The organism is Shewanella sp. SM32 (genome assembly GCF_025654235.1).
Lineage (GTDB): Bacteria > Pseudomonadota > Gammaproteobacteria > Enterobacterales > Shewanellaceae > Shewanella > Shewanella oncorhynchi.
The window spans coordinates 1-57,671 of the sequence record NZ_JAKKRO010000031.1 but is presented as its reverse complement, the minus strand read 5'-3'; the positions used below and the strand labels follow the sequence as shown (position 1 = coordinate 57,671).

Sequence of the window (57,671 nt, the reverse complement as noted above, 5' to 3'; positions counted from 1 at the left end):
CAAACATGATGTTCTCCAGCCTTCAATACAGCGTGGCCGACAATATTGGCATGAACCACACACTGGTATTGGCACTACAAGGTATCGGTGCAAACGCCGGTAACATGATGTGCGTAATGAACGTGGTTGCCGCTGCAACAGTAGTGGGTATGGCAGGTAGAGAATCAGAAATTATCCGTAAAACAATGCCTGTTGCCATTGGTTATGCCTTACTGGCGGGCACAATAGCTACCCTGTGGGGTGGATTCTAAGCCGTTTTATTTTATTGAATGCCCGAAGTCACTCCCAGTGACTTCGGCTTTAATCTATTAATAAAGAGAATGATGCTATGTCGATTAACTATAAACTGGTCATCGATGATCTAAGAACGCAATTAGGTGATCATCCCGTGACGGATGATCCCGTTCGCCGTTTTGCCTGGTCCACCGATGCAAGCTACTTCAGGATAGTCCCAGAAGTGGTTGTCCATGCAGAAACCCTAGAACAGGTAAAGCTCACATTAGCCGTTGCCCGTAAGCATGATGCACCCGTCACGTTTAGGGCCGCTGGAACCAGTTTATCTGGCCAAGCTATCGGTGAAGGTATTTTGTTGATCCTTGGCCATGATGGTTTTAGAAAGATTGAAGTCAGTAGCGATGCCAAACAAATCACCTTAGGTGCGGCTGTCATTGGTTCCGACGCTAACGCCGTACTCGCGCCGCTTAACCGCAAAATTGGTCCCGATCCCGCCACCATAGGCTCCGCCAAAATTGGTGGTATTGTGGCAAACAATGCTTCGGGAATGTGCTGTGGTACTGCGCAAAACAGTTACCAAACTATCGCTTCCGCGAAACTTCTTTTTGCAGATGGTACTGAACTCGATACAGGCTGTGAAAAATCAAAAGCTGCCTTTGTTAAATCCCATGGAAAAATACTGGATGCGCTGACAGAACTGTCGCACATGACTCGCCATAACACAGTGTTAGCGGACAGAATTCGTAAAAAGTATTCCATTAAAAATACCACCGGCTACGGCATCAATTCGTTACTCGATTTTACCGACCCATTTGACATCATCAACCACTTAATGGTGGGGATGGAAGGCACATTAGCCTTTATTAATGAAGTCACTTATCACACAGTGAATGAAGCTAAATTTAAAGCCTCAGCTATGGCCGTATTCCATAATATGGAAGATGCCGCACGAGCCATACCACTGATAAACGGTGAAAGCGTTTCTGCGGCTGAACTCCTTGATTGGCCATCAATCAAAGCAGTAACGGGCAAGCCAGGCATGCCAGATTGGTTATCAGAATTACCGGCCTTATCCGCTATTCTACTGATAGAATCCCGTGCTGATGACGACAAAACCTTAGAAAATTATACTCAAGATGTCACCGCGAAACTCGCCGGTTTTGACTTTATCCGCCCAATGGAATTTAGTACTAATCCAGCGGTTTATGACAAATACTGGGCAATGCGCAAAGGCTTGTTCCCGATTGTAGGTGGTGAGCGTCCAAAGGGAACCTCAGTTATCATCGAAGACGTGGCCTTTGAACTAGAGCACCTTGCTGCTGCGGCGCACGATATCACTGAGCTTTTCCATAAACATGGTTACCCTGAAGGCTGTATTTATGGCCATGCTCTTGCGGGGAACTTCCACTTTATCATTACCCCCACCTTCTCGACTCAAGCCGATATCGATCGTTTCCATGCCTTTATGGATGATATTGCCGACATGGTGATTAACAAGTACGACGGCTCAATGAAAGCCGAGCATGGTACTGGCCGTGCTGTCGCGCCGTTCGTCGAAAAAGAATGGGGACAAGATGCTTACACTTTGATGAAGAGCATCAAACAAGTATTTGATCCACAGGGTATTCTAAACCCAGGCGTTATTCTTAACGACGATAGCAATGTCCACGTTAAAAACATCAAGCCCTGCCCTGTGGTCGATGATTTTGTTGATAAGTGTATCGAATGTGGTTTCTGTGAAAAAACCTGCCCAACATCGGCACTCAACTTCTCACCTCGTCAGCGTATTGCGACTCTGCGTGAAATCGAACGTTTAGAACAATCCGGTGATAAAGCCGCCGCAGCAGAAATGCGCGCCGCCGCTAAATACGATGTAGTTGATACCTGTGCCGCCTGCCAGCTTTGTACTATTGCTTGCCCAGTGGATAACAGCATGGGCCAACTGGTGCGTAAACTGCGCACGCCGTACATCAGCACTACTGAACAAAAAGTCTTAGATTTCCAAGCCAAACACTTTGGCGCAGTTAACCAGGTTATCAGTTCAGGTTTTGACATGCTTGGCGTGATCCACAAGATCACTGGCGATAACATTACCAGTGCCCTAATGAAAACCGGCCGTTTGATTTCAAAAGAAGTGCCTTATTGGAACCCCGATTTCCCGAAAGGCGGCAAATTGCCAAAACCATCCCCCGCTAAAGTTGGCCAAGAAACAGTGGTTTACTTCCCAGCCTGCGGCGGCAGAACCTTTGGTCCGACGCCAAAAGATCCCGATAACCGCACTTTGCCAGAGGTGGTCGTCACGCTGCTGGAACGTGCTGGCTATAACGTCATCACGCCAGAAAAAACCCGCGATTTATGTTGCGGCCAGATGTGGGAATCTAAGGGCGACTTTAAAAACGCCGATGCCAAACGCCAAGAACTTATCGATGCAGTGAGCAAGATGACCAATGGTGGCAAGCTGCCAGTGATCGTCGATGCCTTGTCTTGCACCTACCGCACTTTGTCAGGTAATCCAAAAGTACAAATTATCGACTTAGTTGAGTTTATGCACGACAAGCTACTGACTAAACTCAACATCAGCAAAAAAGTCAATGTGGCACTGCACTTAGGTTGTAGCGCACGCAAGATGAAACTTGAACCTAAGATGCAAGCAATCGCCGATGCCTGCTCTGCACAAGTGCTCAAACCTGCGGGAATTGACTGCTGCGGTTACGCGGGTGAAAAAGGCTTGTATAAGCCTGAAATCAACGCCAGCGCACTGCGTAATATCAAAAAACTCATTCCTGTCGAGATTAAGGAAGGCTATTACGCCAACCGTATGTGCGAAGTCGGTTTGACCCAACACAGCGGCATTTCCTACCGCCACTTAGCTTATCTGCTCGAAGAGTGCAGCCGCTAATCTGGTATAACAGTAGTAAACAACGGGGCTATTTTTAGCCCCGTTTGTTTATATAAGCGAACTATTCTCATTTATTTGTCATTAAGTATTTTTTGAGAATTTAAAACCTGAATAAATACATTTTAAAACCAATGTAATCATCAAGTTAAAATATTCTCATTTTTGAAAAAATCTACAAGCTCATTTACTAAATTAGGGCTACTTATTCCGCTAAGATAGGCCTATATTTGATCAACTACCTTAGCATTAGTGTGGATATTGGGTCACACTGCAAGGCAATGTCGTTCACTAACAAGAAAGAGAAAACACAATGAAAATCGCCCTTTTCATCCCGTGTCTAGTCAATCAAATGATGCCAGAGGTCGCGATTGCCACCTTGGAATTATTAGAGAAACTCGGGCACCAAGTGATTCTACCCGCGGGTCAAACATGCTGTGGCCAGCCGATGACAAACTCGGGTTGCTTCGATGCAGCACGCAGTACCACCCTTAAATTGCTCAACGCCTTTAAAGGAGTGGAATGCGACGCTATTGTTTGCCCTGCCGCCTCTTGTTTAGTGGCCGCCAAAGAAAACTTCCACGAGTTTGATAGCAGCCCAGAAGCACAAGCTGTGATCAACAAACTCTATGAACTCACAGAGTTTTTACACGATATCGCGCCGATCCCAGCCTTTACCAAGCCCTTCGCGCACAAGGTAAGCTTGCAACTGAGTTGCCATGGCATTCGCATGTTAAGCCTTGCCACCCCAAGTGAGCAAATGGGGCCAAGATTCAACAAAGTCGAAGCTGTATTGGCCAATATTGCCGGCATAGACATAGTGTATCCAGACCGCCGTGACGAATGCTGCGGCTTTGGTGGCACCTTCGCCGTCGATGAAGGCGCTGTGTCGGCCAAAATGGGCAAAGACAAGGCCCAAGCCCACGCCGCAACGGGTGCTGAGTATGTGGTGGGTTTTGATCCCTCATGCCTATTGCACCTCGATGGCATGATCCGCAGACAGCAATTGCCGATTGAAATTCGCCACATAGCGCAAGTGCTAAACGCCGCGCTCTAGGAGACTCACCATGGCTTACAATCATAATCACGGAGCTAATGGCTCCCAAGTCCATGCCCATAAAGCCGATATTTTTTGCCGCGACGAAACCCGTGTCGACTGGCATTCAAAAGCGCTATGGATGCTCAGAGAAAAACGCGACCGCGCCGCGGGTAGCATCCCAGAATGGGAACAACTGCGTCAGTTAGGCTCAGAAATTAAGCTCCACACGCTAACCCATCTTGCTCAATATCTTGAAACCTTTGAACAAAACTGTATCGCCAACGGCATACAAGTCCATTGGGCGAAAGATGGCGCAGAGCACAATCGTATCGTGCATGACATTTTATCCCGCCATAAAGTCAAAAAGTTGGTGAAGTCTAAGTCTATGCTGACCGAGGAATGTCACCTCAATCCGTACTTAGAACAACGTGGCATTGAGGTCATAGATACCGACTTAGGTGAGCGGATTATTCAGCTCGCCAAAATGCCACCATCACACATAGTCGTGCCCGCTATCCATATGAAAAAGGAAGAAGTCGGCGAACTCTTCCATGAGAAACTCGGCACTAAAGCAGGGGCAGCCGATCCCTTGTATTTAACCCGCGCCGCCCGTGCTCACCTGCGTGAACAGTTCCTTAGCGCCGATGCCGCGATGACAGGCGTGAACATGGCGATTGCCGATAAAGGCGCCGTGGTGGTCTGCACGAACGAAGGCAACGCCGACATGGGTGCTAACCTGCCTAAGTTGCAGTTGCATTCAATGGGCATCGACAAAGTGGTGCCCGATATCGATAGCGCAGCCGTCTTGCTACGCACACTGGCACGCAACGCCACAGGCCAACCTGTCACGACTTATAGCGCCTTTTACCGTGGCCCACAGCCCGAAGGTGAGATGCACATTATTATCGTCGACAATGGCCGCACTGAGATGCTCAAGGATAAAATCCTCGCAGAATCATTGAAGTGTATTCGTTGTGGTGGTTGCCTCAATACCTGTCCTGTGTATCGTCGCTCCGGCGGTTACAGCTACAACTACACTATCCCTGGCCCAATTGGTATCGCAGTGGGCGCTAAGATTGATGACACTAACTCGATTGCCTGGGCCTGTACCTTGTGTGGCAGCTGTACCTATATCTGCCCGACTAAGGTGCCGCTCGATAAGATTATTTTCCACCACAGACGCCTTAAGGCTGAAGCCGGAAAACTCCCCTATGGCAAAAACAGTTACATGCCATTAGTGGGTAAATTTATGGCAAGCGAAACCATGCTGAACTGCTCTATGAGTGTGGCGAGAACTGCGCTGCGCATTCTACCGGGTAGTCTGTTAAAACCCTTTAGCGGTGCATGGGGTAAATACCGTGAACTGCCCGTTGCCCCGAACTCCAGCTTCGAAGCTTGGTTTAAGAAACACAGGAGCCTATAAGATGTCTAGTAAACTTGAAATTCTCAATGCGCTCAAACTGTCGGCCTTAACAAATCATCCTATGCCAAGCATAGATGTGACGCCAAGAGTCGAAAATCTCGTCGGCCAGTTCGAGACCAACCTCAATACTGTCGCGGGTACGCTGCATAAAGAAGGTGGCATCAAAGCCCTGCAAGCCAAAGTCGATGAACTTATCGCCCAAGGGTTACAGGTCATCTCCCTTGTAGAGGGTGTCACGGCAAACCGTGAAATGCCACCCACAGCCCACGAGCTCAAAAACATAGATTATGCAGTGATCCCAGGTGACATTGGCGTTGCCGAAAACGGTGCCATTTGGGTTAACAATAAGAATCTAGGCCACAGAGTGACACCTTTTATCTGTGAAAACCTGATCTTAGCCCTGCCAACGAATAAGATTGTGCCGACCCTACATCAGGCAGCTAAAGAAATCACGTTAGCATCAGGTGAGTTCGGGGTGTTTATCGCGGGTCCATCAAAAACCGCCGATATCGAACAAGCCCTCGTCGTCGGCGCCCACGGCGCCTGCAGCTTGAACGTGTATTTACTCTAATGCCTCGAGATTTAATGTAACCAAGAAAATTCAAAGGTTATGGAATAATCGAAACACAAAAGCCGCCTTCATTAGCGGCTTTCTTATTGAGACTTCGCTGAATGATATTTGATTTGTAGGCTGATAAACCACTAACACTGCTTACCAATTAACGTTTATTGACGAGCAGTTTACAGGCTTGCCATGGCATTCACTCGCCGACTTGGTGAATAGAAACCTAGGGCTTTAAGCTTATGAACGAGAGCCATGGTCGTTCTCATGCATCCCTGCATTGCACGACATTCAGGCGTCCTGCCTATCAGATGGCGAACTGGCAGTTAAACGCGGATGTTGTTCAAGTCAATCCGTGGATGCAGGGTCGCCCCGTCCTGCTCTTTGATGAACGGCGCCATCTCTGATATTTATCTGTGTACGTTAGTGACGCTTAAATATAAACTCAACATTAAGATATTGATTTAAAATGGGATATTGCTACGTTCTAAGGCAATCGTTAGTGATAAGCAGGGGATCTTTATCAAGTCGCTTTAACCACGTGCGATAGCGCACATACTGAGGATACCTTAGTAGTATCCTCGACTCGGTTGATAGTATTCTCGATTATGTCCATGAGGCATTTATAGTAAAGGTGAGTAAATGAACGAGGTATTACTACAAATAAAGGCGCTCACCAATGGTGATCCTTTATTGACGGCTGTCATTGTTGGAGTATTAACATTAACGTTAATTGGACTTGTAGGCTATATGCTAAAAGATGTCCCCGCGAAGCTGTTAAGTTGGCTCAGTAGTCTGCTGTTTGTGCGGCTCACTATAGACGATAGTCATCAGGCGCGCACAGAGGTATTCAATAAACTGTCCTTTTTGATCAGTAATACTACTATTCCGTTTTTTTCACGCTCTATCTCTGAGGCTGTGTACTATGACTATAGTGTGAGTTACGACGGGCGTGTCAGTGTTAAGTCTATCGGCTACGGTATGCACCTGTTTAAATACGGTGGTTGTTTCATGTTGGCTACCCGATCTAAGGTCGATAGTACGATGGCATACGATACTATTACTGTAAGTGCACCATGGTGGGCAAAAGATAAACTATATAGTTTTTTAGAAGATACTCGTGGAGACATCTCTACCGAGCCGAAAGTGAATATTTTCGAAGAAACCGAATGGTGTCGCTATGGCACATTGAAATCATCGGGCTTTAGTGAATTAGTGCTAGATGAAGGGTTTAAGCAGAAGTTGATGGGGGAAGTTGATAACTTCGCAAGTAGAGGGAAATCGGTTGTAAGTAAGCTAACGATACTGTTACATGGAAAAACGGGTACTGGTAAGACGGGTATAGCAAGAGCCTTAGCTGTTGAGTATCATCGCGATCTATACATATTGAATCTATCGACTGTAAATGATGCCACTATTCATAAGGCGATTAGAAAGGTACCGCCCGGAGCTATGTTGTTAATAGAGGACTGTGACTGTGTAAAGGCTACGGTATCACGAACTGCTGAAAGCAATGTAGATAACCCACCACTCACTTTAGGTGGCGTTCTAAACGCGTTAGACGGAATCATTCCTCTTGATGACTGCCTTGTAATAATGACCACAAATCATCCTGATAATCTTGACCCAGCGTTAATACGTAAAGGTCGTGTAGATGTCAGTATTGAAGTACCACTTATCAGTGCAAAACAAGTAAATGAAGACTACTTTGAGCGTTTTGGCGCAGTTCTTAATAGAACTGAGCCATTGTTAGGTTGTGAAGTCTATGAACTCCATCGCAGAGCGAACTTAAGATATGGAGTGTGTTGTAAGCCAGTGTAGATGCTCTGGATTCAACAAACCATGAGGTCATGATAGCCATGAATAACAATAAACTGATCGTCTTCAATTAGTGGTAACTGGCCGAGTTGCTGTAATCTGATTTTTAATTCAGCAAGCAGAAATACATTGTCATCCGCCAAACCGGCGGGAAAAACGGTTTTCGCAATTCTAATCGCGTTAATGGATTTATAGCGAATACACCTTTGCACAAAAAGACAATCAGTAGCCATGATCTCGGATAACACTTGATTTGAGGCTTCATAATCGAGAGGAAAGTCCTCTTCACCGACCAACTGTAGTTGCAAATACACAGGACGAGAAGCTAACAGCGTCATACATTCGCGCCATTTAGTATTATTCATCATAGAACTCATAATGTTAAATTGCTTTTTTACCCCTGATGATTAACAAGTTACCTTTGGTGTTTAACAGCCCGTATAGGGATTAAAAATGGTAGCGAATAAAGTAAGCCGCTTAAAGTAATGGGCTAGACGTAAACTCGTTTAGTACATCTTCTGAGGTTGACTCATATTCAACCACCAGTTTATGGGGTGTAAGCCGATACACCCTCACCTCAATATTCCCTCGCACAGCATAAATTAAAGCGCCACCATAGGTTGTTTCAGGCCCAAGATCTCCTGCTGGAACTTGCTCGGCGGCGCCAATATACAGGCACCCTGACAATATTGTTAAGTTTGCAGAGAGATAATTCGAATTGAGCCCAGCCTCACCTAGCTTACGGAAAATTTCAACCTCATAATAGCCATCGGCGCCAAGTCCTACGAATAGCACATGACCTTGATTGATTTCCAAAATTTCGTCACTCGGCACAGACCACCAATCAGCCGTATCTTCACAGCGATGAGTTAATGCCGCGGGATCAAATATCGCCATTGTGGCGGTATCTGTGTCAAACCGAGTTGTTGTATAGGGTTTACTCATCATCCTTGCCCACTAACAGAAATGATTCTGACTACCTGTTTTATCCTTGATAACTCCAAACCTAAAATAGAAAAATCGCCATAATTTTAGGCCGTTACTACCACTTACTTACAACATTCCTTTACATAAAGGCTTTAGTGAACGCTTCCTTCGACTGGCGAATGTAGTTACGGGCGCTTTTGGCGTGCTGCTCCCACACGGCGCGGTCGCTAGGATCGGTAAAGGGGTTTTGCTCGGCGGCAATTGAGCGCTCAAATTTGTCGTAGAAGGTCAGCATGGCCGAAGTGATCTGATTAAAACGTTCCTTGAACTCTTGAAATTCATCAATCTTCTCAGTGGTTTTAATCATGTACTGCACTAACTCTGCATTGCTGTTCGAAGCCAATAGCGCCTCAGCTTTAGCACTGATATTGGCACTCGCCTCAGCAATCACCAGCGCGCGTGCCTGCTCGTCTTTACTCATCACTCGGCTGTAATTTTCAGGTGTGCGGGCAATACTGGCATGCTGTAAGTAACTGCGCAAATGTTTGTCGAGATCCTTACGGAAATTATCTAAGTTCTTCTGCATACTGACTAAATCATTGTCGAGTGCAGTGACTTGTTGCAGTTCTTTTTCGATTTCAGACATAAACCGTTCGGCCTGCTGATAAATTTTCAGGCCATTTTCTTCAGCAAACTTTTTATCACTACGGCTTAAGTCACTGTTGTCATAATTAGAGCGATCAAAAGTCGCAGCTAAGAATGACTTAAAGGGTTCGGCAAAGGCAGAATACGCACCGGCACTGACCACGTTTAAGGTGGCAGTAGCCAAGTCACCAAAGGGTTTAACCATAGAGCCTAAACGCGCCTGTTGGAGAGGTGATGCCACACGTTTAGCGTCAGTTAAAACCGACCTAAAGGTGTTATATCCCATAGGGTTAGACATTTTATTACGCTCAGACGTCGCCAACACAAAGGTGATACTTGAATAAATAGCATTCGAGTACTCGAGGTATTGTCTTTGGCTCTCGAGCTGGGCGGCATAATTTTTACCTAAAGTACGAAATGACTCAGACTGCACTTCGTAATTCTTATCAGCTTTCAGCTTATCTAAAATCCCGCCGATAATTTTCTGCTCATTTTTTTGCAGGGCCATATCAAGGCGAATTTTACCTAAGCTCAAATCGTCCAAACTGATAGGGCCATTAATGGCCTCAATATCAAGACGGATATATTGGCGACTCGGATCATCAATAGACACTCGGTGTGCTAAATATTCGTTAGCCCCAGGGGTGATATCGATTAAAGCAACATGCTGCCACTGGGCATCGAGCTTTAATACCGGAGAGGTCAATACATTGATGCGATATTGGGTTTGAGTATTCTGGGTTTTGACCCAAAACTCTAATAGACCCGCTTCAGAAATAGGGTACTTACTGACGATACTGCTATTACCTTCGACGCAAAGCAGCGCACTTTCACCTGTGTGAGGTTCAGCGCCTTCAAATTGACAACCCATGATCCACGACCAAGGTTGAGATAAACGATTGCCTTCGAAGTCGCTGGCAAACACTAACTCATTCTCTTTGGCACTGGCATTAACTGTCGTTAACACGCCAAGCAACAGCATAGAAATGACTGCAGTGGTGCGCATAAGGGCCTCATAAAACATAAATTACTAAAATCAACGAGCGAGTCATTCGGCTCAATACCCAGTCATATCAACAATCAATCGACCCAAAAGCCTAAGCGAACTCAGTCTGTTAATTGAGGGCTATAGCCTCGGCTCAACAGCACGCTTGGATAAGTCATTTTTGATTGCAGATTAAACCAGCGAAATGTACCAGAGGCCATCATCCCACGCTAGCCCTAAGTCATGTTTAACGACGAAAGATATGTGGGCAATTACAATCGGGGCCATTAATCGCCCCAATTGTAAAATTTACGTAAAACTAAACACTTATGCCCAAGCTAAAGGTTACTTGTCTCACCCCTTGTCTTGTCAATAAATCAGGCGAAACCAATACAACCCAAAGCAAGGATTAATGCAAACGTGCCTCGACTCGCTTCATGGCGTAAAACATCCATATCGTCAAGATAGTGCTACAGGTCGCGAGCGACACCCACACACCAATCACGCCGAACGCCCATGCAAAGCAGTAGATAATCGCAGCGATAAGAATAAGCTTAGCGCCAGTCAGCATAGAAGCTTGTTTCGAACAATTAATCGCTTGGAAGAAACTCGCACCGACTAAGATTAAGCCTTCCATAGGCAAGCCCCAAAAATACCAGCGCATACCTTCAATCGCCACTGGTGTTAAATTCGGATTATCACCGGCAAACAAATACACTAACCATTCGGGGCGAGAATAAATCAGCGCTAAACCTAAAGCAGCGGTGAGTAACGTCATACCAAAGGCAATATTGCGCGCTTGTTTAACCCTGTCAAAACGCCCAGCTCCCGCGTTAAAGCTATAAATGGGTTGAGTACCAAGCGCAATGCCCTCAAAAATCAGATAGAAGAACGCTTCTGTGTAACTCACCACACCATAGGCGGCCACATGTAATGGACCACCAACCCACAAAAAAGCCGTATTATGCAGGGTTAACACTATCGACAAATAGAGATTCATCAAAAAGCTGGGGAAACCAACGCGGGCTATATTGAGGCAATTATCGAGCTTGAGCTTCATCTGCTCAAAAGTGATTTTAAGCTGAGTGCGCGGACTGAAAAAATGCTGTAAACACAAAAGCCCCGTTACCGCCTGCGACAACATAGTCGCAATCGCTGCACCCGCTAAACCAAAGGGGAAAACTACAATAAACAGCCAATCTAAGAAAGTGTTTAATACACCACCCAAAATCAGCACCCAAGTCACCATGGATGGCCTACCATCATTACGCAGCAGTGTGGTGAAGGTCATTGAAATTATGGGGAAATGACACAGTGCAAAATACCAGAATAAGTATTCGTTAGCATTTTCGAGCATCTCCCCTTGCGCCCCGAGAGCAACCAAAATATCTCGCGAGAATATCCCACCAACAAGGGCAAAAAAGCATCCCGTTAATAAACATAACGTAAAGGCATTACCCAGTAGTTTACGGGCCTTGACTACATTACCTTGGCCAAGATTGATTGACACTAATGCCGCGCTACCCATACCTATCATGGCGCCAATAGCGTATAAAATCGCGCCCACAGGGTAAGCTAGCATCATCCCCGCCAGCCCTGTTTCACCTAAATAGTGGCCAACAAAGATGCCATCAATTGTCACATATACGCCCGTCACCAACATAGAGGCTATGGTGGGTATGGTATAGCGCCAAAAAAGCTTCGCAATCGGCTCCTCGAGCAAGCTCATATCCGCAGGAGCATGATTAGATGTTGTTGCTGTCATTAGCGTTTCTCACAAAAAGGGGGGCTAGAGTCGTATCTATCTAGAAAAATGATCGGGTGAACAAAAATGCGACAATGGATTGTACCTAAAAATAGCGAGAACTCAAAGCATGTTCATTGTGAATAATTAACAATAAAGATTAATCATCACAATGACTTAAGCAGAAACAGTCCAATTTCAGCCAAATGACAAACTCAGTACAGTTCAATAACAGATGTGGGTTAATTCATCATTTTCTGCTACTTTTTTGGTGTTTAAGGCCGAATTAGGTAAAGTATCCGTTCAAGCAAGCCCATTAACGTATTTAAGCAAGATGAAATCATTAACTTTATAAATTTAAGTTTTTGATAATTAATGGGTTAAACAGAAATAAATTCAATAACAATAATAAGGGAAGGACATGAGTCAGAATAGTCCAAATGCAGGCAACGATCTGCGAGAAGTCAAACAGCTCGGCATGTGGGCCTCCATTACTAGCCTAGGTTATGTGTTTTGGTTAGTTGGTGGTATGGAGTTAGTCGAGCGTATCGCCTACTACGGTGTTAAAGCCAGTGCTGGACTGTACGCTAAAGCGCCAGAGTCTGCGGGCGGCCTTGGGATCAGCCTAAGTGACTACGGCATTATTATTTCCCTCTGGGCGATCATGCAAACCTTTGTGCCCGTGTTCACTGGTGGCATGTCTGACCGAGTGGGCTACAAAGAAACCATCTTCGGCTCCACCATCATTAAAATCTTTGGCTATCTCGTCATGGCATTCTTCCCCAGCTTTTGGGGCTTCCTTGTCGGTGCATTACTCCTTGGCATAGGCACAGGGATATTTAAACCGGGCATTCAAGGCACCTTAGTGCTGTCCACTAATCGCAATAACACTTCAATGGCTTGGGGCATTTTTTACCAAGTTGTAAACATTGGCGGTTTCCTCGGGCCTTTAGTTGCTGTGCATATGCGCCAATTGTCGTGGGACAATGTATTTTTCGCCTGCGCCGCAATTATCTCACTCAACTTCTTATTCTTACTCACCTATACCGAGCCAGGTAAAGCCGAGCGACTGGAACGCAATAAGCAAATAAAATCGGGTGAAGTCGAACAAGAATCCCTGTGGCGTGATGCTTGGCGCGAGCTGAAAAAGCCGATTGTGATCTACTATATGCTCGTTTTTTCAGGATTTTGGTTCTTGTTCAATGCCCTATTCGATGTGCTGCCTATCCATATTTCCGAATGGGTCGATACCAGCGTAATCGTCACCTCCCTCTTTGGCAGCGAAGGCACCAGTAACGGCATTCTACAATTTTGGCTTGGCCTCAATAACGAAGGCACTAAGGTGATGCCCGAAGGCATGTTAAACCTCAATGCGGGCCTGATTATGACTTGCTGTTTTATCGTTGCGGCGCTGACGGCTAAATACCGTATTACTACCGCTATGTTTATTGGTTGTTTGCTGAGTATTTTAGCTTTTGTGTTTATCGGTGCTTTCCATGCGGCATGGTTTATCGTATTCGCGATAGCCATGTTCTCCATTGGCGAAATGATGATTAGCCCGAAGAAAAACGAGTTTATGGGTAATATTGCTCCCGAAGGTAAAAAAGCCATGTACTTGGGATTTGTGATGTTGCCCCAAGGGATCGGCTGGGGATTAGAAGGCTACTTTGGCCCTAAACTCTACGAGATTTATGCATCAAAGGAATTGTTTTCGCGGGATTTATTGCTAGAGCGCGGCATGAACAGCACTGAGATCAGCGCCATTCCCCAAGGTGAAGCCTTTACCACTTTGGTGAGTTACACAGGTGAAAACGCACACGATCTCACCCAACTGCTATACCACAGCCATAACATTGGCATGGCGTGGTACATCATCGCCGCCATAGGGACTATCTCAGCGGTAGGAATTTACATCTATGGTAAGTGGTTACTCACACTACAAAGAGCCCAGCAAGCCGCCTAAGTGACACTCGCTGACCTCATTTTGGGCAAGGACGACAAAGACAAGATAAGGGCTAGATATGGCAAGGTGAGGAGCGATCCTCATCTTGCCTCATCAGTATCAGAAAGGACGCGTCAGCAGTTCAGGCGTAAATTGTTCAGGCGAAAGCAATAGGCCTAAGCTCTCGATTTGCGCATTCAGACGATTGAGATCTTGAGTCAGCGCCGGCAAGGTCAGCGTATTGTCATCGAGCTCATACACTTGCCTTAAACTCGTGTAATAAAACAGCAGTATAATCAAAGCATTCACATCATTTTGCGCCGCAGCGGCTTTAATCTTTATCAACTTGCGATAGATACGATTATGGAGCTGCTTCAATTGCCACACATAATAAATTTCACTGAAAAAAGGTCGGTCTTTTAAGTTGTAAATCACGGCGCTACACAGACCCAGACTGAAAATCACGCCTAAGAGATTCAAATGGAAATTACCTGTAGGCTCACCTGGCACAGGCGTCGCCCCAAACAGCGCAATGAGTCCAGTACCAAAAATCAGCGATAACACGACTAAGCTAACAACTAGAATCACAATGAATAAATTCATATTTTTACGATACAAGGTTTTATCTATTTCCTGCAGCTTCATAACATCCCGCTCAAATAAACCGCCCAGCATTGGGGTATAAATCAATGAATGGCAGAGCATACCGCAATCCCCTTTATTCGGCCTTAACTGATTTAAACGCATAAGGAAAATACATTTCTCCACCCCATCAGTGAATGATACAAACTGAAACCTTTAAGCGTAACTAAGCTGGCTGAGGGATAGGATGATGTATCGATTGAAGATCAACGGCTTAATGCCCTTACGATTAATCTTCCATTTATTTCAAAACATTAAAATGTTAACGTGCAATCAAATCTGGGTAAAATTTGCTAACCTTAACCCTAGTGAATTGCATAACGATATCGCCGCTTTTACGAGAGACAGTGTTCTAACCTCCCGCATTCAAACCACACAAGGAATGCCATGATACTCAGCAAAGGCTTTGCACAAGTCGTCCTTTTGGCGCTCAGCAGCCTTTGCTTGACTGCACAGGCCAAAGACCTGCTCGCAGTGGGTTCGAGTTTCAGTCAAATTTTTGAACTACAAGCCAATGGAGAATATACAGGCTTAGGTGTCGATATTTTGAATCGCTTCGCCCAGCAGCAAAGTGTGAACATTCACTATCAAATTACCCCATGGCGCCGCGCTATCTCTATGGTTGAACGTGGCCAAGCGGATATTCTTATAGGTCCCTACGATACCCCAGAGCGTAATGCCAACTTGGTTTTTGCGGCGAAGGCATTTTACCGCGATGATATGGTGTTTTATGCTCGGGCAGACAATGAAATAGTGTGGAATGGCGACTATGCCAGTATTAAAACGCAACGGATTGGAAAAATGCAGGGCTGGAGTTATGGCACAAGGTTTACTGAACAAACTAAATCATTAAATATCAATGAATTTGTCGATATTAAAAGTGGCATAGAACGGCTTTCGTGGGGTGATTTAGATTTACTCGCCACCAATAGTCGCAATACCAATGCAGTGCTCGCCCAAATCAAAATCCCTAAAGCAATTACGCCAATCATGCCGATAATCGATGTGCGAGACGGCTTTATGGCTTTTCCGAAACAAGCTAAATTTGATCCGCTAAGAACTCGTTTTGACAGCTTCTTCGAGGAGATGATCCAAAATGGCACACTCACGACACTCGGCCAAAAATACCGCGTGACCTTGCCTTACTGATCCAACCTTATTATTCCCGTTAAATCTGACCCTCTTGGCGATACTCACACCTGTAATAAAGAGTGATGGGGAACTCAGTTAGCTAAGACAAGCAATCAACTGCAGCTCAATCTCATCCCAATTGACGTCGGCCATGGTAATCATTTCTAGTCTGGAATCTAAGGTGTCATCGAGTTCAACTACAGTAAACTCATGGTCAATCCAGTTAAATCCCGCAATTCCATCAGTAGTGATCATCACGGCCTTTAATCTAAGCAACACTTGCCCAACGTTGGATGACTGAGCTTGCCGCTGAATAAAATCCATTAATTTATCAAAATCAAATTCTTGACTCGGTTCAAACACCCATCCGCAGCTAAAACAACCTTCACCTTGATTCTGCTTTCGCACTATACCGCGATCATCAAAATCAAGTGCGGCTTCGATTGCACCTTCGGCAAAGAGGCTCAACTCACTCAAGCGAGAACCACCAGCACGAAACAAGCTTGGGGCTGTCTTCGGTAGGCTGCCCAGCTTTAGGCCCGCGCTAGCATGCCCATTTATATTGAGTGACACGCGCCTTGGTTGGTTAAGATAGTCCAGCAAAGCGCTAGGTAAAGGCTGTTGATTTGAGTGGCTCACTACAGGAATATCAGTACGTTCAATATGGCTTAAATAAGTCTGCAATTCATAGAGTAACTTAGTATTTTCAGCATCATACAAGTCAGACTTAGTTGCGATGATCACATCGGCCACTTGCAACTGTTGGATAAAATTTGCATGTTCGCGATAGCGAGGATCGTGGATCTTACGCGCGTCCACCAAACATAGGGTGCTACGCAGTGAAATCACATTCTGATAATGGGGCGCACTCAGTACTTTAATGATTTCATTAGGATGCCCAAGCCCAGTCGGTTCAATCAATAAGCGGTCAGGTTTCGCTTTCGCAATCAACTGATTGATGGCCACTTGTGTCGGAACGCCTGCTGCGCAGCACATACAGCCACCCGCAACCTCACGAATTTGTATGCCGTTATCGGAGGAATTCAGTAACCCCGCATCAATGCCGACCTCACCAAATTCATTGACCAGTACTGCCCAAATTTCATCCGCGGGTTTAGTCGCCAGCAATTGCTTAATCAGAGAGGTTTTACCTACACCTAAAAAACCTGTAATGATATTGGTGGGAATCGCTTTGATAATCATAAGGAAACTCGCTCGAATAGAAAGCTTGGCGCTCGAGTGTAGAAGTATTGGCTTTGAAGCTCAACAAAAAGCGCATCGGTGAGGATGCGCTTTTAGAATAGCGACAGGCTATGTAGCAAAATATGCAACTGACTATTCAACAGTCAAATCAACAAACTAGGTAACCATCAAACTGCTAAGCTAATAGGCACTTTGCACTATTAGCCTTGATTGTTGGGTTTAGTTTATTTTGACTTAGCCTATTTTGACTTATTGGTGCGAGAGCCAAAACCTGACTTATTGCTCACCAAATTCGACTTAGGTTTAGTCGCATTAAACGGCTTACCTGAGCCAGAAGCTGACTTAGCACGGCTAGAGGATTTCTCGCCACCGGTTTTGCTGTCCTGCGCTTTACCTTTCGCGTACTTACCCTGACGAGACTGACCAATAGTGCGATCCTGCGGCGCCTTATGGCTCCACTTTCCAATAGGCTTAATCGGTGCTGCGGGCGCATCACGGTAACGGGCAGGCAAAGGCGTGCCTTCTTCATAACCCGGTTGTACCGACACGGGCAGTTTCTGCTCAATCAAGGCTTCAATTTCAGCGAGCATTTCATCGTCAGAAGGTGAAACGAACGAAATCGCGCGACCCGTTAATCCAGCTCGGCCAGTACGACCAATACGATGGATATAGTCTTCGGCGAGGAAAGGTAATTCAAGGTTGATCACCATAGGCAAGGCATGAATGTCTAAACCACGAGCGGCCACATCGGTCGCCACCAGCACCCGCAATTTACCGGCTTTAAACTCTTCCAACACCCGATTACGGGCGCCTTGTGTTTTATCGCCGTGGAATACACCTGCGGCTATGCCATCAAGCTTTAATTCTTGTAATAAATGCTCGGCGCTTTCTTTCGTGCTGGCAAACACCAGCACTTGGCGCCAATTGTTGCGGCCAACGAGTTCTGACAACAGCTCGGCTTTGCGACGTTTATCAACTCGATAGACTTCCTGCACAACTGTGGATGCGGTAGTCGTGTCAGCAACATTCACCCACTGAGGTTCATTCAGCATTTTCTCGGCGAGTTGTTTGACGGCATCGCTATAGGTCGCTGAAAACAACATGGTTTGATGCTGCGGCGCAATTAAGCGTTTCACTTTTTCAATGTCGCGCACAAAACCCATGTCTAACATACGGTCGGCTTCGTCGATCACTAATGTGGTAACGCTCGACAAATCTAACTGGAATTGGCCAATAATGTCGAATAAACGACCAGGAGTTGCCACCAAAATATCAACGCCCTGCTCTACCCCTTTACGCTGGGGATTCATGTTGGCGCCACCGTAAACCGCTAAGGTTTTCAGTGGTAGGAACTGGCTGTATTTTTGGATATTTTCGCAGACTTGAATCGCAAGTTCGCGGGTTGGCGTCATCACCAACGCGCGTAAAATCGGTTTATCATTGCTGTCGCTTGTTAAAGACTCAGCCGCCAACTTTTCAAGTACAGGCAGAGCAAAGGAAGCCGTCTTACCTGTACCCGTTTGGGCGCAGGCCATAATGTCTTTGCCTTCAAAGGCAAGCGGGATCACTTTCTCTTGCACTTGAGTGAGTTGCTGATAGCCACACTCAGTTATCGCATTCAAAATAGGAGAAGATAAACCGAGTGTTTCAAATTTCATAGGGACTCTTTAGCTAAGTAGTAAAACTTTGATGCGAGGTGATACTCAATGCCCCAACGCGGGGCCGCGGAGTCTAGCAAAATCCGCGGCGTTTTTATAGGCAATTATCGCCACTAAGTTAATATCTCCTCAGACATGGGAGACTAAAAGCGGATCCTGTAAGTATTTTTGGCTAAATTCACCCGCAGGCACAGGTCTTGAGAACAAGTAACCTTGGCCGTAGTCACAACCTGCAGCCAACAACACTTGGCACTGCGCCTCGGTTTCGACACCTTCGGCAATCACCTTCATTCCCAACTTGTGGGCCATCACGATTATCGCCTCACAGAGAATTTGATCGTTTGAATCGGTATCAATATGGCGGGTAAAAGATTGATCAATTTTAAGATAATCGATATCAAACTTTTTCAAATAGGCGAGTGACGAGTAGCCAGTACCAAAATCGTCCAGCGACACTTGCACGCCCGCATCGCGGTAGGCCAGTAGTTTTTCGGTCACGCCCATACTGGCGTCCAATAACAGGCCTTCGGTAATTTCAACGCACACGCCCGCGCCTGTGATATTAAGATCTTGCAATAACTTCAACCAATCATTGAGCAGCGTGCCTTCATCACGAAATTGAATTGGGGATTTATTGACGCTGATTTGGATTTCAACCCCTAATTCATGACGCCACGCCGCACTCTGGCGAGCGGCTTGCTCGAATACCCAATTGCCGATTTCAACAATCAAGCCGGTGTCTTCCGCCACAGGAATAAACTCAGCAGGCGACACAGCACCACGCTCTGCATGATGCCAGCGGATCAAGGCTTCAGCCTTGGTCACTTCACCCGTTGCTAAGGCAACAATCGGCTGATAATGCAGTTCAAATTCTTTATTCACGACCGCTTGACGTAAGTCTTGGATCAAGCGCATGCGGTATTTGGCGTATTCCTGCATCGATGGGGTGAAATAGTTGAAGCGATTACGCCCTTGATCTTTCGCCGCATACATAGCCTGATCCGCATGCTTGAGAAGCCCTTCAATACTGGTAGAGTCATCGGGATACAAAGTAATCCCAATACTGACGCTGATATAAGCGGTTTCTTCCCCTAACACATAGGGTTCGGCAATTCGTCGCAAAATATTCTCAGCGACGCGCTCAATCCCCTTATGGTCTTCCATCGAACTTAACACCACAGTAAATTCATCGCCGCCAAGACGCGCCACGACGTCGGCATCACGCACACAGGATTTCAAACGACTCGCGGTTTCTATCAGCAGTAAATCGCCCATAGCATGGCCTAAGGTGTCATTCACTTCTTTAAAGAAATCTAAATCCAAGAACAATAAAGCAAAATGGTTGCGATTGCGGTCGGCATTTTTCACTTCACTGCTTAAATACTCCAATAACATGCGCCGATTAGGCAACCCCGTCAGCGTATCGTAGTTAGCCTGTTTCCAAATCAGATGTTCATTTTGCTTCTTATCGGTAATGTCTGAGAACAGGGCAACACGTCGATAGGGATGGCCTTCTTTATCATTAATCGTATTGATGGTTAACCAGATGACATATTCTTCGCCATTTTTGCGCCGCTGCCACATTTCCCCCTGCCATTGGCCTTTCTCGCGGATATCATTATTCATTTTGGTGTAAAAATCACGGCCATTGAGGTCACAATAAAGCAGCCGAATATGTTGGTCCCGCACTTCAAATTCGCGATAACCCGTCATCACACTAAAGGCGGCGTTGACTGTAATAATCACGCCCTTTTCATCGAGGACACTCATGGCTTCAGAGCTGTTATCGTAAACCAGTGCCGACAACTTTAAGGATTCTTCGATAAGTTTTGCGTCGGTAATATCGGTATAGGTTCCACACATACGCAGAGCATTGTTGTTTGCATCTCTGCTCACGACTTTACCTGTATCAAGGATCCACCGCACCTTACGGTTTACGGTATTTAAGCGGTACTCCATCTTATGTTGCGCCGTTTCGCCACGAATATGGGCCTCAATCGAATGCAGCACTTTAGGCCTGTCTTCGGCGACTATCGCATCCATCCATTGGCGACTATTAGCGTTGAGCATATCAACATCGCAGCCTAGAATATCGGCGCTGCGGGCGTTACGTTCGATACGATCATGACGAATATCCCAATCCCACACCCCAAGATCGCTACTGCTTAACACCAGTTCGAGTTGCTCACGGCTAGCGAGCACCTCTTGGTCGGCAATGGCCTGTGAGGTGATATCTAAATATCCAGCAATAACAAGCAACACGGCATTATTACCACCGCGCTTACAGGCGACTGTCATATGGGTGTAAACCACGCTACCGTCTTTAACGATAAAACGTTTATCCATCTCGTAATTATCGATATCCCCCCGTAGCATAAGCTCAAATTTCAGGGCATCCGCTTCTAAATCATCGGGATGAGTAATTTGTGCCCACGTCATCCGTAGCAATTCAGCTTCTGAATACTTGAGCATTTGACATAATCGTGGATTCACCTTTATCCACTTTTGATCTATCCCCGTTATTGCAATACCAATATTGCCCGCGTTGAATTGGCTCCGAAAAAGGAAATCATCCTGCAGACGAATTTGTTCATCACGCTCTAATTCAAAACGTCGCGATAACAAGCGGCTCAATAGCCAAGTCGCAATCGGGAAAATGGTCAATACTGGGAGGGTCACTTTGGCGAGTAATGGCATTGCTATGCCATCGGGTAGAAATAAGAACCACAACAACATCACGATATGAACGGTATAGGCAAAGAGAAAAATTTCTCCACCTGAAATATTGGCTAACAGAGACTTACGATATTGACGCCAGATCACCCCGATTAAACCGGATGACACTATCACGCCGACGCCAATCCATATACCAGCGCCACCGATACTGATGCGATACAGCGCCGTCATCACGACAGCAACCAAGGTCGGTAAACCACCGAAAAATAGACCAGAAATACAGAGAATAACCGAACGGGTATCGAAAAAAACGCCCGGTTGATATATCCAAGGCGTGCTCATGATGGTGATACCAATACCACCAATGAGCATCCCAATAATGATGCGCCACAGCAAGAAATACTGCCGCTGGTGTTTTTTAGGGATCACGTCGTACAAAAAGACCAACGCCAGCAATAAAGCCGCATTTTGTACTAACGGAAAGAGAATACCTTTATCCATAACTCAGAGAGCGACTCCAAAAATGAGGGGGCTTGATACCATTTTAACATTCCCCCACAAGTGTAGCAGAATCACTTAGAAATCATGCGTTAATTCCCTTTGCCGCATCACACTTTGGACTTACCACATTACATTTTGCAATAGAGTTGTTGACGATATTGCTCTGCAATAGAATGCCAGTCAAAACGCTGTGCCATGGCCGCAGCACGCACTTGTGGCCATGTTTTTCCCTCGAAACAAGCAATGGCTTGCATCAACCTTTGCAAAAATGCTTCGGCTTGCTCATTTAAGCTATTGCCGTTAAAAGCAAAACCATTAACGCCATCCTCAACGGTATCCTTTAAACCGCCTACACTATGCACTAAACATGGCTGTCCCGCGCGCATGGCCAACATTTGACTGATGCCACAGGGCTCAAAGGAACTTGGCATCAAAAACAGATCGCCATGCTGATACAGCGCTTCGGATAACGCCTCGTTGTATCCCTGCAAAAATAATAGGTTATCGTATTTAGCCCCTAACGCTTGGAAAGACTTAGCAATCAATGCATCGCCACTGCCGAGTAAAATCAGCAGCGCCGTCGGTTTTGTTTGCTTCAATGCTTTAAGTAAGGTTTCAAGCACAGATAAACCCGAGGGTAATTGATGGCGCAGCAATAATACTTTTTGATCGGTCAAGCGGCCCACCGAAGTCAATAACAGACTCGGTACTTGCTCCGCCATCGCTTGACGCCAATGGGCTTGAGTGCGGGCAAAAGCAATCATGTCCACGCCACTCACTTGCGTTTGATGCCCCTGCCATTGCACTAACGCAGTTTCAATCGCACTGAGCAATTGCTTGAACTCGGGTACTTGAATACGCGCAGGTGGCTTAGCGGGTAAATCCGATACTGACGAATACACACAGCCATTTAAAATCCCCACCACTTTGCCGTCATTGGCCTTGGCCTGTAAGTCTTGCTCTAACCCTTCACCACCAAAAAATCCCGCTTCGGGTCTGGAGGGCTGCAACACTTCCTTGGCATAACTGGGTGAGACTAAATGCACTTTGTCGCTCAGCACTATGCCCATGCGCATAGGGTTAACACAGTAAGGATAACGGGGATCAGTAATTAACTGTTTTTGCCCCTGCGTCAAAGTGGCAAACAGCTCGGGAAACCAAGCCGCAAAGGAGGATGAGTCTTGGCTTAAGGGACGTATCCCCTGCAGCGCAAGATTGTGGATAGAGAACACACACTCAATTTCTTTGAGAACACTGAACTCAGACACGAATGCTCTTAACATGGCTAAGCAGCCCGCATGCCAGTCATGTAAATGCAGCACAGTCGGCATAGGCACTCGGCCAGTAACTAATGCTGTCGCGACGCTCGCGCAAAGGAAGGCAAACTTAGTCGCATCGTCGGCGAAAGGACGCTCGGCACTGCCTTGGCTATAAATCTGCCCAGGTACGGATTGCCATAATGCATGTTCGAGCAAATAAATCATCGCCTCTGGTACATGGGGATGGGGCATGGCAAACAAATGCACTCGCTCCAATCGGCCGCCAAAGGACACAGTTAACTCGCCAAGATCTTGGGAGTGATTCGCTACCGCAGTTAAAAAGCCATAGCTTGGCATGATCACATCGGCGCACAAATCAACACCCGCCAGAGCGGCGGGTAAATCACGGATGACATCCGCCATACCGCCAACCTTGGCGCCCGCAAGGGCACCGTTTTCAGCCGCGACCATCAAAATGCGTTGTTTCAATTAATTGGATACTCCCGCTACTTCAACTGTGCAGCTTTTATTAAGCTGCCTATACCTAAGTCATTTTTACTTTAATGATCAATTTACTTTAATGATCAAAGCACTATTCATAGCCTACAGGCAAACCTAGCATGTCACGGGTCACTAAAGTCACGCCTTTTTCGGACACCCTAAAGCCTTTGGCTCTGTCGTGATCATGGTTATAACCTATTACCATGCCTTCGGGAATAATGCAGCCACGGTCGAGTATCGCATTCTTGATTTTGCAATGGCGCAGCACGACTACATCGGGTAGCACTACTGAATCTTCAACCAACGAATAAGAACAAACGCGTACTTCGTTAAACAATACGCTACGGCGCACTGTCGCCCCCGAAATAATACAACCGCCCGAAACAATCGAGTCCAACGCCATACCACGTCTGTCATCGTCATCAAACACAAATTTAGCGGGTGGCAATTGTTCTTGGAAGGTCCAAATTGGCCATTTCGCATCGTACAAATTCAGTGCTGGCGTGGGCGATAACAGTTCCATATTCGCTTGCCAGAAAGAATCTAGCGTACCCACATCGCGCCAATAGGCTTGCTCATTTGGGAAAGCACTCTTAAAGGGATAGGCGAACACATTATGTTTTTCGATGATCGCAGGAATAATATCCTTACCAAAATCGCGATCTGAGCTTTCGTTTAAGGCATCTTTCTTGAGCTGGTCAAACAAAAACTCTGTGTTAAACACATAGTTGCCCATAGACGCTAAACACATTTCAGGATTACCCGGAGAATGCTTAGGTTGCAGCGGCTTTTCTTCAAAGCCTAAAATGCGCATCTCTTCATCGACTTCCATCACCCCAAACGAACCCGCAGCTTCGGCAATCGGCACTTCAAGGCAAGAGACTGTCATATCTGCACCCGACTCGGCATGGGCGGCTAATAACCCAGCATAATCCATGCGATACACGTGATCGCCAGACAACACCATCACGTATTTAGGCAGCTCGTGGCGAATGATATCGATATTTTGAAATACCGCATCGGCCGTGCCTTGGTACCAGTTTTCCGAATAGCGTTGTGAAGCGGGTAAAATCTCCACCGACTCGCCCAGCTCCTTCTTAAAATGACCCCAACCGCGCATCACATGGCGGATCAAAGAATGCGACTTGTACTGAGTCACAACCCCGACACGACGAATACCCGAGTTGATACAATTTGAGAGCGGGAAATCGATAATACGAAACTTACCACCGAAATACAGTGCAGGTTTAGCACGCCAATCCGTGAGTTCATGCAAGCGAGACCCGCGCCCACCAGCTAAAATCAACGCATAGGTTTCACGAGTTAAATTACTGATATAACGAACATTAGACATAGGCTCTTACTCCGAAATCGGCAAACTGATTGCCCATAAATGGCTTATCGATACGGCAGACACTGCCGTACTCCCCCTGAGTATTTCTCACTTGCACTCCCCATTCCTTCCATTGATTTCTGCATTCCTTTCAAACACTTAACCTTTATATCCAAGCAACCTGAAGATAAGAGTCCTGCATCTTCAGGTTGTTTGGGTATATACTCATCCGCTATAACAAGAGACTTATAACCCAGAGCCCAACCCCTACAGTTTCCAAATTTCATCGCGATAACCCGCGATCGTCACATCACTCGAAAAACGCCCACTGGCGGCGGTATTGCGAATACTCATCTGCGTCCACACCTGCGGATCTTTATAGGCTCGCGCCACGGCTTCTTGCACGACTCGGTAACTGTCAAAGTCGGCGGCCGTCATCCATTGATCGTCGCTACTTTCGATGGCGGCAATAATGGGATCGAAAATCCCCGGCTCAAGCAGATTGAAGTGACCACTTTTGAGTAACTTCATCACCTCAGATAACGCCGGTGAATCATCAATAATACTGCGCGGATGATAGTGACTACGTACCTGCGAGACCTGCTCCGCATTGAGTCCAAACAGGAAGAAGTTCTCAGAACCCACTTCCTCTAACATCTCGATATTGGCGCCATCCATAGTGCCGATTGTCAGGGCGCCGTTCATCATGAACTTCATATTGCCCGTGCCCGATGCCTCTTTGCCCGCGGTTGAAATTTGCTCGGACAAGTCAGTCCCCGGACAGATTTTTTCCATGGCGCTGACGTTGTAGTTTGGTAAGAAAGCAAAGCGTAGGTAAGGCGTCACCATAGGATCGGAATTGACCATATGAGCAACATTGCTGGCGAGCTTGATGATCAACTTAGCCATAAAGTAACCGGGCGCCGCTTTACCGCCGATCAATACACAACGTGGCACCATGTTTTCGGTGTGGCCTTGCTGGATCTGATGATAGAGATGAATCACATGCAAGATATTGAGTAACTGACGTTTATATTCGTGAATACGCTTCACTTGCACGTCAAACAGCATAGCCGGATCGAACTCAACCCCACATTCCTTAACAATCATCTTAGCCAGCAAAGCCTTGTTGGCTTGCTTCACATCACGCCATTTTTGGATAAACGCCTTGTCCTGTGTGAGAGCATTGAGCGCCGTTAACTGGCTTAAGTCTGTCACCCATTCTTGACCTAAATGGGCAGTCAGTAACTTAGCTAAGGCAGGGTTACAATGGGCAAGCCAACGCCTTGGCGTCACACCATTAGTGCGGTTATTAAACTTATGCGGCCACAACTCATAGAAATCCTTAAACAACCCAGATTTGAGTAGTTGCGTGTGTAAACCCGCGACACCGTTGACCGAGAAACTCGCCACAATCGCCAAATACGCCATACGCACATGGGGATGTGGACCATCTTGAATAATTGACATACTCGCCAATTTCTCACTATTTCCTGGCCAATGGTGGGCGACTATATCTAAGTAACGGGCGTTGATTTCATAAATAATTTCTAAGATGCGTGGCAGCATTTGCGCCATCATACGCACGGGCCAACGCTCTAGTGCTTCAGGCAACAGGGTATGGTTAGTATAAGCCATGGTCTGACTGGTAATCGCCCATGCACTGTCCCATTCCAAACCGTATTCGTCGATCAATAACCGCATCAACTCAGGCACGGCAATGCTAGGGTGAGTGTCATTCAACTGCATGACATTTTTAGCGGCAAACTGCGTAAAATCATGACCATGACGACTCACCCAACGTTTGAGTAAATCCTGCAAGCTAGCGGAGGATAAAAAGTATTGCTGACGTAATCGCAGCTCTTTGCCGTTCTCGCTCGCATCATTAGGATAGAGCACCATAGTGATCTGCTCGGCCAAGTTTTTACGGGCCACGGCTTCCGTATAGTCGCCTTGGTTAAACTCAGCTAAATCAAAATCATCGGTCGCTTCAGCCTTCCACAATCTCAGGGTATTTACCCGCCCATTGCGATAACCGGGAACTGGCATGTCATAGGCGACGGCAAGCACATCTTGGGTTTCAACCCAAATAATGTGCCGACGGCCTTGTTTATCGACATAGGATTCGGTATGACCAAAAAATGGTACAATCACGTTGTGGGTAGGGACACGCACTTCCCACGGATTACCTTCGCGCAGCCAACGGTCGGGACGCTCAACCTGATAACCGTCGACTATCTTCTGGGCGAACATGCCATATTCGTAACGTATGCCATAACCCGTCACGGATAAGTCCATACTGGCGCAGCTATCGAGGAAGCACGCCGCCAATCGACCTAAACCGCCGTTACCTAAACCGGCATCATGTTCGGCTTCTTCTAACTCTTCTAGCGATACGGCATAGTTGCTCAAGGCATCACGGCTATCTTGCTGTAAATCTAAACTCAGCAGTGCATTACCTAGCGCCCTGCCCATCAAAAATTCGAGGGATAAATACGCCACTTGCTTGCGCTTAAAATGGCTGTCATCCACTCGAGTCTGACGCCAATTATCTAGCATCTGTTCTTTCACGCTGTAAGCTAACGCTTGAAATAATTCGCAGCTCACGCCTTCGCCACGGCTGAGTCCATAACGTAAATGGCGCTCAAAGGAAGCGGGCAAAGCATCGCAGGGTTCACAGGGCTCAGCGGCTTTAGACTTAGTCTGACGCTTAGCGGGAGCCTTCTTGCTCGCGGCTTTTGACTGAACTAGTGTTACTGGTTTTTCGCTGGTATTGGGGCTCAGCTCGCTTTTGTCACTCATAGTTAATTCCTTCATTTCCTATAAAATCAAATCAGCATGAAAAAGCATGAGACTACGATCTTGCAGTAAGTATCGCGTCGCAGAGATCTGAACATCCAGCGGCTCAGTTTGGGTATGAATAAGGCATTGCCACAGACTCAAGTGCTCGAAAGTCGGCAGGGTAAAAGCGAGAGGGTTGTCGTCGGCATTAACCATCAACAGCAAAGCTTGCTGCTTGCCTTGATCTTCTAAATCACCGGAAAGCACCACAGACAAACTGCGGCACATAGATTCGGTCCACAAGCTCTTGGTCATTTGTTCACCTTGGCGACTAAACCAATCTAATCGAGTACCAATATCGGCTAAGGATTCAGCCAATAACTGTTCGTGAATGAAGCGCTTAGCACATAACAGCGGGAAACGTTTCCGCAGGGCAATAAGCTGTTGAGTAAAGGCCAACAACTCAGTGTCCATGCCCTTTGCCGACCAATCAAACCAGTTCAGTTCATTGTCTTGGCAATAGGCATTATTGTTGCCTTGCTGAGTGCGGCCTGTCTCATCACCGCTCAACAACATAGGCACACCTTGAGATAAAAATAGCGTAGTCAATAAGTTACGTTGTTGACGACTGCGAAGTGCCAGAATTGCGCTATCTTCGGTTTCCCCTTCAATCCCATAATGATGGCTGAAGTTTTCTTGGTGACCGTCGCGGTTATCCTCCCCATTTGCCAAGTTATGGCGCTGGGTATAACTCACTAAGTCTTTAAGGGTAAAACCGTCGTGACTGGTTAAAAAATTAAGACTGGTCGCAGGTGGACGGCCACTGTGTTCAAAAAAATCCCCCGAGCCGTGAAAACGCCGAGCAAATTCGGGCAACATGCTGTGATCGCCGCGCCAAAAGCGGCGCATAGTGTCTCTATATCTGTCGTTCCATTCGCTAAAAGCCACGGGGAAATTGCCCAATTGATAACCACCTGGGCCAATATCCCAAGGCTCAGCAATCAATTTCACTCGGCACAAAACAGGGTCTTGCAACAGCGCATCGAAGAAACCTGAGCCGGGATCAAAACCATAGGCCTCGCGACCTAAGCAAGCCGCCAAGTCGAAGCGAAACCCATCGACGCCCATGATTTCTACCCAATAACGCAGCGAATCTAGTACGAGCTGTAACATGCGTGGATGGTTGATATTTAAGGTGTTTCCACAACCCGTATCATTAATATAAAAACGCTTATCATTCGGATGCAGGCGGTAATAACTGAGATTATCTATGCCACGAAAACTAAAGGTCGGCCCAAGTCGACTCCCCTCGGCGCTGTGGTTATAGACCACATCGAGGATCACTTCGATACCTGCGCCGTGAAGTGCATCCACCATGGCCCGAAACTCACCAATATCGTCGGATGATAGATAACTCGGCTCAGGGGCAAAAAAGCCGATACTGTTGTAACCCCAATAGTTAGTAAGCTTTTTCTCGAGCAAAAATGGCTCAGTGAAAAAGGCCTGTACAGGAAGTAACTCGACACACGTCACCCCAAGTTCGGCCAAATAATCGATAGCCGGCTGAGTCGCTAAACCCGCAAAGGTGGCACGTTTATGGGGTTCAATCTCAGGATGCGCCGCCGTAAAGCCTTTAACATGCATCTCATAAATGATGCTGCGCTCTAGGGGTTTGGGCTGAAACCTCGACGCAAGGGGCTGAATCGACTGCTTGGCAGCTATCTCGATTAATGGACGAATGTCCACGACCTTGCATTTTGGCACATAGGCAGCGTTATCTAACTTGCTGAAAGATAAGTCTTCATCCATGTGGTTCAGCTCGTAACCATAGTTAGACTCATGGTCGCGATATTCACCGACGAGCTGGCGCGCATAGGGGTCGAGCAATAATTTATTGGGGTTAAATCTGTGACCAAGCAGAGGCTCATAGGAGCCATAAACGCGATAACCGTAGAGTTGCCCCGCCTTAAGCCCTTGCACAAACACATGCCAGATTTGCTGGGTTTGTTCAGTTAACGCAATACGCGCGACTTCTTGCTCGCCATTGTCATCAAATAAACATAACTCAACCGCTGTGGCGTTAGCTGAAAATAACGCAAAGTTGACGCCATCGCCCTCAACATTAGCACCGAGCGGAAAAGGCTCACCTACCCCTAACGCCCATTTTTCGCTTTGAAATGGCTGATTTTTAGCGTCAGGGTTGAGCTTAATATCATCAGCCGTGGGCTTTTGCATGCTAGTTCGCCTCAGCCAATCCAGTTGCAGGCCCTATGACTAGGCAGCCCAAGGGTGGCACAGTGATCAGCGCGCTCTGCGCCATTCCCTGCCACGGCAGCGACTCAGCAACGACAGTGCCCGCATTACCTTGATTACTGCCACCATAAATCTGGCTATCGCTATTCAGGTATTCGCGGTAATCCCCCGCCAAAGGCAAACCAATACGGAACCCAGTATGTAATTGGGGCGTCATGTTGATGACAAACACTAACGGCGCATCACCCACTAACCCGTAACGCACAAAGGTAAAGATGCTGTCGCGGCTATTCTCACAATCTAGCCAACTAAATCCTGCGCCCTCGTAATCCTGAACCGATAAGGCTGGCATTTTTTGATATAAGTGATTGAGATCTTTAAGCCAACGCTGGACGCCTTGGTGCGGCTCGTAAGCCAATAAGTGCCAATCTAAACTCTGGTTATGGTTCCACTCATTTCGCTGACCAAACTCGCAGCCCATAAAGAGTAATTTCTTACCTGGATGCCCCCACATAAAACCGTAATAGGCACGCAGAGTTGCAAATTTCTGCCAATCATCACCGGGAATCTTATGCAGCAACGAGCCCTTACCATGGACCACTTCATCGTGACTCACGGACAGCATAAATTGCTCGGTATAGGCGTACATCAAACTGAAGGTCAATTGATGATGGTGGAATTGGCGGTAAAGCGGATCTCGGCCTAAGTAGCCTAAGCTGTCATTCATCCAGCCCATGTTCCATTTAAAGCCAAAGCCGAGACCTTGCTGATCCGTCGGTTTAGTCACCCCCGCAAAGGCGGTGGACTCTTCGGCGATCATGCAAATGCCGGGGAAAGCTTGGTATAGGCGTTGATTCAAAATTTGTAAGAAACTGATGGCCTCGAGATTCTCCCGTCCACCATAGGCATTAGGCAGCCATTGGCCCGGCTCGCGGCTGTAATCGAGATACAACATAGAAGACACGGCATCGAGACGCAGACCATCGAAATGAAACTCCCGCAGCCAGTAACAGGCATTACTCAACAAGAAACTGCGCACTTCACCGCGATCATAGTTATAAATCAAGGTATCCCAATCGGGATGTGTGCCCTTGCGAGGATCTTCATGCTCATACAAACAAGTGCCATCGAAACGCACTAAGCCGTGGGGATCCTTAGGAAAATGCGCCGACACCCAATCGAGGATAATACCAATTCCCGCCTGATGGCAGGCATCCACAAAGGCTTTTAACCCATTGGCATCGCCAAATCTGTGGGTCGGTGCATAGAGACCCACGGGCTGATATCCCCACGAACCATCAAAGGGAAACTCGCTGATCGGCATCAGTTCGATGTGGGTAAAGCCTTGCTCCTTCACATAGGGAATAAGCTGTTCAATCAAGTCTTGATAATCAAGATATTGCTCGCCTTGCTCTCCCTTACGACGCCACGAACCTAAGTGCACTTCGTAGGCCGACATGGGCGCTTTATGCCAAGCAGTCGCCGCTCGCTTACTCATCCAAGCGGTATCATTCCAGCTATGGTGAGCTTTTTGGGGCACGATAGAAGCATTGTGGGGCGCGCATTCCATTTGGGTTGCCATAGGATCGGATTTAGTATGGCGCTCACCATTTTGATAAACCAAATCAAACTTATAGTGTGCACCTTCAGCCACATTGGGTAAAAATAGCTCCCATAAACCATTGGCAATATGTTGGCGCATCACATGGCGAGTATCGTCCCAATGGTTAAAATCTCCCACCACAGACACCCGCTTAGCATTGGGTGCCCACACACAAAAATGCACACCTTCGACGCCTTGGGTTTGACGCCAGTTGGCACCTAAAAATTCATAGGCGCGCTCGGCGCTGCCTTCACCAAACAGGTAAATATCATCACTATTGAGCAGTGAATTAAACTGATAAGGGTCGACTATATCTAACTGACACAGGGGATATTCCACCCGTAGCAAGTAGAGAAACGGCTTGACGCGTCGTCCCAAAGTGCCGGCGAACAGTCCCTGCTCGTTGACCTTGTCCAGACTCGCCACTTTGCGGCCATCTTTAATGCTGATCACATCCACACTGAGGGCATTGCGAAAAAAACAACGAACAATTAATGCCTTACCCTCGTTGGCACTGTGCATACCCAAGAGCGAAAAAACATCAGTGTATTGACCATTAAGTAGGGCGACGTCGGCACCATCGTAGAAATAGGCATTGGCTTGAGTCATCATTTTTCTTCCGTTTATCAGTCAATTAAACTTGCAAATTGGCACTTTTTACCCACATCCCCCTAATAATCTCATCTTTAGGGATGGCATAATGTGGTGCGACATAGGCAGCCTTTCGCTGGTGCTAGATTTAGCTCGGTAGCTGTCTCGCCACAGCGATATTTTGTAATCGCTGCAGTATCTCTGGCGAAGTCGACACTTGCGTTAAATTCAGCGGCAGGCGACGCTGCCAATTTGGATATTCGAGCCAAGTACCGGGAATATTCACCGCATGGCGATCGGCTAATAAATCGCACAGTTGCACGCTGTATAGCGCACTATTACCGCGAGCTCCTAAGGTCATCCAAGCCGTGAGCAAGGTTTGAATATCGAGTTCGGCTATCGTCACATCGGCTAACAGACCTTGAGCGACTAACAGTGAAATGAGTTGCTGCTTTTCATGTTCACGCCCAGCGAGCGCCTCGCCTAGCTGCTCGTCAGTTTCAAACAGGGATAACTGTCGACGCAGGTGTAAATCACTGCCACACCACCAAGCGACTAAAGTCGGCACATCGTGGTTCGCCAGCATCATCAGGCTCTGGGACTTATATTGATCCGGTGACTTAAAGCCTTGATGGTCTTTACAGAAATAGAACAACTCGTTGGAATAAATGCCAGAAGAGTAGAGACGATGAATAATGTCCGGTGGCACTAGCCCTAAGTCTTCACCAATCACCACACAGCGGGCGCGTTGACTCTCAAGACAAACGATGGCAAGCAAGGTTTCGACGGGATAATACACATAGGCACCGTGACCGAGTTGCTTATCCAGCGGCCACCACCAGAGTCGCAGTAAGCCCATCACATGATCGATACGCAAGGCACCACAGCTTTCCATATTGGCGCGGACCAAGGCGATAAAATGACTGAAATGATGTTGTTTTAACTTCACCGGATCGAGTGGCGTTAAGCCCCAATTTTGTCCTTGGGGTGCAAAGGGATCGGGCGGTGCACCTATGCTAGCATTCAAACAAAACTGCTCGGCATTAGCCTGTACTTCACTGCCCTGCAGCGCTGCACCGACGGCCAAATCACGGATCAATCCCAGCCCCATACCCACCTCTTTAGCTTTTAGCTGACAGAGGTGTAACTGCTTTTCAGCCACAAATTGCAGGTAAAGATAGAAACCTTCCTCTTGCACAAACGCTTTAGGGCTACGTAAGTATTCCGCTTGAGCAAACTCTTGTAGCGCACTGCCCTGCTCACGCACAAACTCATGGAATCTTTGCGCTCTGGGCGTGTCGTTCGCCAGATGCGTGTCACAAAAAACGCGATATAACTGCTCAAAGGCACGGTATTTCAGCTCACTCACCTTAGGATAATCGAGCCAATTATCACGATTCAGTAAGGCGATAGCCTCTACCCAAGTAGCGCTTGAAAATTCAGTGGCAAGAGTTTGGTATTCAGGAACGCTTTGTAATTGAATATATAGAGGATTAAGTCTGCGGCGATCGCACGGACTATAGGGACTCGGATGCTCTGGCGCCGCGATATCGAGGGCGTGCAAGGGATTGAGTTGAATAAAATCCGCGCCCTGCGCCGCCACCAGCCCGATCAGTTGTTCTAAATCACCAAAGTCGCCAATGCCCCATTGGCTCTCGCTGCGCAAACTGTAGAGTTGGACGCTGATCCCCCAAGGTTTATGGCGTTTACCTTGGGCAACAGCCGTGAGTACGCCTTGATAAGCGGCCCGCGGCGCCACCATTAAGGTGCCAGAGAACAAAGTACGAGTATCAGCCTCTGCCGTCACACAGCCCTCTAGCGCAGAGCTTGCCGCTTGTGCACTTGTCGATAGGGCATGTTTTAAGCTTAAGGCTATGCGATGAAAGCCCAAACCTAAAACAGAGAAATCACTCGCATTTTTGTCTGCTACTTGCGCAAATGAGTCTTGGTTTTTTGTGAATGCAGGGTTGTTAGTGAACTCTTGGCTGCTCAGGAAATAGGACGCTAAATTCACCGCTTCAGTCTCGGCGGGCATTAAGTTGTCAGGGTAAGCTTGGGTCTTGGCCTCAGCTAAATCGAGGCGTGCGAATCCCAGTTGCGTAAGATCAAGGCGATAGTGTAGATAAAGCGTTTGTTCAATGCGGTAATCGCCAATGGACTTAAGCGCCGAGAAAGGCACATCAAATACGATGGACTCACCCTGTTCGCATTCAATCGCCACACTCAGATCTGAGGTGTAGGTTTCCGGTAAACAAAGGCTTATCCAAGGTTCATCCACAAAACACCAATGGAATTCAGGTAGAACCTGAGTCCAAGGACGGGCATCCAGCAAGTCAATTTGCGACGCGATCAATGCTTCGGTCAATACCGCATCGACACAGGTCAGCCCAGCATCACTCGATAACGCTTCTGTAGAAGGAGCATCAATGGCAGTCCCTGCCACGCTGTTTTTTTCCTGTAACATACAGGTCAAGATACCTTGCCTGTCTACCTCGGAAATATGGATATTTTGGCCAAAACAATCAGTAAATTCTGCTCCAACTCCCCGCAAATACAGCAACTTTTCCAGCCCCATATTTTGTCGCCCCCGCGACCGCTCATCCATAGCTTTAGATATACAGTAACCATGCCAACGAAAAGTAACAAGAAGATGACATAAATATTTCAGAGAAATAACAAAAAACATTTTCAAAAAATCAGTAACTTACTAGAAGCACTCAGTTAAGTTGGCGCTCAGTAGCTATCAGGATATAAAGAGTGGAATGCACTAAATTGGGGCATGCGTTCAGCAAGAGGGCAAGCATGGCTCCTAAAGCATGCAATAAGTAAAGAGCAAAGGGATAGAAATAACATGACAAGCGTAAGTCATTTTTATGTCATTGCGTTCAGACTAATACTAACAAATACGTCAGGTGACATATTAACCACAGACATCAGTGCAACACTTTGTATCAATTGCGTTTTATAACTTGAACAGCCTATCTCTCCTCTGTCAACATCTCGTTTCGCTACAGCATAGAAACATAATAACAACATTAAATTCATGGAACCTGATATGCCCTCGCATATACGCCAGTGGCTCGCTCCCATGGAATGCTAAAGCAAAAACTCCCCAATGATGATTGAGAATAAGGATATGAAATGAAGAAGTTATCAGGATTACTGTTTGTCGGCTGCATAGCCTTAACCGGTTGTGAAGGAAGTACAGATGGTGATCTAACGCCGACGCCACCGACGCCCGATCCCACTCCGCCAGCCTTAGCTGCGGATGTATGTTATTTAATGAAAACCACAAAAGGCGATATCACACTCGCCATTGACTTAACGAACATGCCCATCACAGGTAAAAACTTTAAGCAGTATGTTGATAAGTCTTTCTATAACGGCACCTTATTCCATAGAACCGTTAATAACTTTATGATCCAAGGCGGCGGTTTTACCACAGGGCTCAAAAGCAAACCAGGCGATGCCCCCATCAAAAATGAAGCCGCAGTCGGTATTAGCAACAAACGTGGCACTATCTCTATGGCTCGCACGGATGATCCAAATTCTGCAACATCACAGTTCTTTATCAATGTGTTAGATAATCCACATTTGGATGCGTCTGCGAGCAATTATGGTTATGCCGTGTTTGGCAAAGTGGTTGACGGCATGGATGTGGCGGATCAGATAAGCATAGTACCAACAAAAAGTAGCGGTGGTTTTGCCAACACGCCAGTACAAGAAATCCTGATTAACTCTGTGGCTCAAACCAGCTGTCCTGCAGCTTAAGTATGTAAAAGATGCACTGCAAAACGATATCTAGCTAAAAGCAAAAAAGCACTGAATATTCAGTGCTTTTTCATTTTAAAAACGAATCGATTTTAGCGTCTAATTCATTTAAACATGATCTAAACGATTACTCGTCGCCTTGGATCTTCCCGACCAAGAGCATAGGCGCCGCATCAATTTTATCGGCGTCCATCATAGTCGCGATACGCTCAACGGCAGAGAGCAATTGGCTCTGCTCCCATTCTTCAAGATTTTGATAACGCTTAATAAAATGATCCTGTAACGGTTTAGGTGAGTCCTGTAACAGCGCTCGGCCCGCATCGCTAAGGTATAAATGCACCTTACGTTTATCAGTCTCACTGCGCAAACGGATCACTAAACCACGGCCCTCGAGTCGATCGATAATAGTCGTCACAGTCGCAGGGCTGAGGGTAATTTCTTCCGCCACAGTTTTCGCCAATGGCGCATCCAATTGGGCGATTTTCTGCATCACCATCAATTGCGGCCCAGTTAAACCTGAATGTTTGTTCAGCTGACGAGAATGAATGTCGATAGCGCGTATCACTCGACGCAGCGAAATGAGCAATTGTTCATATTTTTCCATCGTACTTTGCATTCTCCCCGTTCTAAGCAACGAGTGCACCTTACCAGAAAGCGCGACTGAACTCACCAAGAGGAGGCACTTTTATGGTAAAAGTGCCTTAGATTACAACATGAATTGACGCGATACCGACAACACTAGGCGCTCGTCACTGGTATCTAAGTTCATGCTGGTATCTTCTGCGGCGAGGCTGAAATCAAAGCCGCTCCAACTGGTCATATAGGCAATGCGATAGTGATTGAAGGATTTGCCGCCATCCCATGACCATTTGTCTTTATCGAGTGACGTCGAGCGGTCAACACTGAAGCGAATATCATGGCCCTCGGCAACGCTAATCGTATGGCCGAGCAACATAGTGTAATGTCCGCCGCCCAAGCCAAAGTAGTCCCATGTGTAGGTTAACTTAGCTTCAGAGTGGCCAAGAGAAGTGTCGTAACCTAGCTTGCTATACAACTCAGGATAGTTGTACTCATCGGAGAAGGAATCGCCGTGGTAGGTGTAATAAGCCAGCCCGACATCGAGACTCAATTGTTTATTCAGCTGATAATACTTACCCGCATAGGCATCAAGCTCTAACCAAGTATCATCGCTACCACCAAAGTCGACGTTCGAGGTAAAGCCGCCCACGTACCAGCCCGAATCAAACCCGTAATCCAGACTGCCTTGCAGTGCTGGGCCGCTGTCAGTTTGGCTGACACCATTAAAAGTGTAATCCGACGTTGTCGTCACAGTAGCCGATAATCCGGCATTCGCCGCAGTCGACATCAATAACAATCCACCAGCGACAAGATAAAAACATTTTGATTTCATTATTAATTTTTCCATTAGTTCGCTAACTCAATTTTAGTAAAGTCGATTTTGTTCTCTTTTGGCGAGCGCTCAATGGCACGAACCGTTTGCAATTGCGTCAGCATGATGTAACCAAAACAGCTAAAGATAAGGCCCAGTGCGATTGCACCAACCCATTGAATTTGAAGAAAGTCTAATTGAAACAGTAATGTCAGACTGCAGAGCAAGACTAAGTTAAAGCTGACATATTTAAGCTTGCCTAAGCGCTCAATCGTCAGATTAAGGTTGTCGGTATACAGGCGTACCAGTGAGTCGAGTGAATTAATCACAAAGGTCACCCCTACAATCACCATCGCCAGATTATAGAAACCTGAGGTATCTAACCCATTGGCGCTGTAGTAATAAAGCACAGTGAACCAGATAGCGATGGGGATAGACGGAAACACCATCATGGCCAGCAGCACTTGGTAGGTTTTCATTCCACCGACAAAGCGCGAGGTAAATTGACCAATCATAATGCTCCACGCAAACCACCAGAACAAATAAAACTCATGGTAGTCGTTGATGGGTAAAACAAAATGTTGAATATTGCCGAAGTAGTCACCCAACATGGCAAAGGTCGTAAAGAACTCGCCCACACTCGAGTCAGCCGATAAAAATGCATTGGCCCACATGATGGCAATCAAGCCTAAAAATAACCAAGTGCTCGATAAGCTCAAAATACGCACATAACGTATGCTAGTACTGGAATATACCGCCGCAGCGATAACCATAAATACAATCAAATAGAAGCTACCGATTATGGTTTCACCATCACCTAATTCGGGTAAATACCAAGGTAAATTGCTGAGTAACAAATAGGCGGTAAAAGCACAGGTGCCAATTATCACAATGTTATTGATGAACTTGACCCAAGGAATGTCGAAAAACTTCACCCTAGGTTCAATCACACAAAAATAGAAACAGGTTAAAAAGTAGAAAACCCAAATCAAAAATGCCCAAAAGCCAAACTCAATCGCCAGCGGATTGGTAAAGCCGTATTCAGGACTCGCCGCCACATTGGCATAGCCGGCAAACTCGGTCAGCGGAAACATGATCAAGCCGACATCAAGCCCAGAGGTGAACAGAATCGCGATAAAGGTAAACGTACGCACAGGCGTCACCCCGATACAGCGAATATTACCCCAGCGATAAATCACAAACGCAATCGCGGCAAAAGTGAACAGTATTCCTGCGGATAATAACCAGGTCATAGGGTGCACTCCGCCCCAGTCGATACTGGATATAAGTAGGCATGAGGATATGAATCCATAAAATGTAACTCCATGTTTTTATTTAATAATAAAAAACTGAATCATTTTTAAAGGCAGCGCTCTGCCCTCAAGCCTTAAATATCGCTACTTAAAAAGCGCTCTGCGATAGTTAAACCCTGATAGATGTTCAGTCGTGAAAGCGGTCATTTGCACACTCACTGCGGGCTGACCGACCCTTTAGATAAAATGAATCATGAGCCTTTTGAGTAATCACTTAATGAGTTTTGAGTCATCAATTAATGCGTCACTTAACATTGAAGCCGCCAGTCCATCGATAAGACGGACCGAGCAGGCATGTTGTGCACTTATGGCGTTAACTTGTAGCTGTGCTTCTTTGTGTGGTTTGCCAAGCGTCGGCAACCACAACGGCGCAATCTGCTGGCGCTAACATCTCAGCCTCTAAAATCATATCCGCAGCGCGCTCAGCCAACATTATGGTCGGCGCATTCAAATTGCCGTTCGGGATAGTCGGAAAAATTGAAGAATCCACCACCCGTAAATTCTGCAATCCATGCACGCGGGTTTCGGGATCCACTACGGCCATCGCATCTGTGCCCATCTTGCACGAGCATGAAGGATGATAAGCACTCTCAACCGATTGACGCACAAAGGCATCGATTTGCGCATCGGTTTGCACTTGTGTGCCGGGTTGAATTTCTTCACCGCGATACTCATCGAATGGCGTTTGATTGATGATCTCACGGGTTAAACGCACGCAGGCTCTAAAGCCTTCAATATCATCGGGATGCTGTAAATAATTGAACTGGATCTTAGGCGGCGCTTTAGGATCTGCCGACACTAAGGTCACGGCACCACGGCTTTTAGGCTTGTTATGGCCGACATGCACCTGAAAACCATGTCCCGCAAAGGCTTCTTTACCATCGTAGCGCATAGCCGCAGGTAAAAAGTGGTACTGCAAATCTGGCCACTCGAGGCCCGCTTTTGAGCGAATAAAACCACAGGATTCAAAGTGATTCGTGGCCCCTAGGCCAGACTTATCTAAAATCCAACGGGCACCGATTAAGAACTTGCTGAAAGGATCTAGCTTGCCATTGAGTGAAATCGGTTTAAGGCATTTGAATTGGAAATAAAACTCTAAATGATCCTGTAAATTCTGACCAACACCGGGCAACTCATGTTGTAACTCGACCCCTGCATCAGCCAATACTTGGGGATCACCAATGCCTGATAATTGCAACAAATGCGGCGAACCTATTGAACCTGCAGCTAAAATCACGTCTTTGTTACAACGAATATCTTCAACTTTACCTTTATGTTCAATGCGAACGCCAACGGCCATTTGGCCTTCCAATAACACTTTATGCACTAAGGCATGGGTCACAACCGTGAGGTTACGTCTAGCCATCGCTGGGCGTAAATAGGCATTGGCGGTTGACCAGCGTACGCCTTTTTTGACCGTCATATGCATAGGGCCAAAACCTTCTTGCTGCGCCGCATTATAATCGGCGGTCGATAAATACCCCGCCGCAATGCCCGCATCCACAAAGGCTTGGTACAAGGGGTTTTGCATTTGATTGCCGTTATTCACGCCTAACGGCCCAGACTCACCGCGATACTCATCACCACCAAAGGCCCAGGTTTCCGCCTTCTTAAAGTACGGTAAGCAGTGGCTATAATCCCAATCGGTCGCCCCTTGCGCCTGCCACTCATCAAAGTCCCTAGCATGACCACGAACGTATACCATGCCATTGATCGACGATGAACCGCCAAGCACCTTGCCCCGAGGACAATGCATCTTGCGATTATCTAAATACGGCTCAGGCTGCGTCTCAAACTGCCAAGCATATTTAGGGCTGTTCATCGGAATTGATAACGCCGTCGGCATTTGAATAAAGATGCTCTTATCGCTGCCTCCGGTTTCTAATAACAGCACTTCGTTTTTAGGATCCTTTGACAAGCGATTGGCGAGCACACAACCCGCTGAGCCTGCACCAACTATGATGTAGTTATAATATTTTTGCTCTAATGACTGAGTCAAAATGCCTCCTTAAAATGGGCTTTCTAAGGGCTGCAGACCCACGTAAACGGCTTTAACTTGAGTGTAATGCTTGAGTGTCTCGCTACCGTTTTCACGGCCAATGCCCGACAACTTATAGCCACCCACAGGCATTTCGGCTGGCGAGGCACCATAGGCATTGATCCAGCAAATACCCGCCTGTAACTGATGAATGACCCGGTGAGCACGGCTGATATCTTGGGTAAACACCCCTGCGGCCAAGCCCATAGCGGTATTGTTTGCTCGAGCAATCACTTCGGCTTCATCTTTAAAGGTAAGCACGGACATTACAGGGCCAAAGATTTCTTCTTTACAGATGCGCATCTCGTCGGTGCAATCGGTGAAAATCGTCGGGGCGACGAAGTAACCATTGGGAGCATTTTCAGGTGTTAATGCTGTGCCACCGGTGAGCAGCGTTGCGCCGTCATCGATACCTTGCTGAATATAATCGAGCACTTTTTGCTGGTGATCTTTGGAGATCAAGGCGCCAAAGTTAGTCTCTGGCGCCATAGGATCGCCCACCACAATATTGGTTTGAGTACGCATAAGCAGTTTTTCGATAAAGCGTGGATAAACTGACTCATGGACAAACACCCGCGTCCCATTAGTACAGACTTCACCTTGGGTATAGAAGTTACCGAGCATGGCACCTGAAACGGCATTATCGATATCGGCATCATCAAATACGATAAGCGGTGATTTACCACCGAGTTCCATAGTGACGTCTTTTAATGAACTTGCCGCCGCGGCCATGACTTTTTTACCAGTACCGACCTCCCCCGTGAAGGACACTTTGGCAATATCTGGATGCCCCGTTAACCAAGCGCCAACCTTGCCGTCACCCATCACGACGTTAAATACGCCATCGGGCAAACCCGCCTCACTTAAGAGTTGCGCCAATTTCAGTGCGCCAAGCGGCGTTTCTTCCGAAGGTTTAAAAATCATCACATTGCCGCTAGCTAAGGCAGGTGCGGCCTTCCAACAGGCGATTTGCAATGGATAATTCCACGCGCCAATGCCAGCACAAATGCCTAAGGGCTCGCGGCGAGTGTAATAAAAATCTCCACCGACTTGCTGCTGTGCGCCTTCAAGCCCTGGGGCAATATGGGCGAAAAACTCAATGGCATCAGCGCCTGTGACCACATCAACCACTGAGGCTTCTTGCCAAGGTTTACCTGTATCGCACACTTCGATTGCCGCGAGTTCATCATTACGAGCGCGCAATAGTGCAACCGCGTTTAACAGAATACGGCTGCGTTCAGTAGCACTCATGGCAGACCAAATCGCAAAGCCTTTTTTGGCGCTCTCGATGGCCGCTTGCTGAATTTTTTCATCGGCCACTTGCACTCGGTACGCCAATTGCCCTGTGGCAGGATTGACGACGTCGAAGGTTTCGCCGCTATCGTTTGCGAGCAACTGACCCGCAATAAAGTTGTATTGTACTTCTACTGACATGTTTTGACTCCATGCTGCTTTATCACATTGTGGATAAAGGTTTTGCATAATTTTTCGGCCTGAACAAAATCTTGCTCAGGGGTTTCACTTAAGGCGCTGCGTAACCAAAATCCATCGATCATCGCCGCCGTTTGCTCAGCAGCCATCAGGGCAAACTCTTTAGGCAACACGTGCCGAAAGGAAAAATGTAAGTTGCTGTATAAGCGGCGACTATTGATATTCTGCAAACGGGCTAACTGGGGATCGTGGACGGCCTGTGCCCAAAAACTCAGCCAAGTGTGAGTGACATTTCGTGAGCGCTGTAACTCGGTAAAATTCGCTTCAACTATCATCATTAAGCGCTCTGTTGGCGCCAACACTTGTCCTTGGATTCGATTGAGCAACGCCTGCTTTAACTGCTCGAGCAAGTGGCGCAGCGTCGCTTGGATTAAGCCCTGCTTACCACTGAAATAATGACTGATGATCCCCGACGACATCCCCGCCAACTGACTAATGCTGTTGATGGTCGTGTGCTGCAATCCATGCAAGGCAACCGATGCTAATGTCGCATCGATAAGCTGCTGTCTGCGTATCAATTTCATTGCGGCTTTAGGCATAAATACTCAAGGAATAACCACTCTCTCAATACTCTGAACGACGTTAATTGAACGTTCAATTAACAATCATGATAATGATTAGTGATGTAACTATCAACCTAAAATAGCACAGTGACAAAGCTCACAAGTTAGTTATGTAAAAAAGAATTAATCTGTAAAAACAAGTTAAATGTATAGATTTCTTTGACTTACGGCCCTACCACAACCACAGCAGCACACATAAATTAATATTAGATATCAAACTAATTAATTGGAGTTAATGCTACAAATGAGAGTATTTATGAGGTTTAACCTCTGTTAGATTTAACAATTGAGCCGTCAAACTCTGGATAAGAAAGTGGGATAAAAAGCAAACGAAAAATGCACAGAAATGATGCATCACCAGGGGCGCTAACAACGCTAAAAAACCATATCGTACGCCAACACTAATACCCGTCATAAAAGTCCGAAATTTAGTTACCTAGTTCCAACTTTAGTGGGAAATTACCCTCAGATAAGCGCCGAACTCGATCAAGCTCACACTTTCACCACCTCCAAATTGGTAGCTTGATCACCAGAAAAGAACACAACTTAATCTTTACAAGCAAATAGGTGGATTTTATGGCTGCTAAATTTTTTATTCCTTCTGTCAACGTATTAGGCCAAGGCGCAGTGGATGATGCTATCGGTGACATCAAAACCTTAGGCTTTAAACACGCACTCATAGTGACAGATAAACCCTTAGTCAAGATTGGCTTAGTGGGTGAAGTGGCCGAAAAACTCGGTCAAAATGGCATTACCTCCACCATCTATGATGGCGTACAACCTAACCCAACCGTGACGAACGTCGAAGCGGGTTTAGCCCTGTTAAAAGCCAACAAGTGTGACTTTGTGATTTCACTCGGCGGCGGATCACCCCATGATTGCGCCAAGGGTATCGCCCTTGTTGCCACCAATGGCGGCAGCATTAAGGATTACGAAGGGTTAGATCAATCCGCAAAACCTCAGTTGCCGTTAGTGGCCATTAATACAACAGCAGGCACAGCCAGTGAAATGACGCGCTTCTGTATCATTACCGACGAAGCCCGACACATTAAAATGGCGATTGTCGATAAACACACCACGCCTTTGCTGTCGGTCAACGACCCTGAGCTCATGCTGAAAAAGCCTGCGAGCCTAACTGCCGCAACCGGTATGGATGCACTGACTCACGCGGTTGAAGCCTATGTGTCTATTGCAGCTAACCCGATCACCGACGCCTGTGCGATCAAGGCCATGGAATTGATTCAAGCTAACTTAGTCAACGCAGTTGAAAACGGTCAAGACATCAACGCCCGTGAACAAATGGCCTATGCCCAGTTCTTAGCGGGTATGGCGTTTAACAATGCCAGCTTAGGTTATGTGCATGCGATGGCGCACCAATTAGGCGGTTTCTACGATCTGCCCCACGGCGTGTGTAACGCCCTGCTGCTGCCCCATGTGCAGGAATATAACGCCCAGGTCGTCCCTGCGCGCTTAAAAGACATTGCCAAGGCTATGGGCGTGGATGTGTCTGCGATGACAGATGAACAAGGTGCCAGTGCGGCGATAGCGGCAATCAAAAAACTGTCTGTTGCGGTTAAGATCCCTGAAAACCTGACCTTATTAGGCGTGAAAGCGGAAGATATTCCAACACTTGCGGATAACGCGTTAAAAGATGCCTGTGGATTCACCAATCCAAAACAAGCGACCCATGCGGAGATCTGTCAGATCTTCACTAATGCGCTGTAATTGTGCGCTGTAAGCGCCATACCTTACCAATCGCAAGTTAGCACACAACAATCGTGCGCTAACTTGCTGGATAACGACTTATTGTCCTGCTAGTGCGTAAACACGACTTCATCCTCCAATGAATTCGTTTTAGGCTCCAATAGTGCACAGATTATTGCTGCACTATTGGGGCCTTTTTTACACCTGTATCAACAAGATGGCGAGGTAAGTTGCTATCTTAAAAATTGAGTAACAAAAACCAACATAAAACTCAGTGTCTATGCACCTTTGCACTGACAAAACACTCACAAATCTGCATATTCAAGAAGAAAGGATCTGAACCTCAAATATTCATAGCAAAATGATATAAAAAACGTGATCTCTGTGGGTTACAGACTGTTACAGATCCGATAAGATGGCCCCAGTTCGCTTTTTCCCTGCAAAAGATGAAGCCAGCTGAGAGGCCCGTTCTAACGAATGGGCCTCTGTCCATTCTGCCTTCTGCGTTTCCTCTGCGACAACTTATACTGCCACTTAATCATATTGCGCCCACCAAAGCCTAATTAACCTATTTACTCTGCTGTTAACTCTTTTTATCAATAAGACTTACTGACGACCAAGTTGTTGCTTTATTAATCAGTAATTCAGCAAAAGCGAAACTTCACCCAAAACTGAGATCTAGCACAAAGTTATTGGCATAAAACTCATGCTAAATAGAGACATGACAGATTAAGTAAATGGTTAATTTTCATGCAGTAACTATCCTTCTCCGTCAAAAAACATCAAGGCTATATAGACTTAATTAATGATTGACCGAATTCAAAAACGATGCCTATGATGGCAACAATATCCTCGAACAGGTAGGTACGCTATGACTGCAATCACCCATGTATATAACTACACAGTTAGATGTCCACATTACAAAGATCCTGAACATCCCGTTACTTGGTTAAATCATATTGAAATGAACCAGTCCTGTGAGATCGCGTTAAATCGCATCACTAAATGGCACGAGCTTTCTGGGGAAAAAACCTTCGAAACAAATAAGTTTGTGGTTCGTAAAGCCGAAAATGAAGATGCTTACTTCTCAATGCAGAGTGACAGACTCAAAAATGACGGCCATGCCTTAGTCACCTTTAAAATCTTTTTAGACGATTGCTGTGACGATGCGGCGCCAGAAGAAATTATGCAGCACCTGATTGAAGACTATCAACAACGCTTAGCCAAACTCGAATAATCTTTGCAGTATTATTTAGCGACCTTAGACGCCAGTGCGCAAAACGCCACTGGCGTTTTTATTTGTCGAGTTCGATAACTCAACCCACGACGTCATTTAATGCTCTTAGTTTCACTCACTCGGTTGATACTCGAACAGAAGCATTGCAACAGCGACTCAGCAGATAATGTCGCCATAGCGTGATTCAGCTCAAGATCTGTTATATTGTCCCAAATGTCATTTAGCACAGTAAAAATGGCAAGGCCCAGTAAATTGAGTTACGAACTTAAATTGAGGATTGGCATCACAATGAATAAAGCGACGCTCATTATTATTCCTTTATTACTCGCTACATCCGCCTGTGCGGATTTAAAGGACGCAGGCCGTGCCATCGGCACAACGACTAAAGAAGTCACCACTGAGATAGGCCACGCGACTCGAGACACGACAAAAGCCATAGGTCATGCTTCACGGGATGCGGTCAAATCGGTAAAAGAAGATTTAACCAAAGACTAATGACAGTGACGCCTAGGCGTCACTGCTCATTTTAAGCATCTTATACATTTAAGCATCACGCATTTTAAGCGCCACGCCCCTTAAGCCGCATTCGCCCGAATACCATGGGGCACAGGCAATCCTTGGGTATTGACATGCACAAACACCATCTTATCTATGCTCACCACTGGCGCCTGCGTCATCTTATTGCGTACTTGGCAGCTTACGGTAATCGAACTGTGGCCGAGGCTCACCAGCTCCAGACCAAACTCAATCACATCCCCTTGATGCGCTGGCGTCATAAAGTTGATTTCAGAAATCAGCTTAGTCACATGGCTCGTGCTCTTCATCTGACAGGCTGCAAAGATGGCGGCCTCCTCATCTATCCAACTGAGCAACTGACCGCCAAACAGGGTATTTGCTGGATTTAAATGTTCAGGTTTAACTAAACGGCGACTGTAATATTTCATGGCGGTGACCTCAATGTGAATGCCAATAATCAGCTTTAATAAGCTATAACTTTCCACATTATTCAGAGCATTTTTCAGGCCACTATTGATAGCCATTAAATAACAATGAGATAGCAATAAGCTGCTGTAAAATAATCCGATTATTGCACCAAGTCGCATCAGAGTTGCACCATATTAATCAGCGTAATAGTGAACCAATAAGCAAAAAAATAGCGACTCATAGAGTCGCCAAGCTAAGGCAAGCAAAAACTTACTGGGTAGGAAGTTAAGTCACGAGGTTTGACTTAAAAACCCGCACAGCACATGTAGGCGAACTGCACGGGGACAACAGCTGCAAAGCAGCTAAACACAGGTTTACAGGTAACACTCTTTCACACTCGACTCGAGATTTAAGCTGCAAGCTCAGTAACTCATCACAGTCCGCCTTGCCCTCTATTTCGAGTTTTTAACCACGCCTCACCAGATACATCAGCATAAGGCGTGCTAAGGAGTGATCCACAATCACAATGGATCATCCTAAGCGCTTACTGCTTAAAACTGCTCTTCTTCGGTGGAACCTGTCAGTGCGGTCACTGATGAATGGCCACCTTGAATAACCGTAGTCACTTGGTCGAAATAACCTGTGCCCACTTCCTGTTGATGCGCGACGAAGGTGTAACCTTTCTTCGCAGCAGCAAACTCAACTTCTTGAACTTTCTCAACATAATGCTTCATGCCTTCGCCACGAGCATAGTCGTAAGCGAGGTCGAACATGTTGTACCACATGTTGTGGATACCGGCTAAAGTGATGAACTGGTACTTGTAGCCCATGTCTGATAATGCTTGTTGGAAGCGCGCGATAGTGGCGTCGTCCAGATTTTTCTTCCAGTTGAACGAAGGCGAACAGTTATAAGCAAGCAGTTGATCTGGGTACTGAGCATGAATCGCCTCAGCAAAAATACGCGCTTCTTCAAGATCCGGTTTAGCGGTTTCACACCAAATCAAATCTGCATAAGGGGCATAAGCAAGACCACGAGAAATCGCTTGGTCAAGACCGGCTTTCACACGGTAGAAACCTTCATTGGTGCGCTCTCCAGTCACGAAATCACGATCGTATGGGTCGCAATCTGAAGTTAACAAATCGGCCGCGTTAGCATCGGTACGGGCGATAACCAGTGTATCGACACCGCTCACGTCCGCCGCTAAACGTGCAGCAACCAACTTTTGAACCGCTTCTTGGGTTGGCACTAATACTTTGCCGCCCATGTGACCACATTTTTTCACTGAAGCTAACTGATCTTCAAAGTGAACGCCGGCAGCGCCCGCGTCGATCATCGACTTCATCAGTTCGAAGGCATTTAATACGCCGCCAAAACCCGCTTCTGCGTCAGCAATAATTGGCAGAAAGTAATCAACAAATTTTTCATCTTCTGGATTAACGCCATTGCCCCACTGAATTTGGTCAGCACGACGGAATGAATTATTGATGCGTGACACCACAGCTGGCACTGAGTTGGCTGGGTATAAAGATTGATCTGGGTACATAGTGCCGGCTAAGTTAGCATCGGCTGCCACTTGCCAACCTGAAAGGTAAATCGCTTCGATACCCGCTTTCGCCTGTTGTACCGCTTGACCACCCGTTAACGCACCCAATGAATTCACATAGCCTTTTTTAGCGCCACCGTTAACCAATTCCCATAACTTAGCAGCACCGCGCTTAGCGATAGTATTCTCAGGCACGATTGAACCGCGAAGCGCAACCACTTCTTCTGCGGTATAAGGACGACGCACGTGTTTCCAACGTGGGTTTTCTGCCCAATCTCGCTTGATTGCATCAATCTGCTCTTGACGTGAAGTCTGAGTCGTTGCCTTAGTCATAGTGTCGCTCCTTTCTCTTTGATGTTGTAGCTATCATGAAACTGCCCCCCAGTTTCACTCTGCTAAATTGTTTGGTTGGCGGTAGCCCCGCCACAGCTAAATCTGGTTTACCTAAAACGGTTCAAGCAAATGAGTTCATCCTAGGCAGTCAGCATTTCGTAACCGGGTAAGGTTAAGAAATCGACCAGCTCGTCGGAGGTGGTAATGTCTTCGAGCAATACCGCCGCTTGGGTGAATTTGCCATGGGTGAATCTGTCGCTACCCACTTCTTTTTTCACGTTCGACAGCTCTTCAACCAACATGTCTTTAAAGAGTTGTTTGGTCACTAATTTACCGTTTGACAGCGACTTACCGTGTTGGATCCATTGCCAAATTGATGCTCTAGAGATCTCAGCCGTAGCCGCATCTTCCATTAAGCCGTAAATAGGTACACAACCGTTGCCGCTGATCCACGCCTCTAAATACTGCAGGGCGATACGAATGTTCAGACGCATCCCTTGTTCAGTGCGCTCACCGTCGCAGGTTTTAAGTAACTCGCTGGCAAGGATCGGCGCGTCTACATCACGGGTAATATGTAATTGATTACAGTGATCTTGGCCTATGTATTCGTTGAAAATCCCCATAGCGGTGTCGGCAAGGCCAGGGTGCGCGACCCAAGTGCCATCGTGACCGTTACGCGCCTCAAGCTCTTTATCTCGACGAACTCGCTGCAATACCGCTTCGTTCTGAGCAGGATCTTTAGCAGGAATAAAGGCTGCCATGCCGCCCATCGCTAAGGCACCGCGTTTGTGGCAGGTCTTAATCAAGAGTCTTGAATAAGCGCTTAAGAAAGGCGTATCCATAGTGACGGCTTGGCGATCCGGTAAGACTCGGTCGCTATGACGTTTTAATGTTTTGATATAGCTGAAGATGTAATCCCAACGACCACAGTTCAGTGCGACGATATTGGAACGTAGTTCATAGAGAATTTCGTCCATTTCGAACACGGCAGGCAAAGTCTCAATCAAGCAAGTACATTTAATCGTGCCCGCTTGCAGACAAAACCTTTCCTCAACAAAAGCAAACACTTTTGCCCACCAGCGCGCTTCAATATGACTTTCTAACTTAGGAATATAAAAATATGGACCACTGCCCTTGGCCAAAAGTTGGCGATAGTTGTGGTAGAAATACAGTGCGAAATCAAACAGTGAGCCAGGAATCGCTTTGCCATTAAACTGCACGTGTTTTTCTTTAAGGTGCAGACCACGAACGCGGCAGATAAGCACTGCCGGATTTGGTCCTAATTTATAGTGCTTACCCGTGTCCGGTGCTGTGTACTCAATGTCACCACGCACGGCATCACGTAGATTGATTTGACCTTCGACGACTTTTTCCCAGCTTGGTGCTAAAGAATCTTCGAAATCGGCCATAAACACTTTGGCATTGGCGTTGAGTGCGTTAATCACCATCTTACGTTCAACGGGACCTGTGATTTCTACGCGGCGGTCAAGCAAGTCATCGGGAATACCGCGAATTTGCCATGCACCATCACGGATAGCGCGGGTTTCAGGCAGAAAGTCAGGTAATGCTCCTTTATCAATACGTGCTTGCTTATCTTTACGTTTAGCGAGTAAGGCAGGTACTTCGTCGGCAAACTCACGACAAAGGGATTCGAGTAAGGCGACAGCCCCTTCGGTAAATATGACTTCTTGGCCAGGAATGTCACGACCCACAATATTAAGCGTGGCGTTTGCTGTAGCTTTACCCAGTGTCGAATTCAATTGCTGTTCACTCAAAGTGTGTTCCGTCATCTTGATGCCCTCCCAAGAGGCTCCACTATCACAGGCTTAACGCTGACATATAAAGCAGTAGCATCCCTAATCACCACTGCTTATAAACTCACCAAAAAACCATCAAATGTTTGTTTCGAACTAAAACTTACCGACAAACGTTTGTATTTGCAACAGTCCAAGATTGACAAAAACATGCATTAACCTAAGTAAAAACCATGCTAAAATTGGTCTGACCAAGCAAAAAAATAAACAACAAATAACTGATAAATATGTAATTAAAAATTTTAATCACATATAGCAATTGCAGTTAAATGAAACTTGTCAGACAACTTTACCAATCAATACGCAAAGTAATTAATTACGTAATTAAATAACTAATAGTAAATTTATTATTACATCATTTTTACTCTATTAGACCTAAGTAGAAAATGCTCAATGTTTTGAACTAACCTAGAGGTAAGTCAGATAAATTCATATAAATCATAATGATAAAGACTGTTGCCATTGCCATGAATTAAAACAACCGTTTAATTTTGACGTTTACGTAAACGAAATAGGTGTCATGTGCGATTCAAACTAAGTACCAGGTTGCGTTTCCCGATCAACAAGGTGGGATGTGATGGTTAACTCAAAAAATAAATCACTTTTTTATAAAAAAAATGAAACAAATTTGACATTACAGTGGGATGGAACTTAGACGCGACTTTTTATGAAGCTTTTCTCCTGCGAGAACCCATACCTAACTTCCTCAAATACATGCCTTTTCGTAACACTTATTCGCAGCACTGCACATTTCAACCACGACATCTGAAACATATGTTGCCAACTTAAATGCAAATCATTACTATTCGCGACCTATTTATTTGGGGGAACCATTAATGAAATCATTTCGTTTGTCACTAACTGCACTCGCCTGCCTTTCCGTTTTATCGCAAACTGCATCCGCCGAAGCTAACTCGGTATCAGCAAATACTGAAGCCAACGTTGAGCGCATCACGGTTTATGGCAGACAAAACTCAGTGGTGAAAAATTCAGGGCTAGCGACTAAATCCGACATGTCTCTCATGGAAACACCCGCTGCAGTTGTAATTGTTGACCAAGAACTGATCGAAACCCAAGGTACAGATAATCTGCAAGACTTGATCCGTAACATCAGTGGTGTGACTCAAGCGGGTAATAACTATGGCATCGGTGACAACATAGTCATCCGTGGTTTAGGCGCAAATTACACCTATGACGGTATGTATGGCGGTGCTGGCCTTGGTAACACTTTCAACCCCACGCGCTCTTTAACCAACGTTGAATCCGTAGAAGTATTAAAAGGCCCAGCGACTGGACTCTATGGCATGGGGAGTGCTGGTGGCGTCATCAATTTAATTGAGAAAAAACCGCAATTCGAGTCAAAAAACAAATTTACCGCCGAAGTTGGACAATGGGATACCTACTCCCTTGCTCTGGATAGCACGGGCGGTCTGAGCGATGATGTCGCCTACCGTTTAGTGGCAAAATCCGGCCGCAGTGATGGCTATCGCGATATAGGTACAGACAGAGACGAAATCTATGGCGCCTTAAAATGGGTATTAAGTGATAGCCAAGATGTAATGCTTTCAGGTGCTTACATTAAAGATGCTATCGCCGTTGACTCTATTGGCCACCCGATTCGAATTTACAATGCCGATTCAGTCGGCGGTAAGAGCGCGGGCGAGGTCACGTGGCAAGATCTGGTTAATGATCCCAACGGTAATGGTCTACAACTCACCGATGCACAGCGTCAGCAGTTAGCGGCCTCTTTATCTGGCGCAGACGGCTTAACCCCTTATTCGTTTGGTGATGCAGGGCTGATTTCGCCGATGGCGAAGGACAATGAGGGTGAAGAGTTAAGATTTAAACTGACCCATAATATCTATTTCAGCGACAATTTGTTCCTCAATCAACAATTGCAGTATCGCGACTACACGTCAGGTTTCGCCCGCCAAACTGGTGCCTATAACTATGTCTATTGGAAGCGTAACATCAAGATTAAAAACGTACCTACCGACGTGATTAACGAAGAGCCTAGATCGCCTTTAGTTGAAAACGGCGTACTTTATCCTTTTGCTGCAAGACGTCAGGAATACCGTAAAGTGGATGCCGACGAGACTTCGTGGCAGTACTTTGCCGATTTACGTTATGACTTCCAAATTGGCAATATAGACAATGAATTATTGGTCAATGCCAACTACGAAGACCGTAATATTCGCTTCCAGCAATATTCTATCTTCGATGCCGATCAAATCTATAAAAACAAAGATGGCAAAATCATTTACCAAGGATCTCTGCCTTATATATACGACATCCGCAATCCTAACTGGGGCACAGGTAAATTCGAGGACTATGACCCACTCAAAACCGCTAACTATGACAAAAAAGTCAGTGCTTGGGGCGTAGGTTTACAACATGTCAGTTATCTGCCATACGGCTTTACCACGCGTATTGGTGTTGCCTTTAATGAGATTAAACAAGCCTATGAGCACTTTGGTGTTGATCCACGCTATAGCACTAGCCAATCCCAAGCGACACCAGAAGCCGATACCACAGATAACGGTATGACCTATAACCTAGGGTTAACCTACATGCCGATTGAGGATTTATCATTTTTCATCAACCATTCTAAAGGGCGCACCGCTTACAGTGTACTTGATGCAGTAAAAGATAATGCTACCGACCGAGATGATTCAGAATCAATTAGCAATGATCTAGGTATGCGCTTTAAAGCATTTGAGGATCAATTGCTTGGCTCACTGGTATTCTTTAAAAGCTCGCGTACTAATGTCGCCTATAACAACCCTGATTATACCAATGGCATATTAACCCCTAATATTCCCGTGTATTTTTATGATGGTAGCGAAGATACTCAGGGGGTCGAACTCGATCTCAATGCCCACCTGAATGATCAATGGCGCGTTAACCTTAATGGCATGTACCAAGATGCAAGGGATAAGCAAAACCCGAATGACGTCGCAAATTACGTCAGCCGTCAAAAAGGTGTACCTTATGTCACTGCCAGTGCTTGGGTGACCTATGGCGCCGATTGGTTTAGCTTATCAAGCCCAATCGAATTAAGCCTTGGTGCTAAATTTGTCGATGATCGCAGCACGCACTCTAGCTCATTTGGTATTCCAGACGGTTATGTGCCTAGCTATACCGTTGTCGACTCGGCGGTGAGCTACAACGCGGATTCTTGGAAAATCCAGCTGAACATCAATAACCTTTTCAATAAAGACTATTACAGTAAAGCCATGTTCCTCGGAGGTATGCCGGGTGAAGAACGCAACGTCAAACTGCAATACAGCTATAGCTTTTAACACCTAAACATCAGCGTTAAATTTGATGTTGTAAACCAATAAAAAAGAGAGCATTTATGCTCTCTTTTTATATCCAAATCAGAGTGACAACATTAGCTCACATTCTCCCTATCGCCACGCATGAGGGATTCCAACTCTGCCTTACCCTTATTCGATAAATTGATTAACGTCGCTAAATCATTCTGATGAGCCGCACTCGCAATCACCAGTTTCTTATCATGTTCAGCAAAGATTTTTACCCGCTCGTTGGCTTGTACCTGCGATAAACCTAGGCCTTGGAGAATCTTCTCACTGGCCGATAGCGCCGAACCAAAGGTCTCACGAAACACATCCGTCACCCCAAGGCTCATCAAACGATAAGCATGGTTACGGTCCCTCGCCCGCGCGACTATGTTGATATGGGGAAAATGCGTTTTCACTTGCTGAGCAATTTCAATGGAATCCTCAACACTGTCCACGGCAAGCAATAGTAATCTAGACCGAGCAATCCCCGCCGACATCAACATGTCTAAGCGTCTGGCATCACCAAAATATACTTCACCACCGTATTTACGAATAACATCCACATGACTCGCATCCTTATCCAAGGCGACAAAAGGGATACCTGATGAGGCCAAAATACGCCCCGTGATCTGGCCTACTCGACCAAATCCAGCAATCACCACTTCAGATTCAGTGACATTAATCGTATCTGGCAGACGAGTATCCACCACTTTGGCTTTAGTTGCTCGGAACAAAGTAAACAATAGAGGCGTTACTGCCATAGACAAACCAATAGCAAGCATAAGGACTTGCGCAATTTTATCGCCGACAATACCAGATAGCTGCGCCTGAGATAAAAGCACAAAGGCAAATTCACCGCCTTCAGCAAGGATCAAACCTAGTGCAATACTAGGCCGCCATTTGTGGTGCCGAATGCGACCCAACACCATAAGCACAAAGGTTTTAATCAGCAACATAGCCATTAAAATACCCAGAATAAGTAACGGATCAGATATCAATAATTTCAAATCCATACTCATACCGACAGCCATGAAAAACAGCCCAAGCAATAAGCCTTTAAAAGGTTCTATGTCAGTTTCGAGCTGGTGCCGATAACTTGAGTTAGCGAGCATAATACCCGCCAAAAATGCCCCCATACCCGCGGAAAGTCCCAACCACTCCATTAACTCAGCGCTACCCATGACCAGTAATAATGCAAAAGCGGTGAGCACTTCACGCACCCCACTGCTTGCCACTAGTTTAAGGAATTTAGGCAGTAAATATTTCCCCACTAACACAAAACCAACGAGCGCAAGACACGTCCAGTACCAAGGCACCGCATGATGTTCAATCTGAGCAGAATTGGGCGCCAAATATGCAGTCAGCAGCAACATAGGGATAACCGCAAGGTCTTGCATTAACAATACCCCAAAAGCATCACGTCCAAGTGGGGTTGTGAGCAGTCTATGCTCACTCATTAACTGCACGGCAAAGGCTGTCGATGATAAAGATAGCGCGGCGCCAACCACTAAAGCCGCCTCAATAGACAAGCCAAAGCCCCAAGCCAAACCTCCAATCGCAGCCCATGACAACAACAGCTGACCACTGCCTAAACCAAAGATAGCACTGCGAAGTTCCCATAATTTACTTGGATTCAATTCGAGTCCAAGTACAAACAGCATAAGTACCACACCTAACTCGGCAAAATGCAACACGGCTGCAGGATCAGAAACCAACGCCATGCCACCTGGGCCTAAAATAATCCCTGCGGCCAAATAGGAAAGAATAGGGCCCGCGCCAAAACGTTTACCCAAGGGAACAAAAATAACCGCCGCCAATAAAAATAGCAGCACCGACGTGAGTAAACTCGACTGTTCCATGAAGGCTCCAACGGAAAAAGGAATGCGCATTGTTCTATGTAAGGCCCCAGCAATAGCTAGGCAATTATCAGCTATGATATCCCATTTATTTATTAACAAGGTCAAGGCAATTCATTAAAAATGAGAAATTTTTGATACGAAAAACACTTAAGCGTGGGGGAAATCAACTGGAGCAACAAAGCAGAGTAAAAGAGCGCTTAGAGACACCTTAGACTGTTATTGCATTTTAGTGAGTGGCTGCAAAATAAAAAACGAGCAATAAACTAAGGAAGGATAAAACCAGTAAGGGCTTGCCAACTCTGGATGAGACTAAATGCTCACTCGACTTGCATTACACAGAGGGCGATGCGATATGAGGCCGTAAATCAGTTGCCTGCTTGTCACATTTTAATATGTCAGAATAGCGTACTACGGTGTTGCGGCCATTGGCCTTAGCGGCATAGAGCGCCATGTCGGCTCGGTGAAATAATGGATCCAAACTCAGATCATCAGCCATTAAACCGCTCACGCCAAAACTCGCCGTTATGACGAACTTATGCCCTGAATGTTGGGTATCAATGGCCTCGATACGAGCTCGACATTGCTCCGCCACTTCCATGCCTTTCGCTTCATCGGCATAGGGTAATAAAATTGCAAACTCCTCACCGCCGATACGAGCAAAAACATCACCATTTCGGATATGGGATTTAAGGGAGTCAACCACCTTTTTAAGCGCCCAATCGCCAGTTCCATGACCAAAAGAATCGTTGATACGTTTGAAGAAATCTAAATCGAATAAAATGACACAGAAATCCCCGCTACGAGCCGTGGCTTGCACAAAAAGGTTTTCTCCCAACTCTTGCCCTGCACCACGATTCAATATGCCTGTTAAGGCATCCATTCTCGCCATACGCATAAACTTACGTTTCTGCATCTGACCTACGGCTAACAAAATCCCAAGGAAGAACAGCCCACCCACTAGAATAGTGATAAACATCAGCATATTGGTGTATTCCCGCTCTTTTACCATTTGCTGAGCGATGTAAAGTTCACGCTCTTTATTGAGTAAATTGATTTCACGCGACTGTTCATCAGCATTAAACTTAGCCGCCTGATAAGCGAGGGTTTTCATTCTAGATTGGTCAAAAATCAATTGATTATAATATTGTTCTTTTCTTTTGTATTCATATGCTTGCTCAAATTGTTTATCCGCCGCCATCAGTTCGGCAAATACCTTATATGCAATATGCTTATGTTCGATGTAGCTATTATCATCGGGGAATGAAAGCACTTTAACGGCGTGACTTTTCGCTTGAACCTGCTCATCCATGGCAAAGTAATTCTCGGCAAGTAGTGCATGCACATGGCTGATTTCTAACTGAAATTGAAAAGCTTCATACCCTTTTAAAGCTAATAGTAGAATCGCTCTCGCACCTAAAAAGTCGCCCCGCTCCTGCAAAACCATAGCTTTGCCTTTTATCGACATAGTCGCCAGAAGGGGGAATTGCTTCGCATCACAGTATTGACGGCTATCTTCGAAGGCATCGAAGGCATCGGGATTTTTCACGCCGAGTAAATAAATAGCGCGCAGCAATTTGGCATGGCAAATATCGCGGACATCGGTTTCCTTTGCGAGTTGTAACACCTTATAGGCATAAAGGCCCATATCACTATAAGCGTCCATTTCGGAATAAATATTGGCAATTCTTAGATATGAGTGCCGTTTAATCGTGACATCATCAATATTCACCACTAGGGCTAATGCTTGAGCGACTGCAGCCAAGGCTTTGTCATAGTCACGCAGACCTATATATACCCGTGATCAATGAAGATGCTTGATTTTCAGTGAAATGAGGATCAAGCTAACGATTATGAAACTACTCCTTACTCCTGAACAAAAACAAGTCCTAGAGACCCAGCATGCTCAAACGCGTGACGGGCGTATTCGTGACCGCATCAAAGCAGTACTGCTTGCATCCGAAGGCTGGACCCCGGCAATGATTTCTCAAGCATTACGCATTCATGAAAGCACTGTACGTAATCACCTTGCCGATTACAC

Annotated in this window: 37 protein-coding genes and 2 pseudogenes (1 of these 39 running past the window's edge); 14 read left to right on the top strand and 25 right to left on the bottom strand. The window is 46.3% G+C overall.

Annotated features, from left to right (window positions below; genetic code table 11):
• The 6 genes and pseudogenes from L5M10_RS13735 to L5M10_RS13710 form a co-directional block, all read left to right on the top strand.
• Window positions 1-251 (top strand): annotated as a pseudogene (locus tag L5M10_RS13735) (L-lactate permease); its annotated part reaches 127 nt to the left of the window's first position; the annotation flags it as partial.
• Window positions 252-328: 77 nt separating this feature from the next.
• Complete coding sequence (locus L5M10_RS13730; RefSeq protein WP_113941023.1) at window positions 329-3,133, top strand: FAD-binding and (Fe-S)-binding domain-containing protein; 2,805 nt, start codon at window positions 329-331, stop codon at window positions 3,131-3,133.
• 310 nt (window positions 3,134-3,443) lie between these two features.
• Window positions 3,444-4,187 carry a (Fe-S)-binding protein gene (locus L5M10_RS13725; protein WP_006085148.1) on the top strand — a complete coding sequence of 248 codons (744 nt, stop codon included), beginning with the start codon at window positions 3,444-3,446 and terminating at the stop codon, window positions 4,185-4,187.
• A 10-nt stretch (window positions 4,188-4,197) separates the two neighbouring features.
• A complete protein-coding gene (locus L5M10_RS13720) occupies window positions 4,198-5,592 on the top strand; it encodes a lactate utilization protein B (protein ID WP_113941021.1) in 1,395 nt (464 codons plus the stop codon).
• Between the two features lies 1 nt (window position 5,593).
• Complete coding sequence (locus L5M10_RS13715) at window positions 5,594-6,163, top strand: lactate utilization protein C (RefSeq protein ID WP_028760696.1); 570 nt, start codon at window positions 5,594-5,596, stop codon at window positions 6,161-6,163.
• Between the two features lie 633 nt (window positions 6,164-6,796).
• Window positions 6,797-7,975 carry an AAA family ATPase gene (locus tag L5M10_RS13710; protein ID WP_105249774.1) on the top strand — a complete coding sequence of 393 codons (1,179 nt, stop codon included), beginning with the start codon at window positions 6,797-6,799 and terminating at the stop codon, window positions 7,973-7,975.
• Between the two features lie 11 nt (window positions 7,976-7,986).
• Here L5M10_RS13710 and L5M10_RS13705 read toward each other — a convergent pair whose 3' ends face one another.
• The 4 genes from L5M10_RS13705 to L5M10_RS13690 all read right to left on the bottom strand — a co-directional run bounded on the left by L5M10_RS13705 (window position 7,987) and on the right by L5M10_RS13690 (window position 12,294).
• Window positions 7,987-8,340 (bottom strand): hypothetical protein, encoded by a 354-nt coding sequence (locus tag L5M10_RS13705; RefSeq protein WP_242068336.1) that lies wholly within the window; start codon window positions 8,338-8,340, stop codon window positions 7,987-7,989.
• Between the two features lie 109 nt (window positions 8,341-8,449).
• Complete coding sequence (locus L5M10_RS13700; RefSeq protein ID WP_251068797.1) at window positions 8,450-8,917, bottom strand: DUF6386 family protein; 468 nt, start codon at window positions 8,915-8,917, stop codon at window positions 8,450-8,452.
• Window positions 8,918-9,038: 121 nt separating this feature from the next.
• The gene (locus L5M10_RS13695; RefSeq protein ID WP_113941018.1) at window positions 9,039-10,550 is read right to left on the bottom strand and encodes a hypothetical protein; all 1,512 of its coding nucleotides are present in this window, start codon (window positions 10,548-10,550) and stop codon (window positions 9,039-9,041) included.
• A 388-nt stretch (window positions 10,551-10,938) separates the two neighbouring features.
• The gene (locus tag L5M10_RS13690; protein WP_028760699.1) at window positions 10,939-12,294 is read right to left on the bottom strand and encodes an MATE family efflux transporter; all 1,356 of its coding nucleotides are present in this window, start codon (window positions 12,292-12,294) and stop codon (window positions 10,939-10,941) included.
• Window positions 12,295-12,694: 400 nt separating this feature from the next.
• Between L5M10_RS13690 and L5M10_RS13685 the strand changes: the two genes are divergently transcribed.
• Window positions 12,695-14,236: an MFS transporter gene (locus L5M10_RS13685; protein WP_263255431.1), complete on the top strand. Its 1,542-nt coding sequence runs from the start codon at window positions 12,695-12,697 to the stop codon at window positions 14,234-14,236.
• 99 nt (window positions 14,237-14,335) lie between these two features.
• Here the strand turns inward: L5M10_RS13685 and L5M10_RS13680 are convergent, their stop codons facing one another.
• The gene (locus L5M10_RS13680) at window positions 14,336-14,860 is read right to left on the bottom strand and encodes a DUF3087 domain-containing protein (protein ID WP_263200267.1); all 525 of its coding nucleotides are present in this window, start codon (window positions 14,858-14,860) and stop codon (window positions 14,336-14,338) included.
• Window positions 14,861-15,244: 384 nt separating this feature from the next.
• Between L5M10_RS13680 and L5M10_RS13675 the strand changes: the two genes are divergently transcribed.
• Window positions 15,245-16,006 (top strand): substrate-binding periplasmic protein, encoded by a 762-nt coding sequence (locus L5M10_RS13675; RefSeq protein ID WP_263255430.1) that lies wholly within the window; start codon window positions 15,245-15,247, stop codon window positions 16,004-16,006.
• A gap of 78 nt (window positions 16,007-16,084) precedes the next feature.
• Here the strand turns inward: L5M10_RS13675 and L5M10_RS13670 are convergent, their stop codons facing one another.
• The 9 genes from L5M10_RS13670 to malQ form a co-directional block, all read right to left on the bottom strand.
• Complete coding sequence (locus tag L5M10_RS13670; RefSeq protein ID WP_263255428.1) at window positions 16,085-17,191, bottom strand: CobW family GTP-binding protein; 1,107 nt, start codon at window positions 17,189-17,191, stop codon at window positions 16,085-16,087.
• Window positions 17,192-17,430: 239 nt separating this feature from the next.
• A complete protein-coding gene (locus tag L5M10_RS13665) occupies window positions 17,431-18,849 on the bottom strand; it encodes a DEAD/DEAH box helicase (RefSeq protein WP_263255427.1) in 1,419 nt (472 codons plus the stop codon).
• Window positions 18,850-18,978: 129 nt separating this feature from the next.
• Entirely contained in the window at window positions 18,979-22,026 is a 3,048-nt protein-coding gene (locus tag L5M10_RS13660) for an EAL domain-containing protein (RefSeq protein WP_263255426.1), read from the bottom strand.
• A gap of 128 nt (window positions 22,027-22,154) precedes the next feature.
• Window positions 22,155-23,774: a glycogen synthase gene (locus L5M10_RS13655; protein ID WP_263255425.1), complete on the bottom strand. Its 1,620-nt coding sequence runs from the start codon at window positions 23,772-23,774 to the stop codon at window positions 22,155-22,157.
• A 103-nt stretch (window positions 23,775-23,877) separates the two neighbouring features.
• Window positions 23,878-25,140: a glucose-1-phosphate adenylyltransferase gene (gene glgC, locus L5M10_RS13650; protein WP_006085131.1), complete on the bottom strand. Its 1,263-nt coding sequence runs from the start codon at window positions 25,138-25,140 to the stop codon at window positions 23,878-23,880.
• 246 nt (window positions 25,141-25,386) lie between these two features.
• Window positions 25,387-27,921, bottom strand: coding sequence for a glycogen/starch/alpha-glucan phosphorylase (locus L5M10_RS13645; RefSeq protein WP_263255424.1), 2,535 nt, complete (start codon window positions 27,919-27,921; stop codon window positions 25,387-25,389).
• Window positions 27,922-27,939: 18 nt separating this feature from the next.
• Window positions 27,940-30,135: a glycogen debranching protein GlgX gene (gene glgX, locus L5M10_RS13640; RefSeq protein ID WP_263255423.1), complete on the bottom strand. Its 2,196-nt coding sequence runs from the start codon at window positions 30,133-30,135 to the stop codon at window positions 27,940-27,942.
• A gap of 1 nt (window position 30,136) precedes the next feature.
• Window positions 30,137-32,368, bottom strand: a complete 2,232-nt coding sequence (glgB, locus tag L5M10_RS13635; protein WP_263255422.1) for a 1,4-alpha-glucan branching protein GlgB — start codon at window positions 32,366-32,368, stop codon at window positions 30,137-30,139.
• 127 nt (window positions 32,369-32,495) lie between these two features.
• Entirely contained in the window at window positions 32,496-34,922 is a 2,427-nt protein-coding gene (malQ, locus tag L5M10_RS13630; protein WP_263255421.1) for a 4-alpha-glucanotransferase, read from the bottom strand.
• A 566-nt stretch (window positions 34,923-35,488) separates the two neighbouring features.
• Here malQ and L5M10_RS13625 point away from each other — a divergent pair.
• Window positions 35,489-36,118, top strand: coding sequence for a peptidylprolyl isomerase (locus L5M10_RS13625; RefSeq protein ID WP_263255420.1), 630 nt, complete (start codon window positions 35,489-35,491; stop codon window positions 36,116-36,118).
• Between the two features lie 127 nt (window positions 36,119-36,245).
• On the opposite strand, the gene L5M10_RS13620 is transcribed toward L5M10_RS13625, so the two are convergent.
• The 6 genes from L5M10_RS13620 to betI form a co-directional block, all read right to left on the bottom strand.
• Window positions 36,246-36,722: a MarR family winged helix-turn-helix transcriptional regulator gene (locus L5M10_RS13620; protein ID WP_006080852.1), complete on the bottom strand. Its 477-nt coding sequence runs from the start codon at window positions 36,720-36,722 to the stop codon at window positions 36,246-36,248.
• 102 nt (window positions 36,723-36,824) lie between these two features.
• The gene (locus L5M10_RS13615) at window positions 36,825-37,529 is read right to left on the bottom strand and encodes a TorF family putative porin (protein WP_263255419.1); all 705 of its coding nucleotides are present in this window, start codon (window positions 37,527-37,529) and stop codon (window positions 36,825-36,827) included.
• A 14-nt stretch (window positions 37,530-37,543) separates the two neighbouring features.
• Window positions 37,544-38,761 (bottom strand): BCCT family transporter, encoded by a 1,218-nt coding sequence (locus L5M10_RS13610; protein WP_263255418.1) that lies wholly within the window; start codon window positions 38,759-38,761, stop codon window positions 37,544-37,546.
• Window positions 38,762-39,134: 373 nt separating this feature from the next.
• The gene (gene betA / locus L5M10_RS13605; RefSeq protein ID WP_263255417.1) at window positions 39,135-40,820 is read right to left on the bottom strand and encodes a choline dehydrogenase; all 1,686 of its coding nucleotides are present in this window, start codon (window positions 40,818-40,820) and stop codon (window positions 39,135-39,137) included.
• Between the two features lie 9 nt (window positions 40,821-40,829).
• Entirely contained in the window at window positions 40,830-42,293 is a 1,464-nt protein-coding gene (gene betB, locus L5M10_RS13600) for a betaine-aldehyde dehydrogenase (RefSeq protein ID WP_219250117.1), read from the bottom strand.
• Window positions 42,284-42,889 carry a transcriptional regulator BetI gene (betI, locus tag L5M10_RS13595; protein ID WP_006080847.1) on the bottom strand — a complete coding sequence of 202 codons (606 nt, stop codon included), beginning with the start codon at window positions 42,887-42,889 and terminating at the stop codon, window positions 42,284-42,286. Before betI ends, betB begins: the two co-directional genes overlap by 10 nt.
• A gap of 600 nt (window positions 42,890-43,489) precedes the next feature.
• Here betI and yiaY point away from each other — a divergent pair.
• The 3 genes from yiaY to L5M10_RS13580 all read left to right on the top strand — a co-directional run bounded on the left by yiaY (window position 43,490) and on the right by L5M10_RS13580 (window position 46,349).
• On the top strand, window positions 43,490-44,638 hold the full coding sequence (yiaY, locus tag L5M10_RS13590) for an L-threonine dehydrogenase (RefSeq protein ID WP_028760717.1): 1,149 nt from the start codon (window positions 43,490-43,492) through the stop codon (window positions 44,636-44,638).
• Window positions 44,639-45,488: 850 nt separating this feature from the next.
• Window positions 45,489-45,854, top strand: coding sequence for a hypothetical protein (locus tag L5M10_RS13585; protein ID WP_028760718.1), 366 nt, complete (start codon window positions 45,489-45,491; stop codon window positions 45,852-45,854).
• 288 nt (window positions 45,855-46,142) lie between these two features.
• Window positions 46,143-46,349: a hypothetical protein gene (locus L5M10_RS13580; RefSeq protein ID WP_028760719.1), complete on the top strand. Its 207-nt coding sequence runs from the start codon at window positions 46,143-46,145 to the stop codon at window positions 46,347-46,349.
• A gap of 80 nt (window positions 46,350-46,429) precedes the next feature.
• Here L5M10_RS13580 and L5M10_RS13575 read toward each other — a convergent pair whose 3' ends face one another.
• From L5M10_RS13575 to aceB, 3 genes are all read right to left on the bottom strand, one after another.
• Window positions 46,430-46,798, bottom strand: coding sequence for an acyl-CoA thioesterase (locus L5M10_RS13575; protein WP_006085118.1), 369 nt, complete (start codon window positions 46,796-46,798; stop codon window positions 46,430-46,432).
• Window positions 46,799-47,329: 531 nt separating this feature from the next.
• A complete protein-coding gene (gene aceA / locus L5M10_RS13570; protein ID WP_198572101.1) occupies window positions 47,330-48,655 on the bottom strand; it encodes an isocitrate lyase in 1,326 nt (441 codons plus the stop codon).
• Between the two features lie 140 nt (window positions 48,656-48,795).
• Entirely contained in the window at window positions 48,796-50,445 is a 1,650-nt protein-coding gene (aceB, locus tag L5M10_RS13565) for a malate synthase A (protein ID WP_259566271.1), read from the bottom strand.
• 860 nt (window positions 50,446-51,305) lie between these two features.
• Here aceB and L5M10_RS13560 point away from each other — a divergent pair.
• Window positions 51,306-53,771 (top strand): TonB-dependent receptor, encoded by a 2,466-nt coding sequence (locus L5M10_RS13560; RefSeq protein WP_263255416.1) that lies wholly within the window; start codon window positions 51,306-51,308, stop codon window positions 53,769-53,771.
• Window positions 53,772-53,863: 92 nt separating this feature from the next.
• On the opposite strand, the gene L5M10_RS13555 is transcribed toward L5M10_RS13560, so the two are convergent.
• Both L5M10_RS13555 and L5M10_RS13550 read right to left on the bottom strand, forming a co-directional pair.
• A complete protein-coding gene (locus tag L5M10_RS13555) occupies window positions 53,864-55,633 on the bottom strand; it encodes a monovalent cation:proton antiporter-2 (CPA2) family protein (protein WP_263140412.1) in 1,770 nt (589 codons plus the stop codon).
• Window positions 55,634-55,964: 331 nt separating this feature from the next.
• Window positions 55,965-57,425, bottom strand: a pseudogene (locus L5M10_RS13550) (GGDEF domain-containing protein); the annotation flags it as partial.
• A 58-nt stretch (window positions 57,426-57,483) separates the two neighbouring features.
• On the opposite strand from L5M10_RS13550, the gene L5M10_RS13545 reads away from it, so the two are divergent.
• Window positions 57,484-57,671: helix-turn-helix domain-containing protein (locus L5M10_RS13545; RefSeq protein WP_263179487.1), on the top strand; the 188-nt coding region annotated here is incomplete at its 3' end.

Excerpts from the sequence above, each read along its gene's own strand:
- L5M10_RS13730 (WP_113941023.1), top strand. The coding sequence starts at position 329 with ATGTCGATTAACTATAAACTGGTCATCGATGATCTAAGAACGCAATTA.
- L5M10_RS13725 (WP_006085148.1), top strand. The coding sequence starts at position 3,444 with ATGAAAATCGCCCTTTTCATCCCGTGTCTAGTCAATCAAATGATGCCA.
- L5M10_RS13720 (WP_113941021.1), top strand. The coding sequence starts at position 4,198 with ATGGCTTACAATCATAATCACGGAGCTAATGGCTCCCAAGTCCATGCC.
- L5M10_RS13715 (WP_028760696.1), top strand. The coding sequence starts at position 5,594 with ATGTCTAGTAAACTTGAAATTCTCAATGCGCTCAAACTGTCGGCCTTA.
- L5M10_RS13710 (WP_105249774.1), top strand. The coding sequence starts at position 6,797 with ATGAACGAGGTATTACTACAAATAAAGGCGCTCACCAATGGTGATCCT.
- L5M10_RS13705 (WP_242068336.1), bottom strand. The coding sequence starts at position 8,340 with ATGATGAATAATACTAAATGGCGCGAATGTATGACGCTGTTAGCTTCT.
- L5M10_RS13700 (WP_251068797.1), bottom strand. The coding sequence starts at position 8,917 with ATGAGTAAACCCTATACAACAACTCGGTTTGACACAGATACCGCCACA.
- L5M10_RS13695 (WP_113941018.1), bottom strand. The coding sequence starts at position 10,550 with ATGCGCACCACTGCAGTCATTTCTATGCTGTTGCTTGGCGTGTTAACG.
- L5M10_RS13690 (WP_028760699.1), bottom strand. The coding sequence starts at position 12,294 with ATGACAGCAACAACATCTAATCATGCTCCTGCGGATATGAGCTTGCTC.
- L5M10_RS13685 (WP_263255431.1), top strand. The coding sequence starts at position 12,695 with ATGAGTCAGAATAGTCCAAATGCAGGCAACGATCTGCGAGAAGTCAAA.
- L5M10_RS13680 (WP_263200267.1), bottom strand. The coding sequence starts at position 14,860 with ATGAAGCTGCAGGAAATAGATAAAACCTTGTATCGTAAAAATATGAAT.
- L5M10_RS13675 (WP_263255430.1), top strand. The coding sequence starts at position 15,245 with ATGATACTCAGCAAAGGCTTTGCACAAGTCGTCCTTTTGGCGCTCAGC.
- L5M10_RS13670 (WP_263255428.1), bottom strand. The coding sequence starts at position 17,191 with ATGATTATCAAAGCGATTCCCACCAATATCATTACAGGTTTTTTAGGT.
- L5M10_RS13665 (WP_263255427.1), bottom strand. The coding sequence starts at position 18,849 with ATGAAATTTGAAACACTCGGTTTATCTTCTCCTATTTTGAATGCGATA.
- L5M10_RS13660 (WP_263255426.1), bottom strand. The coding sequence starts at position 22,026 with ATGGATAAAGGTATTCTCTTTCCGTTAGTACAAAATGCGGCTTTATTG.
- glgC (WP_006085131.1), bottom strand. The coding sequence starts at position 25,140 with ATGTCTAATGTTCGTTATATCAGTAATTTAACTCGTGAAACCTATGCG.
- L5M10_RS13645 (WP_263255424.1), bottom strand. The coding sequence starts at position 27,921 with ATGAGTGACAAAAGCGAGCTGAGCCCCAATACCAGCGAAAAACCAGTA.
- glgX (WP_263255423.1), bottom strand. The coding sequence starts at position 30,135 with ATGCAAAAGCCCACGGCTGATGATATTAAGCTCAACCCTGACGCTAAA.
- glgB (WP_263255422.1), bottom strand. The coding sequence starts at position 32,368 with ATGATGACTCAAGCCAATGCCTATTTCTACGATGGTGCCGACGTCGCC.
- malQ (WP_263255421.1), bottom strand. The coding sequence starts at position 34,922 with ATGGGGCTGGAAAAGTTGCTGTATTTGCGGGGAGTTGGAGCAGAATTT.
- L5M10_RS13625 (WP_263255420.1), top strand. The coding sequence starts at position 35,489 with ATGAAGAAGTTATCAGGATTACTGTTTGTCGGCTGCATAGCCTTAACC.
- L5M10_RS13620 (WP_006080852.1), bottom strand. The coding sequence starts at position 36,722 with ATGGAAAAATATGAACAATTGCTCATTTCGCTGCGTCGAGTGATACGC.
- L5M10_RS13615 (WP_263255419.1), bottom strand. The coding sequence starts at position 37,529 with ATGAAATCAAAATGTTTTTATCTTGTCGCTGGTGGATTGTTATTGATG.
- L5M10_RS13610 (WP_263255418.1), bottom strand. The coding sequence starts at position 38,761 with ATGACCTGGTTATTATCCGCAGGAATACTGTTCACTTTTGCCGCGATT.
- betB (WP_219250117.1), bottom strand. The coding sequence starts at position 42,293 with ATGTCAGTAGAAGTACAATACAACTTTATTGCGGGTCAGTTGCTCGCA.
- betI (WP_006080847.1), bottom strand. The coding sequence starts at position 42,889 with ATGCCTAAAGCCGCAATGAAATTGATACGCAGACAGCAGCTTATCGAT.
- yiaY (WP_028760717.1), top strand. The coding sequence starts at position 43,490 with ATGGCTGCTAAATTTTTTATTCCTTCTGTCAACGTATTAGGCCAAGGC.
- L5M10_RS13585 (WP_028760718.1), top strand. The coding sequence starts at position 45,489 with ATGACTGCAATCACCCATGTATATAACTACACAGTTAGATGTCCACAT.
- L5M10_RS13580 (WP_028760719.1), top strand. The coding sequence starts at position 46,143 with ATGAATAAAGCGACGCTCATTATTATTCCTTTATTACTCGCTACATCC.
- L5M10_RS13575 (WP_006085118.1), bottom strand. The coding sequence starts at position 46,798 with ATGAAATATTACAGTCGCCGTTTAGTTAAACCTGAACATTTAAATCCA.
- aceA (WP_198572101.1), bottom strand. The coding sequence starts at position 48,655 with ATGACTAAGGCAACGACTCAGACTTCACGTCAAGAGCAGATTGATGCA.
- aceB (WP_259566271.1), bottom strand. The coding sequence starts at position 50,445 with ATGACGGAACACACTTTGAGTGAACAGCAATTGAATTCGACACTGGGT.
- L5M10_RS13560 (WP_263255416.1), top strand. The coding sequence starts at position 51,306 with ATGAAATCATTTCGTTTGTCACTAACTGCACTCGCCTGCCTTTCCGTT.
- L5M10_RS13555 (WP_263140412.1), bottom strand. The coding sequence starts at position 55,633 with ATGGAACAGTCGAGTTTACTCACGTCGGTGCTGCTATTTTTATTGGCG.